Below are 55,407 nucleotides of genomic sequence, written 5' to 3' on the forward strand. Positions count from 1 at the left end.
GGGTGGAACAGGCCGCGATCGCCGCCAGGGACACCAGGGAAATTCGCCCGAAAAAACGGCGTGTTGCGAACATCAACTTCTCCGAAGGGGTAAGGGCCGTCATGCCGGGCAATCGCGCCGGAGGAAATAACCTTGCCGCTCGGTTCGTCGCAACTCTTCAGGCGGCTCGCCGCGCAAGCGCCGCTTCCGCCTCGTCCATAAGCTGCGCGATGATCGCCGCGACCGGCTCTTCCTTCGTCACCATGCCGACCGACTGGCCCGCCATCAGCGACCCGCCCTCGACATCGCCGTCGATCACGGCGCGGCGCAACGCGCCGGCCCAATAATGTTCGATCTGCAACTGCGCCTCCATCATCTCGATGGCGCCGCTGTCCAGCAGGTTGGCGACCTCGCGCTGCTTGGCGGTGAAGCTTTCTGTTCCCGCATTCTTGAGCGCGCGGACCGGGATCACCGGCAGGCGCGGGTCGATCTGCACGCTGGCGATCGCGTCGCGCGCCGACGCCCGGAAAAAGGCCTTCTTGAAATTGGGGTGCGCGATGCTCTCGCTCGCGCAGGCGAAACGGGTGCCGAGTTGCACGCCCGCCGCGCCCATTTCCAGATAGGCGGCGATCGCTTCGCCCCGGCCGATGCCGCCCGCGACGAAGACGGGCAGCTGGCTCGCCATTTCGGGGAGGATTTCCTGCGCCAGTACGCTGGTAGACACCGGGCCGATATGGCCGCCCGCTTCCATGCCTTCCACCACCAGCGCATCGACGCCCGATCGCACCAGCTTCTTCGCCAGGCTAAGCGCCGGCGCGAAGCAGATGAGTTTCGCGCCCTTTTGCTTGATCGCCTCGATGCTGCCCTTGGGCGGCAGGCCGCCCGCCAGCACGACATGGCCGACATCATGCCGGGCGCACACGTCGATCAGGTCGAACAATTGCGGGTGCATGGTGATGAGGTTGACGCCGAAGGGCCTGTCCGTCAGCGCCTTGGTCGCCGCGATCTCCTTGTCCAGCAGGTCGGGGGTCATCGCCCCGCACGCGATCACGCCGAACCCGCCCGCGTTGGATATGGCCGCGACAAGGTTGCGCTCGCTGACCCAACTCATCGCCCCGCACAGGATCGCCGTGTCGCAGCCCAGAAATTCAGCGCCACGGGCCATGAGGGAAGCGAGCTTGGAATGAGTCATGGTCGGAAGAACTCCAAAGGCAGCCAACCCTTCGCATTCCGCTTGGGAGGCTCGATGCCTTTTTCTTTAAGTCGTTTCAGGATTATTGGTTCGAGGAATGGTCCCCAACCATCGTCGTTAGCAGAGCAGCATGTCTTACACGCCATGATGTCGTAGCCGTACAGCTTTCGCAAATCGTAGACCTGTGGTCCATAGTCCTTTGGACGGCCACAAACATCCCAATTGATTTGGATCGCTTCAGACATGCGTTGCCTCGAATGGTAATTGCGCGACTCGAGGCATAACCAAAATTTGGCTCAGGCCGAGGCGAAAATGTCGCCTTTCGAGGACCCGGCGCGCAGCGTGCTTAAAGCACGTGAGCACCGGAAGCGCAGAAAGGCGGCACTTGCAGCCCGGCATCAGCCAAATATCGGTCAGGCGGCCGGCGCATCCAGCCCATAGGCGGTATGCAGCACGCGCACGGCAAGTTCCGTCTCGTCCTCGTCGATCAGGACGCTGACCTTGATCTCGCTCGTCGAAATCGCCTCGATATTGATGCCGCGTTCGGCCAGCGTCTTGAACATGGTGGCGGCGACGCCCGCGTGGCTGCGCATGCCCACGCCCACGACGCTGATCTTGGCGACTTCGGTATCGGTGATGATGCGGCGGAAGCCGATCGCATCCTTGTTCGCTTCCAATATGTCGACGCTGCGGGCGAGATCGGCGCGCGGGACGGTGAAGGTGACGTCGGTCTCTTCATTGTCCTTGCTGTCATTCTGGATGATCATGTCGACGTTGATCGCCGCGTCCGCCAGCGGGGTGAAGATGCTGGCGACCGCGCCCGGCTTGTCGGGCACGCGGGTGACGATGATCTTCGCCTCATTCTTGTCATGGGCGATGCCGGTGATGAGTTGCCGTTCCATCTTGGTTTCCTTGAGCTTGGCGTCCAGTTCCTCGTCGCTCACGATCAGCGTGCCGGGGAGGTCGTCCTGGGTGGGATCATCGAAGGAAGAAAGCACCTGCACGACCACGCCTTCCTTCATGGCGAGGCCGACCGACCGGGTCTGGAGCACCTTGGCGCCGACCGACGCCAGTTCCAGCATTTCCTCATAGGTGACGAGGTCCAGCTTGCGCGCGCGCGCGACAATGCGCGGGTCGGTGGTGTAGACGCCGTCGACGTCGGTGTAGATGTCGCAGCGGTTGGCCTTCACCGCCGCCGCGACCGCGACCGCCGAGGTGTCGGACCCACCCCGACCCAGCGTCGATACCCGGCCATCCGCCATCATGCCCTGGAAACCGGGGATGACGGCGACCTGTCCCGACTGCATGGCGGCGACCAGGGCGTCGGTCTCGATCGTGGAGATACGCGCCTTGGCATGCGCTTCCACCGTGCGGATCGGCAACTGCCACCCCAGCCAGCTCCGGGCGTCCACGCCCATGGCCTTCAGCGTCATGGCCAGGAGGCCGCTCGTCACCTGTTCGCCGCTGGCCACGACCACATCATATTCGGCGGGATCATAGAGGGGCGATGCTTCCTTGCAGAACCCCACCAGCCGGTCGGTCTCCCCCGCCATGGCGGACACGACCACCGCGACCTCATGCCCCTGCTGGACGACATGCTTCACGCGCGCCGCCACGTTGCGAATTCGCTCCATCCCCGCCATGGAGGTGCCGCCGAATTTCATCACGATGCGCGCCATTTGCTTGTCGAACCACCCTAGTTGCGTGAAAGAAAATGTCCCGAAGGGGCAAAAATGGCGCTCCTATTAGCAGCCGCGGCGGATATGGCAAGCAATCGCCGCCCTGACGGCCCGTCATCGGGAACCTCGCGCCGCGCCGATCTTTCCCTTCTCCATGGCATAGGAGGATAGGATGGAAACAGGCTTTTGGGGTTTCGTCATCATCGGCGGCCCGATCCTGCTCGGGTTGATGCTGATCTTCGTCATGCTGAGCAACAAGCGCAAGAACAGCCCGGCCGACATCGCCCGCACCGAACAGGCGACGCGCGACTTGCATCGGCAACTCAATGCGGAGGACAAGGCTGGCGGAAGCTAGGGGCTGGCGCCAGCTAGCGCCGGCAACCGCTAGGCACTGGGCGTCAAGCCGCTATAAAGGGCCTCATGACCGAGACCACCGCCACCATCGACCCCAAGGAAGCCGCGCATTTCGGGGAGATGGCCGCCGACTGGTGGAATCCCGCCGGGTCGAGCGCGATGCTGCACAAGCTGAACCCGGTGCGCTTGGCCTATATCCGCGCCGCGATCGACCGCCACTGGCCGGGGCGCGAGCAACAGTTCCGCCCGCTCGAAGGCAGGCGCGCGCTCGACGTCGGCTGCGGCGCGGGCCTGCTGACCGAACCGCTCGCCCGCCTCGGCGCGCGCGTGACCGGCCTCGATGCCGCGCCCGAAAATATCGCCGCCGCCAAGGTCCATGCGCAGGGGCAGGGTCTCGCCATCGACTATCGCGCCACGCCGGTCGAACAACTGGCGGACAGCGGCTTCGATCTCGTGACGTCGATGGAAGTGATCGAACATGTGGCCGATCCCGCCGCCTTTGTCGCCGCCCTTGCCGCGACGCTCGCGCCCGATGGCCTGCTCATCCTCTCCACGCCCAACCGCACGCCGCTTTCCCGCCTCGCCATGATCACCATCGGGGAAAGCATCGGCGGCATTCCGAAGGGCACGCACGACTGGGGCAAGTTCCTGACACCCGAAGAACTCACCGCCCTGCTCGAACGGGCAGGGCTTGACGTGATCGACGGGAGCGGCCTCGCCTTCGACCCGGCGCGCGGCTTCACCCTGTCGGACAACAGGGCGATCAACTACCTGCTGACCGCCCGCCACAAGGGCTGATCGTCCCACCCGCCGCCTTCACCTTCACCGGAACAGGCTGGGCAGCGTCATCCTGCGTTCGAAAGTCATCCGCACTCTCCCCGTCGCGATGCCAATGCCCCGCGACGCGGTCCGTTCCCCAAGGACGGACTGGAGAAGAGTGCGGACGACCGGAAACGGCCGAGCGGCCGCCCCCTCACATCGTGATTTTCGCGCCCGCATACATGTAACGGCCCACGAAGCTGATCGGATAGTTTGCCGAAGCGATCGAGGGCTGCTGGTCGAACAGGTTATTGACGCCCATGTAGAAACGGAAGCGCTTGTCGACGTCATAGGCGACGTAGAGGTCGTGCTGCCACTTCTCCTTATATTTCAGATATTCGGGGGCGGCGATGTCGGGATTGCCCGCCAGTTCCTCGCGCGTGTAGCGGTCGGTCTTGCTGAACCAGCTGATGCCATAATTGACGGTCAGGCTGTCGAGCTTCCAGGTGATGTCGCCGGTGGCGTTCCACTTGGGATAATAGGCCTCGCCCCGGTCGATATTGACGGTCGCGCCCGGCGTCGGAATGAATTCCAGCCGGTCGAGATAGCCGCCCACAAGCCCGATGGCGAAGCTGCCCATCTTCGCCGTGTCGAACCCGTAATTGAGCTTGAAGTCCGCGCCTGCCGTCCGGAAATTGGCGACATTCTGCGGCTGGACGAAATAGCTGCTGATATAGCCGGTGCCGCTGGCGCGCGTGATGTTCTGGCAATAGACATTGTCCAGGCTGGGCTGGTCTACGCACAGCTGCGCCAGTTCCTCAGCCGTGGGCGTGTTCACCGCATTCTTCAGCTTGATGTCGTACCAGTCGAACGATGCAGTCAGCCCCGGAATGAAACGGGGCCGCAGCACGACGCCCGCCGTCCAGGTCCGCGCCGTTTCCTCGCGCAGGTCGCGGTTGCCGCCGGAAAAGCCCGGCAGGCTGACCGTCGCGGTCGGATCGTTTTCCGGATTGAAGGCCGCGATCTGCGCCGGAGAAAGCCCCGCCGCCGCCAGCGTCGCCTGGCAATTGGCGGCGCGATACTGGGTGCCGTTGGGCAGCGCCACCGGATCGCACGGATCGGTGATGAAGGAAAAGCCGCCGTTGCGCGGTGCGAACAGTTCGGTGATGTTGGGCGCACGCACCGCTTCGGACCAGGTGCCGCGCAGCGTCAGGTCGGGGATCGGCGCGTAGGTGCCGTCCACCTTCCACGTCGTCGTCTTGCCCACCGTCGAATAATCCGACAGCCGGATCGCCGCGCCGAAGCTGAGATTATAGGCGAAGGGCACTTCCTTTAGCACCGGCACGGAAAGCTCGCCGAACACCTCCTTCACATCGAAGCTGCCGCTTTCGGGCAGTTGCAGCGAAAAGTCCTGAAGCGCCCCATCCTGCAAGAGCTGGTCGGGGATGAACCGACTCTTCTCCTTGCGATATTCAGCGCCGATGGCGAAGCCGACCGGGCCGCCGGGCAGTTCGAAAAACTGGCCGAAATCGCCCGAGATCGATCCCGACACGACATGCTGCTGCACCCGCGCGCGGTTGAGGATATCGGCATTCACCCAATCGAGCGCCGCTTGGTCCCGCACCCCGTTGCCCAGCAGGTTGAGCGGACGGCATCCGCTGTTCGCGCCGGGCGTGAAGCTGCTTGCCGGCGCGTCATAATTGTCGGGATTGATGTTCGCCGTGGGATCGATCGTCGATCGGCAGACAATATTGCCCGTCGCCGGATCGCGCACCGCGTCGATCGCCGCCCAGTAGCGGTCGCCAATGCGATAGTCGGTCAGCAGAACCTTCGATTTGGTCTGGCCGAACGTATAGGACAGTTCGTAGTTCGCATGTTCGGAAATGCGCCCCTCGAACCCGCCGACAAAGCGCATCGTTTCGCGATCGTTCCGCTCGCCGCGCACGCCCAGGTCATAATTGTCGCGCGAAATGAGAGCGCCCTGCGACGTGTCTGCAATGCCCGCGTAGCGATCCTGCAAATAGGGATTGTCGGGCGAGAGATAGGTGAAGAAATCGAACGAGGGCTGCTGAAGCGTGAAGGTGCGGTTCTTCACATATTTGGCTTCGACGAAGACCTTGAACGCGTCGCTGAAGTCGTAATGCGACAGCAGGTTGAAATTGTGGACGCGGTTATAGGCTTGAAGGTCGCCCTGATAGCCGGCCAGCTGCGTGCTGTCGCCGCCCTGCGTCAAACCACCCGATGATGGCAGCAGACGGCCCCGATCATAGACCTTGCCCGATCCAGTGAAGTCGGGAATGCCGTCGAGGTCAAGGTCCACCGCACCATCGGGCGAACTGTCGGCGTAGCGCAGATTGTTCGTCGGCACGCGATCGGGCCGGGTCGGATCGTCAGGAATGTCATTGGGATCGCGCACGATGCCGTAGGTGCCCAGCGGATTGCCGGTGCGGTAACGGTTGGCGCTGCTCAGGCGATCCTGATCGCGATATTCATAGGACAGCGCGATATTGCCGCGCCCGTCGCTGAAATTCTTGCCATAGGTGAGCGACCCATAACGCTGACCCGCATCGCCGCGGCTGGAAATGCCGACTTGGCCGCTGGCTTTGAATCCGTCAAAGTTCCGCATCAGGCGGAAATTGACCACGCCCGACACGCCATCCGCGCCGTAAATGGCGGATGCGCCGCCGGTCAGGACGTCCACGCCTTCGATCAGGTCGTTGGGGATGGTGTTGACGTCAACGGCAGCGGAACCGGAAATGCTCGACACATGGCGGCGGCCGTTCACAAGCACCAGCGTACGATTTTCGCCCAGCCCGCGCAGGTTGAGCAACTGCACGCCCACCGCGCCGAAGTCGGCCAGCGATCCTGAGGTCTGCGCCCCGCTGAACGACGCGATCAGCGCGGGGTTCTGCCGCAGCGTATCGACCAACTGAACATTGCCCGCCTGTTCCAGATTTTCCGCAGTGACGGTCACAAGCGGGTTGGGAATGTTATAATCGCTACGCTGAATGCGGCTGCCGGTGACGACGATGGTGTCGCCTTCGTCGGCGGGCGCTGCATCCTGCGCGAAGGCAGGCGCGAGGCAAAGCGTCGGGAGCGCGCTGGCCGCAAGCAGCCGGCGCGCCACAAGCGTGGTGCGATTCATGATGAGACCCTTTTCTTCGGAGTTCGGGGGAGAACTCGATGCTTCGAAAACGCCCAAAGCGCGCGTCAGGGTCAACCCGCCATCGACGAATGGAGGGTCAAAGCGTCACTTTTCAGCCAGCGCTGTAACCTGCGCGCAACATATTGCTTACCGCGCAGACACAGCCTCTGCCCGCGCGATCAGCGCTTGTGCTTCCTCGACATGCATCGTCTCGATCATCCGGCCTTCGAACCGTTCCGCGCCGCCGGTCGCTGCCTCGACCAGCCGCCGCGCGTCCGCCACCGCCTGTGCGTCCGGGCCGAAGACCTGATTGGCGACGGGCACCTGGCCGGGGTGGATCAGCGTCTTGCCGTCAAAGCCCAGCCGATGCCCTTCGGCGCATTCCGTTTCCAGTCCCGTCTCGTCGTCCAGCCGGTTGAAGACGCCGTCGAACACCGCAATGCCGGCCGCGCGCGCCGCCAGCACCACCGCCTGCATCGCGTGGGACAGGCCCGTCCGGTCGGCGGACGGCGGGATGCCCAGATCCCTGCGCAGGTCGTTGACCCCCATGAACAGCCCGGCGCATCCCTCCCCCGCCGCGATGGCAGGGGCGGCCAGCACGCCCTTGGCGCTTTCGATCATGGCGATCACCGGCTTCTGCGCCACGCTGAACACGTCCCTGACCTGCCTGGGGTGCTCGACCTTGGGCAGCACGACATAGTCCGCCGCCGTGCCCTTGAGCGCCACCATTTCCGGCCCGTGCCAGCGCGTGCCCTCCACATTGATGCGCACCGCCGCCAGTCGCCCGCCGAACCCTTCGGCCAGCGCCGCGACCGCGCCGTCCAGCGCCGCTTCCTTGGCGTCGTCGGGGACCGCATCCTCCAGGTCCAATATCACCATGTCGCACGGCAGCGTCCGTGCCTTGGCGACGGCGCGCGCGTTGGACGCGGGCAGGAACAGCAGCGATCGGGCGTGGCGCAGCAGCATCTCGTCTCTCCTTGGCTCGGGCTCCCCGTCCTAGCGGCCCCGCCGCGCAGGGAAAGCCTTTTCCGCGTGCGACGCTGCCCGCCGCGCTGTCCTATCGCCTGCCGCCTGCGGTAGCCTGTCCCCCATGACCCATACAGACCCGCTCCTTTTCACCCCGGTCCCTCACCAGCGCCGCGCCAGCGGCTGGACTGACGCGGCGCGGCGCGCCTTCATCGCCATGCTCGCCCGCTGCGGCGTCGTCGCGCATGCGGCGCGCAGCGTCGGCTGCTCGCCCCGTTCGGCCTATCATCTTCGGCAGAGGGCGGGCGCGGACAGTTTCGCCGCCGCCTGGGACTGGGCGCTGGAAATGGGCCTTGATGAAAGCCGGGCGCGCGCGGTGGCTCTGGCGAAGGGGCGGCGCGAACGGCCGATCATGCGGCGCGGACGGCAGGTGGGCGTGCGAACCGATACCGACCTGCGCCTGCTCTATGCCGCGATGCGTTCGCTGGACGCGGAACGCAGCGGGTATCGCGCCGCCATGCCCCATCGCCAGCGCATCGGCCTGCGCGACATAGTGCGCAGGCTGCTCGACGCCGGCCCCTTCTCGCCGGAGGAATGGGCGATGCTCGGCCCGCAACTCGCGACCGCCATCGGGGAAGAACCTCCTCGGCAGCCTATGTAACAATCTGTCGCCGGTAGGAAATTCTATGTCGAATTCTGCGGGAAATATGCGAAGTTAAGGGGACGATATCCTACGGAGCGCCTCTTCCCATGTCGACCAATCGCCGCGACTTCCTGATCGCCGGCTCGTCCGCCTTCGCCCTTGCCGCCCTCCCCGCCCGCCTCGCCGCCGCGACCGATACGCCGGACGGCCAGGCGGAAGCGATGCTGGCGGACATGGCCGAAGCGATGCTGGCCGACGCGCCCGAAACCGCCAGCGGCCTTGGCATCGACACGGGCGCGCGCGCCGCGCTGAAAGGACGGCTTGGCGACAAGAGCCCCGCCGGTCAGGCGCGGATTGCCGCCCATGTGAAGGATCGCCTCGCCCGTCTCCGCGCCGTCGATCGCAACGCGCTCTCCGCCGGGGTCCGCAACGATGTGGATGTCGTCCTCGCCGCCCACGACCTCGCCGACCGGGGATTTGCCTTCCCCTTCGGCGACATGGCGATGATGAACAGCAACTGGTCCTACCGCAACAGCCCCTATTCCGTCGCGCAGAATACCGGCAGCTTCATAGAGACGCCCGACTTCCTCGACAGCAACCATGCCATCAGGACAAGCGCCGACGCCGACGCCTATCTTGCCCGGCTTTCGGCCTATGCCGCCAATCTCGACGGGGAAACACAGCGGCTGAAGCATGACGCGGGCATCGGCGTCATCGCGCCCGCCTTCCTGCTCGACAAGACGCTGAAGCAGATGAACGCCGTGCAGGCGCAGCCGATTGATCAATCGGTGCCGGTCGCATCCATCGCCCGCCGCACGCAGGACATGGCCGGCGGCCATGCCGCGAAAGCCGCGGCCATCGTGAAGGACAAGGTCGCCCCCGCCCTCGCCGCCCAGATGGCGGAACTCCAGCGCCAGCGCGCCACCTCCACGATGGACGCGGGCGTATGGAAACTGCCCGAAGGCGAGGATTATTACGCCTGGGCGCTTCAGGCTGGGACCACGACCCGCATGACCCCGGACGAGGTGCATCGACTTGGCCTTGGCCAGCTTGCCGCGCTCCAGGGCCAGATGGACGGCTTGCTCAAGAGCCTGGGGATGACCAGGGGCAGCGTGGGCGAGCGCATGACCGCCATGGGCAAGGATCCGCACTACCTCTTCCCCAATGACGATACGGGCCGCGCGCAGATCCTTTCCTATATCGACGGCCGGTTGACCGACATCCGCGCCCGCCTGCCCCGCGCCTTTGCGACGCTGGTGCCGGCGAAGCTGATCGTGAAGCGCGTGCCTGTGGAGATCGAGGCGGGCGCGCCCGGTGCCTATGCCGGCGCGGGCACGATGGACGGTTCGGTGCCCGGCAACTATTATATCAACCTGCGCGATACGAGCATCTGGCCGCGCTATTCGCTGCCGACCCTCTGCTATCATGAGGGGATACCCGGCCATATCTGGCAGGGCGAATATACCTACAAGCTGCCGCTGATCCGCTCGCTCCTCGCCTTCAACGCCTATTCGGAAGGCTGGGCGCTCTATGCCGAACAGCTGGGAGACGAACTGGGCGCCTATGATGGCGACGTCGCCGGGCGGCTGGGCTATCTTCAGTCCATCGCCTATCGCTGCTGCCGCCTTGTCGTGGACACCGGGTTGCACGCCAAGCGCTGGACGCGGGAACAGGCGATCAACTGGTTCGCCACCACCAACGGCTCCAGCGTCGAAGACGTCCAGGGCGAGGTCGACCGCTATTGCGCCTGGCCCGGCCAGGCCTGTGGCTACAAGGTCGGTCATGGCGAGATCGTCCGCCTGCGGGGAATGGCGCAAAAGGCGCTCGGCGACCGCTTCGACTTCCGCCTGTTCAACGACGCGGTGGTGAAGGGCGGCGGCGTACCGATGACGGTGCTGGCGGCGAATGTGGACGCATGGGTGAAGGGGCGGAAGGGCTGACTGCCACCTCCCGTCAATGGGGACACAAAAAGGCCGGGGGATATGCTCCCCCGGCCTTCCCTATCCCTGCATCGTCAGGCCTTACCCGACGAACGCCCGTTCGATCACGAATTGCCCCGGCGCGGCATTGGAGCCTTCGGTAAAGCCCGCGCCCTCGAAATACGCCGCGAACTGCTTGATCATCTCCATGCTGCCGCACATCATGATCCGGTCGGTTTCGGGATCGAACTTCGCCGCGCCCGGAATGCCCTTGAACAGCGCGCCGCTCTCGACCAGCTTGTCGATGCGGGCGGTGTTGCCCTCGAACGGCTCGCGCGTCACGGTCGGCACATAGTGGAACTGCGCGGGCGCCTGTTCCGACACCAGCGGATCTTCCGCCCATTTGCCCTCCAGCTCCTCGCGGAAGGCAAGGTCGGAAACGCGGCGCACCGAATGGACGATCACCACCTGCTCGTAAAATTCATAGACATCGGGATCGCGCGACAGGCTGAGGAACGGGGCGAGGCCCGTGCCGGTCGACAGCATGAACAGCCGCTTGCCCGGCAGCAGCGCGTCGGTGACGAGCGTGCCGGTCGGCTTGCGGCCGAGATAAATCTGGTCGCCCGGCTGGATCAGTTGCAGCTTCGACGTCAGCGGCCCGTCCTGCACCTTGATCGACAGGAACTCGATCTCCTCGTCCCAGCTCGGGCTCGCCACCGAATAGGCGCGCAGCAGCGGCTTGCCGTTGTCGCCGGGCAGGCCGATCATCACGAACTCGCCCGAACGAAAGCGGAAGCTCGCCGGCCGCGTGATGCGGAAGCTGAAGAGATGCTCGTTCCAATGCTTGACCGACAGCACGGTCTCCACAGAAAGCGCGCCGGTCGGTTCCAATGCCGGCTTGTCGGTCGTCACGTCGGTCAACAGGTCTGTCCTCGCACTTGGGCCGGCCGCTTGTCCTGCGGCCAGTTGCGGATCATTCGCAATAATAATGATGTCCGCGAATTGGCCCGTCCGCGCCGCCAAGGCAAGGCCAAAAAAACTTGGGGCCGCTAAACCGCCGCCCCTCTCAGCCGAACAGCCCCTTGGCGATGCCGCCCAGTTCGTTGAGCGGATTGCCGTCGCCATCCCGGTCGAACATCCCGCCCAGCTGGCCCAGAAAGCCCTCCGGCCCGGTGAGGTTGCCGAGCAGCCCCTGCAGCGCGTCCGCCGACACGCCATGTTCCGCCGCCACTTCGGCCAGCGCGCTGACGCTCGTATCGCCCGACCCGATCTTCGCCGCGATCTCGCTCATCAACGCCTGCATCTGTGCCGGCTCCAGCCCGACCTGCGCGGCCACGGCTTCCAGCCCGCCCAGCTTCCCGATCAGATCGTCGAACATGTCCGTTCTCCCGCATTGTGAAGACCCAGATTAGCAGGGTGGCAGCCTGGACGCAAAAGCCTCATCCTCCCCCGCCGGGGAAGATGACCGGAGCATCGACGAAAAAAGGGCCGGAGGACATGCGCCCCCGGCCCCTTCGTGTGTCCCGTGTGCCGGATCAGGCGGCCGCGACCAGCGCCGCGCTGCGGACGCCATCGTCCACATGATCCTCGAACTGGGCGAAATTGTCGACGAATGCCTTGACCAGCGTCGCCGCCGTCGCGTCATAGGCGGCCTTGTCCGCCCACATGGCGCGCGGATCGAGAATGGTCGCATCGACCCCGTTCACCGCCACCGGCACCTCGAAGCCGAAATTGGGATCGATGCGGAATTCGGCGCTGTTAAGGCTCCCGTCGAGCGCCGCGTTGAGCAGCGCGCGCGTCACCTTGATCGGCATCCGTTTGATCCCCGGCATCGTCGCCTTACCGCCCGCCCAGCCGGTATTGACCAGCCAGCAGGTGACGCCGCCCTTGTTGATCCGCTCTTTGAGCAGATTGCCATAGACGCTCGGGTGGCGCGGCATGAACGGCGCGCCGAAGCAGGTCGAGAAGGTGGCGGTCGGCTCGGTCACGCCGATCTCGGTCCCCGCGACGCGCGCAGTGTAGCCCGACAGGAAATGGTACATGGCCTGCTCGGGCGTCAGCCGCGCGATCGGCGGCAGAACGCCATAGGCGTCCGCGGTCAGGAAGATGATGTTCTTGGGCACCGGTCCCAGATTCTTTTCCGACGTGTTCGGGATGAAGTCGATCGGGTAGGAACCGCGGCTGTTTTCCGCCAGGCTGTTGTCGTCCAGGTCGATGGCGCGGGTCTCGTCGTCCATCACGACATTTTCCAGCACCGTGCCGAACCGCTTGGTGGTGGCGAAGATTTCCGGCTCGGCCTCGGCCGACAGGTTGATCATCTTGGCGTAGCAGCCGCCCTCGAAATTGAAGACCGCCGTGTCGGACCAGCCATGCTCGTCGTCGCCGATCAGGGTGCGGCTGGCGTCCGCCGACAGCGTCGTCTTGCCCGTGCCGCTGAGGCCGAAGAACACCGCCGTGTCGCCGTCCGGCCCGATATTGGCCGAACAGTGCATCGGCATCACGCCCTTCACCGGCAACAGATAGTTCAGGATGCCGAACACCGACTTCTTCATCTCGCCGGCATAGGCCGTGCCGCCGATCAGGATCAGCTTCTCGGTGAAGTTGACCGCGATCACCGTCTCGGTGCGGCTGCCATGGCGCGCCGGGTCGGCGCGGAAGCTCGGCAGGTCGATGATCGTATATTCGGGCGCGAAGCCGGCCAGTTCATCGGCGGTCGGACGAACCAGCAGGGTGCGGATGAACAGGTTGTGCCAGGCGAATTCGTTGATGACGCGCACGTTGACGCGATGTTCTGGCTGCGACCCGCCGAACAGGTCGGCAACATAAAGCTGGTCCTTCTCACCCAGCGCCTTGAAGAAATCCTCCTTCAACGCCGCGAAATGCTCGGGCGTCATCGGGACGTTGGTGTTGCCCCACCACACGGTGCTTTCGGTCTCGGCGTCGCGGACGATGAATTTGTCCTTGGCGCTGCGGCCGGTGTGCTTGCCGGTCTTGACGACCAGCGGTCCGTCCTTCGACAGCTTGCCTTCGCCATTGCGGACCGCCGCCTCCACGAGCGCCGCGGTACCGAAATTCCAATGCTGGGTGGCATGGGTGGAAATGCCCTGGTCGGCCAGGGTGATAGAGGATACGGCCTGCACGCCTTTGCTCCTGATATATGGTTATCGGCTACGATCGCTGTCGACCGCATCCGTTCCGCTCTGTGCGCTGTGTCGCAGCGTCATTCTACGCAGACGATGCTAGGCATAGGGGGTTGTGCGCACAGCGTCAAATGCGCGCATGGCCGGGATCGTACCGAATTAGTGCACCCAGGTTAAGGAATCCCTGTTCAGCGGCATCCTTGCGGCCCCGCCTGTCCTCGTCTAACGCTGGAGCGACACTTCTATCCGCCCTTCGGGAAGCCGCATGACCGCAACCATCGCCCTGGTGGACGACGACAAGAATATCCTGACCTCGGTTTCGATCACGCTCCAGTCGGAGGGTTTTCTGACCCGCATCTATTCCGACGCCGAAGGCGCGCTGAAGGCGCTGATCGAAAATCCCGCGGATCTTGCCGTCTTCGACATCAAGATGCCGCGCATGGATGGTCTCGAACTGCTGCGCCGCCTGCGGGAAAAGAGCCAGATGCCGGTCATCTTCCTGACGTCGAAGGCGGACGAACTGGACGAGGCGCTGGGCCTTGCCATGGGCGCGGACGATTATATCGCCAAGCCTTTCTCGCAACGCCTGCTCATCGCCCGCATCCGCGCGATCCTGCGCCGATCCGAAATGCGCGCCGCGCCCGAAACGCCCGACGAACCGGTAGCCGATCCGATCCAGCGGGGCCGGCTGGAAATGGACCCGGCCCGCCACCGCGTGAAGTGGGACGGACGCGACGTGACCTTGACGGTGACGGAATTTCTGATCCTGGAAACGCTCGCCCAACGGCCCGGCGTGGTCAAGAACCGCAACCAGCTGATGGACGCCGCCTATCAGGACGACGTCTATGTCGACGACCGCACCATCGACAGCCACATCAAGCGACTGCGCCGCAAGTTTCGCGAGGTGGACCCTGAATTCAACGCAATCGATACGCTCTATGGCGCCGGCTACCGATTCTCGGAAGAATAAGGACGCCCCGTTGGCGGTGCGCTGGTCGGGCCGGCTGAGCCTGACGCCGCGCATCCTGGCGGTGAATGTCTTCGCGCTGGCGCTGCTCGCGGGCGGCTTCTTCTATCTCGACAGCTATCGCACGCGCATCGTCGACGCCCGGCTGGATCAGTCCGCGCGGGAGCTCAACCTGCTTGCGATCGGCCTTGAAAACGCGCCTGCCAACCGCGCCGAGCCGCTGATTGCCGACTATGCCGCCCAAACCGGCGACCGTGTGCGGCGCTACGCGGCGGACGGGCGGCTGGTGGCGGACAGTTTCGCCCTGGGCGGCCCTCGCTATGAGTTGCGCTCGCCGGCGCAGGAGGAATGGCAACGCCATGTCGCCCGCTTCCTCGACAAGGTGGTGGACAAGGTGGTGTCGGCCGATCGCCCGCCCGATTTCGAGGAGCCTGCGATCGACCGCGCGCAGGCCTGGCCCGAACTGATGCTGGCGCGCAAGACGGGCCGGCCGCAGGCGATGAACCGCTACGCGCCCGACCGCACCTTCATGATCTCGGCGGCGGCACTGCTGCGCGACGGCACGATGCTGCTCGCGACGGAAAATGCGCGGGACATCACCCGCACGGTGCGGGCCGAACGGTTGCGCCTCGGCATGGTGCTTGCCGTCGCCGTGCTGGCGTCCATCCTCCTGTCCCTGTTCCTCGCCCGCACCATCGTCCAGCCGCTCCAGCGCCTTGCCCGCGCCGCCGTCCGGGTACGCCTTGGCCGCGCGCGGGAAGTGACGGTGCCACGCCTGCCCGAACGGCGGGACGAAATCGGCATGCTCGCCCGCGCCCTGTCCGACATGAGCCACGCCCTGCGCCAGCGGATCGACGCGACCGACGCCTTCGCCGCAGATGTCAGCCACGAACTGAAGAACCCAATCGCCTCGCTGCGCTCCGCGCTGGACGCGCTCGAACGGGTCGACCGGCCGGACCTGCGCGCGCAGCTCATGGCGATCGCGCAGGACGACGTGCTGCGGCTCGACCGGCTCGTCACCGATATCGCCGAAGCGTCCCGCGTCGACGCCGAACTGTCGCGCACCCGGTTCGAGCCGATCGACCTTGGCATGCTGATCGAACGCATGGTGATCGCCCGCGAGGCGCGCGGCGTGCCGCGCGGGATCCGGCTCGCCTTCGCCCGCCCGCGCAAGGATATCGCGGTGGTGCTGGGGGAGGAAGGCCGCCTCATCCGCGTGCTCGACAACCTTATCGACAATGCCGTGTCCTTCTCGCCTGACGGCGGGCTGGTCCAGATCATCGCCACGGTTGCCGATGACCAGGTGCTCGTCGCGGTCGAGGATGAAGGGCCGGGCGTCCCGGAATCGGAGCGTGAGCATATCTTCCGCCGGTTCCACAGCGTGCGCCCGGAAGGGGAAGCCTTTGGCAAGCATTCCGGCCTTGGCCTCGCCATCGCCCGTTCGATCGTGGAAGGACATCAGGGCCACATCGCGATAGGGGATCGGGAGGATGCCCGGGACGGCGCGCGCTTCGTCGTCCGCCTGCCCATGGCGGTGGCGCGCGATCCGGGCATCGTGTCGGAATAGGACTGCCCCGCCCTGATCGGCATTCCATTCCGCCGGGGGAGCGGCTAGAACTGGCCGGGGCATGGCACGCGCACTTTCATCCGAAACGCTTCACGCGACCAGCGTGGCCATTGACGGCCGCGCCGTGCTCCTGATGGGGCCAAGCGGCAGCGGCAAGTCCGACCTCGCGCTGCGCCTGATCGACCGCGGCGCCATGCTGGTCAGCGACGACTATACGCTGGTGAAGCGCGTGGACGGCACCCTGATCGCCACCGCCCCGGCGACGATCGCGGGCAAGATGGAGGTACGCGGCATCGGCATCGTCGACCTGCCAACCGCCGGGGAAGCGCCGGTCGCCCTGCTGATTGACCTCCTCGAAACCATCGATCGCATGCCGTTCGACATGCGGCGCCGGACGCTGGCCGGGATCGACGTGCCCATAGCGCGGGTCGCACCGTTCGAAATATCCGCCGCGATCAAGGTCGAACTGGCGCTCAAGGCGCTCGGGCTGAAGGACGCGGGGCCGGCATGACCCAGCCCAAGACGATCCTCCTCCTGTCCGGCCTGTCGGGCGCCGGCAAGACGACCGCGCTCAAGACGTTGGAGGATATGGGTTGGGAAGTGGTCGACAACCTGCCGCTGCTCCTGCTGGACCGGCTGCTCGACACGCCCCTTCCCGCCGGCCATGAGGCGCAGGACGAACGGCCGCTCGCGCTTGGCATAGATGCACGCACGCGCGGCTTCGACGCCGAAGCCATCGTGAAGCGGATCAAGTCGCTGCGCCAGCGGCACGGCCATGACATCGAAACGTTATTCCTCGACTGTTCGGGCGTGGAACTGGAGCGCCGCTTCGCCGAGACGCGCCGCCGTCATCCGCTCGCGCTTGACCGGCCCGCCGCCGACGGCATCGCCCGCGAACGCGAGCTGACGGAACCGCTGCGCCGCTGGGCAAGCCAGGTGATCGACACCACCGGGCTCACCACCAACGCCCTGCAACAGGAAATCCGCAACCGATTCTCGCGCGAAGGGCTGTCGGAACCAGTCCTTACCATCCTCTCCTTCGGCTATTCGCGCGGTGTGCCCCGAAATGCCGACCTGATGTTCGACATGCGCTTCCTGCGCAATCCGCATTGGGACGACCGTCTGCGGCCTCTGACCGGCCTGGATGCGGCCGTCGCCGACTATATCCGGGAAGACCCCGCCTATGAGGCGACGGTGGGCAAGATCGAGGATTTGCTCGTCACCCTCCTGCCCCGCTATGCCGAGGGCGGCAAGACCTACATCACCGTCGCGTTCGGCTGCACGGGCGGCAAGCACCGCTCCGTTCACGTCGCCACACGCGTCGCGAAATACTTGCAAGCCGCCGGCTTTTCGCCCACGGTCTTGCACCGCAATATTGAATCGGCGCCCCAGGACAGTCTGGAGAAGCGCCGTCCGGGAGGCCCGAAAGCATAATCATGACAAAGGTGGGCCGAAGAAGCAGATGATCGGACTCGTACTCGTCACCCATGGCTCGCTGGCGACGGAATTCGTCGTGGCGATGGAACATGTGGTGGGTCCCCAACAGCAGATCGCGACGATCTGCATCGGGCCGGAAGACGATATGGAATTGCGCCGCGCGGACATCGCGGCGGCCGTGGGCCGCGTGAATGACGGATCGGGCGTCATCCTCCTGACCGACCTGTTCGGCGGCACGCCCTCCAACCTCGCCATCTCGCTGCTGAAGGCGGGCGAGATAGAGGTGATCGCCGGCATCAACCTTCCCATGCTCATCCGCCTGGAAAGCGCGCGCAAGGTCATGGACGTGCGCGCCGCCGTCGCCGCCGCGCGCGAGGCCGGTCAGAAATATATCAGCGTTGCATCAGAACTGTTGGGCAGCACCACATGAACGAAATCAGCCAGGAAGTGCGGATCAGCAACAAGCGCGGCCTTCATGCCCGCGCCAGTGCGAAGTTCGTCACGCTGGCGAGCGGCCTGCCCGCAGACATCACAGTCAGCAAGGATGGCAATCATGTCACCGGCACGTCGATCATGGGCCTCATGATGCTGGGGGCTGCGATGGGCGACCATATCGTCATCAAGGCGGCCGGGCCGGAAGCCGCCGACGCGCTCGACAAGCTCGTCACCCTTGTCGAGGACAAGTTCGGCGAGGAATGAGCGTTCAGCTCCCGACCTCCCCTTCCTTGCGCATCTCCGTGAAAATTTCCCATGTCGCCAGGAACAGCGCGGCGATCACCGGCCCGATCACGATGCCATTGAACCCGAACAGTTCAATGCCGCCCAGCGTCGAGATCAGCACCACATAGTCGGGTATCCGCGTGTCGCGCCCGACCAGGATCGGACGGAGCAGGTTGTCCACCGATCCGATGATGACCGCGCCCGATCCGATCACGACCGCCCCCTGCCAGATCGCGCCCGTGGCGAACAGATAGAGCGCCACCGGTCCCCAGACGATCGCCGCGCCCACGGCGGGCAGCAGCGAGAAGACGCCCATCAGCACGCCCCACAGCAGCGCGCCCGGAATATCCAGCAACCAGAACACGACGCCGCCGATCAGCCCCTGCACAATGGCGACGACCACGCTGCCCTTCACCGTCGCGCGGATCACCACCACGAAACGCTGGAGCAGCGCCTCGCGCTGGTGCGGGCGCAGCGGCGCAGCCTCGGCGAAGCGCTGGGCCAGCCGGTCTCCGTCGCGCAGCAGGAAGAAGGCAAGATAGAGCATGACGCCAAGCGCGATGACGAAGCTGAAGGCGCCCTGCCCGATCAGCAGCGCCTGCCCGGCGAAGGAGCGAAAGCTGCTGGTGAGGCCCCGCGTCACCGTGATCCGCGCCGCGTCGAAATTGCTGAAACCCATCCGTCGCAGGGTGGTGTGCGTCCAGTCCGGCAGCGCCGCGACCATTTGCCCGAACATCCGTTCGAAATTGATCTGGCCCGACTGGATCAAGCCGTAAAAATGCGCCGCCTCCTGCACCAGCGCGAAGGTCAGGAAGATCGCAGGCACGATCACGATGGCGATAATGAGCGTCAGGCTGATCAACGCCGCGCTGTTGCGATGCGTCGGCATCGCCCTTAGCAGCCGCTGGTTCACCGGCCAGAACAGGATGGCGACGATCACGCCCCACAGCACCGCCGCAAAGAATGGCTCCAGCACCGCCGCGAAAGCGATCGACACCAGCACGACGACGCTCAGGAAAAAGCCATCCTCGATGCGGTGCGTTCTAGGTCCGGTCATTTCACCCCCGTAAGCAAGTTCGCAGCGCAAATCCATGGCGCAGCAAGCGGTTCCATCGCCACTGTCCTTTTCCCGCCCGCGCCGCTAGAGATGCCGCCTCTTTGGCGATCGGAGCATGAGGCGGACGTGGCGCGCGCAATCACCGGATTTTCCAACCCGCTGGTCAAGCGCGTCCGCAGCTTGCGGGAAAAGAAGTTCCGCAAGGCGGAAGGACTGTTCCTGGCCGAAGGGCTGCGCATCCTGACCGAAGCGCGCGAGGAAGGCGTGCTGCCCGACATGCTCTTCCACGCCGGGTCCACCCATCCTCTGGCGGTCGATCTGATCGCCGCGATGGAAGCGGGCGGCGGCGACGTCATCGAAACCACGCCCGACATCCTGTCCAAGATCAGCGGCAAGGACAATGCGCAGGCGGTGGTCGGCGTCTATCGTGATCGCCTCACCCCGCTCGCCGCGCTGGACCGGACGAAAGCCGACATCTGGATCGTCGCCCAGTCGCTGCGCGACCCCGGCAACCTCGGCACAATATTGCGCACCGGCGACGCCGTCGGCGCGGGCGGCCTCATCCTCATCGACGACTGCGTCGATCCCTTCTCGGTCGAATCCGTTCGCGCCAGCATGGGCGCGCTCTTTACCCAATCGATCACGCAGGCGCGATGGGACGAATTTCTGCCGTGGCTGCGCTCTGGCCCCGGCGAACTGATCGGCACCAGTCTCAAGGCGACGCAGGACTATCAGCAGCCGCGCTATCGCAGCCCGTCCTTCCTGCTCGTCGGCAACGAAGCGCAGGGCTTGCCCGAAGCATATGAAGCGCAATGCGACCTTCTGGTAAAGATGCCGATGCTGGGCAAGGCGGACAGCCTGAACGCCGCGGTGGCGACCGCCGTCATGGCCTATGAATTGCTGAACCAAAGACGAAAGTCCTAGATCATCGTCATACCGGCGAAAGCCGGGATCTCGCTTTTTGCTGCGAGAGAAAGAAGAGAGGCCAGGTTTTGCTGGCATGACCGAACGGGGGAATGACATGGCGGGGACAAGCGGCATCGGCGCAATGTGGCGGCACAAGCGGGTGCTGGCCGCCAGCCTGATCGGCACGGCGGTCGAATTCTACGATTTCTACATCTACGCCACGGCCGCCAGCCTGATCTTCCCCGCGCTTTTCTTCCCCTCTTCCTCCCCCGGCGCGCAGCTGATGGCGTCCTATGGCAGCCTCGCGCTCGCTTTCCTCGCCCGTCCGCTCGGCGCTGCGATATTCGGCCATTATGGCGACCGTATCGGGCGCAAGGCGACGCTGGTGACGTCGCTCATGCTGATGGGCGGCTGCACCCTGGCGATCGGTTTCCTGCCTACGCACCAGCAGATCGGCTTCTGGGCGCCGCTCATCCTCTGCCTGCTGCGGTTCGGGCAGGGCCTCGGCCTTGGCGGCGAATGGGGCGGCGCGGCGCTGCTGGCGGTGGAAAACGCCCCGTCCGGCTGGCGCGCGCGCTTCGGCATGTTTCCGCAGCTTGGCGCTCCGGTCGGCTTCATCGCGGCCAACGGCCTGTTCCTGATCCTGGGCACGGCGCTGTCCGACGCGGATTTCTACGCCTGGGGATGGCGCCTGCCCTTCCTTGGCAGCAGCGTGCTGGTCTTCCTCGGTCTCTGGGTGCGGCTGAAGCTTACCGAGACGCCGGAATTCGCCGCCGCAAAGGCCGAAGCGCCGCCGCCCGCCGTTCCGCTCGCGACGCTGCTCTCCTCCCATCTCGGCGCGGCGATCGCCGGCACCTTCGCCTGCGCCGCCTGCTTCGCCATCTATTATATCGCGACCGCCTTCGCGCTTGGCTACGGCACCACAACACTTGCCATCGACCGCAGCGCCTTCCTCTCGCTGCAACTCGGCGCGATCCTGTTCATGGCGGTCAGCATCGTCCTGGCCGGATGGTGGGCGGACCGCGCCAGCCCCACCCGCGTGCTGGCGTGGGGCTGCGCCGGGGCGGTGCTGATGGGCCTCGTCTTCGGACCGCTGATCGGCATGGGCACGCTGCTGCCGATCTTCCTCGCGCTCAGCCTCGCGCTGTTCCTGATGGGCTTCGTCTATGGGCCGCTGGGCGCCTATCTCCCCGCCCTCTTCCCGATCCAGCTCCGCTATACCGGTGCGTCCTTCGCCTTCAACCTTGGCGGGATCCTCGGCGGCGCGCTGGCGCCGATCGTCGCGACCTGGCTGATCGCCACGCAGGGCGTCGCGCTCGTCGGCCTCTACATGTCGGTCGCCGCGGCCATCAGCCTGGCCGGCCTGTGGTGGACCAGCCGCTACCCCTGAAGCGTCAGATCGCCTTGCGCATCAGGATCAGCGGCACGCCGCTGTCCTCGAACGCGCGCACGTCCGTAAAGCCGAAATGGCGATAAAGCGGAACGCCCGCCATCGTCGCGGACAGTTCGAGCGCGCAAAAGCCTTCCGCCCGCGCTGCCGCCTCGCACAGGGAAAGGATCAGCATCCCCACGCCCTCGCGCACATGGTCGGGGTGGGTGTACATCGCCCTGACCTTCGCCGCCTCGGTCGCGGGATCGAGAGGCCGGTCGTCGCGCCCGCCGCTGCCGTCGTGGCCATAGGGCGTCGCCCGCCGGCTCCATCCCCCGCAGCCGGCCATCGCGCCGTCCCGCTCCACGACGAAATAGGTGCCATCCGCGATCAGCCGCCGGTCCAGCCCCATGAAGCCGTGACTCGCCCGGACCTGCGCGGGGGTGAGAAAACCGTCCTGCAGCCGGTCGATCGCCAGCGTCATCAGGGCAGATAGCGCCGGCTCGTCGGCGAGGGTGGCGAGGCGGGAAGTGAGCGGCATCTATTTCGTGCTGCATAATCCCCGCGCCTTTTCAATCCCGCTACGATCTCCGTCGACAATAGCTTGCCGAAAATCGGGAAAAGTGTGTCGTTTATGTTACACCAGAAAAAATCTGCCACGCGATGTCCTGTGGCATGGCGGGTCATGCCGCGCGATCCGTTTCACACGTCAGCAATAAAACCGATTGCCAGGGGGGATGAAGGAAAGGCCCATAAACCAATCTAGGGGGCTTTCGATGATCGAACATTTACTTGCTCGTGGGCTGACCAAGGCGCTGCTGGCGACCACCGCGCTTGCCGCCATTACGGCCCCGGCCTTCTCTCAAGTTACCGCAGCCCCGCAAGCGGCGGCGGAAGGGGATGCCGGCTCCACGATCGTCGTTCTGGGCACACGCCGTGCCGACCGGTCGATCACCGACTCCGCTTCGCCAGTCGACGTCATCGGTGCCGAAGAGCTGAAGACCCAGCCCGCAGCGGACATGCTCGAAGTCCTCAAGAATATCGTTCCCAGCTTCAATGTCCCGCAGAACGCGATTTCCGATGCTTCGACATTCGTCCGCTCGCCGTCCATTCGCGGCCTGGCGGGCGACATGTCCCTGGTGATGATCAACGGCAAGCGTCTCAACCGCTCCGCGCTGGTCCAGGTGGCAGCGGGTGACCCGACCAACAATCTGTCGCAAGGCGCCGACCTTGCGGTGCTGCCCACCATCGCCTTTGGCAACCTCCAGATTTTGCGCGAAGGCGCCACCGCACAATATGGCACGGACGCCATTGCCGGCGTGCTGAACTACACGCTGCGTGAAGATGAAGGCTTCGAATTCAGCACCCGCTACGGCCAATTCTATGACGGCGGCGGCGACGGCAAGGCGCGTCAAATCGCAGGCTATGCCGGCTTCAAGCTCGGTGATCGCGGCTTCATCTCGTTCGCGGGCGAATATAACAAGGATGATGGCACGATCCGGAACGCGACGCGTCCAAGCGCGGTGCTGTTCGCGCAAGCGCACCCCGAACTGGCCTCCCAGCTTCCCAACTATCCAAAGCCGGTGCAGATCTTCGGCAATTCTCCGTCCGAAGGCTGGAAGGCCACCGTCAACGCCAGCTATGACGTGACCGACGCGACCAAGATCTACGCTTTCGGCAACTTCGCGCATTCGAAGATTACCCAAAGCTTCAACTACCGCCCCGTGGAAACCTTCGCGGCGACCGACACCGCCGGCGTCGTGCGCCCCCAGACGCGCAATAGCGCCTTTGCTCACCCGATCTATCTGACGCCCTGCCCTGCTGGCAACGCCACGTGCCCCGCAGGCGGCTTCGTCAAGGACAGCAACACCTATTCCTTCTCCAGCCTCTATCCCGCCGGTTTCACGCCGCAGTTCGTCGGTGTGAAGGATCAGGCGTTCGGCGTGGCGGGCATCAAGGGCGACCTGCTCGAAAATCTGACGTTCGACGTGTCGGGCTCGCTCAGCCGCAACGCGCTCACCCTGTCGATGTTCGACTCGCTCAGCCCGTCCTACGGGCCGGATTCGCAGACCTCGTTCGAGTTCGGATCGCTCATTCAGAAGGAAACCAATCTGAATGCCGATTTCGTCTACTCGCTCGATGCCGGGCTCTCCAGTCCGGTCACGATCGCATTTGGCGCCGAATATCGCAAGGAAACCTACACAGCGACCGAAGGCGATCCGCAATCCTATGGCATCGGACCCTATTACAGCCAGGCTCTGTATGTGCAGACCGCGCCAGGCGTGTTCGCTCCTGACTCCACGGTCACCATGCCCGTCGGCGCGAGCGGTTATGGCGGCACCAGCCCGGACGCCGCAGCCAGCTATTCGCAGCATAACATCGCCGGTTACCTCAGCGTGGAAGCCGACCTGACCGACACATTCTCCGTGGGCGTGGCCGGCCGTTACGAAGATTACAACACGTTCGGCAGCACCACGGTTGGCAAGGTGAACGCGCTGTGGAAAGTGACGCCCGAATTCTCCGTGCGCGGCACGGTGGGCACGGGCTACCACGCGCCTTCGCCGGGGCAGAGCAACGTCCAGATCCTGACGACCGCCTTCACCAACGGTCTTCAGGTGCAGACCGGCACCTATCCGGTATCCAATCCGATCGCGCAATATTATGGCGCGACGGCGTTGAAGCCGGAAAAATCGACCAACTACGGCCTTGGCTTCGTCTTTACGCCGATGCCGTCGCTGACCGTCACGCTGGACGGCTACTGGATCAAGATCAAGGATCGCATCGGAACGTCGCAGACATATAATGTCACTGCGGCGGATATTGCCGCTCAGCCGGCCCTTCTGGCCGTGGGTGAAGGTGGCGACGTGCAATATCCCACCAGCGCCTATGACTCGCGCACGGCCGGTATCGACTTTGTCGGCACCTACCGCTCCACCCTTGGCGATGGCAAACTCAACCTGACGCTCGCTTACAACTATAACGAGACCAAGGTTACGAAGTTCGATCCGGCCATCATCAGCGCGTCGCAGAAGAAGGATATCGAAGGCACTATTCCCAAGCATCGCGCGACCTTTACCGCCAATTATGCGATCGGCGACTTCACGATCACCGGGCGTGAAAACTTCTATGGTCCATTTGGTCTGGAAGATGCTTTCCCCGGACAGACCTTCGGTTCGAAGTTCACGACGGACATAGAGGTCAGCTACACCATCGCCGAACATTACACGCTGGCGGTGGGTGCGACCAACCTGTTCAACACCTATCCCGACAAGATCAAGGCGACGGCCGCAAACCCGATCTACGTGCTGACCAACAGCCTGTCGAACGGGCAGGTCTATCCCAACAGCGGTGGCCCCTTCGGCGCGAACGGCGGCTTCTGGTACGCCCGCCTGAAGGTGAAAATCTGATAGCCGGCGATACGCAAAAAGAAATCGGGCGCCTTTCGGCGCCCGATTTTTATGTCCGATTGTGAAGCGGTGCAGAAGGCGCTGGCGGCGCCTTCAACCTCCGGCCTTTCAACCTTCGCGATTATCCCGACGCTCGGCGATGCGGGCGCGCTTGCCGGTGCGGCCGCGCAGATAGTAGAGCTTGGCGCGACGCACCACGCCGCGGCGGACCACGGTGATGCTGTCGATGTTGGGCGAATAGAGCGGGAACACGCGCTCCACGCCTTCGCCGAACGAAATCTTGCGCACGGTGAAGTTCGAACCCATGCCCTTGTTCGAGCGGGCGATGCACACGCCTTCATAATTCTGGACGCGGCTGCGGTCGCCTTCGATCACCTTCACGCCGACGCGCAGCGTGTCGCCGGGGCGGAAATCGGGAATGTCCTTGGCGAGGGCGGCGATGTTTTCCGCCTCGATCTGCTGGATGATGTTCATGTCTAAACGCAGTCCTCAAGTCGTTCGTCGCGCACCAGAGGGCGGCTGGTCCCGAACGCCGATATGGCGTTCCCAAAGGTCCGGCCGCCTTAGCCGTGTATCATCTTCCGCCCTTTGTTTCCGCCAGGCGGCGATCTTCGCATGATCCCCCGATCGCAACACTTCAGGGATCGTGCGCCCCTCCCAGTCCACCGGGCGGGTATAATGCGGATATTCGAGCAGCCCCGTTTCGAAGGACTCCTCGACTCCGCTGGAAGCCGCGCCCATTACACCGGGAAGCAGCCTGACGCAAGCATCGAGCAGCAGCAGCGCCGCCATCTCGCCGCCCGACAATATGATGTCGCCCATGCTGACCTGCTCGATCGGCCGGGCATCGAAAATCCGTTCGTCAAACCCCTCGAACCGGCCGCACAGGATGGTCGCGCCTGGCCCCTCCGCCAGCGCCCGCACCCGCGCTTGCGTTATCGGCGCGCCGCGCGGCGTCATCGCCAGCACCGGAAGGTCGGGCCGCGCCTCCATCGCATGATCGACCGCCTTTGCCAGCACGTCTGCGCGCAGCACCATGCCCGCGCCGCCGCCGGCGGGCGTATCGTCCACGGTGCGATGCTTGTCAGTGGCAAAGTCGCGAATATGGATCGGCTCGCAGGCCCACTTCCCCTCGGCCCAGGAAACATCTCGGGATAGAGGGTCAGTATCTGCGCGGTAAAGCTCACCGCCGTCGTGCCCGCAACCGCGCTGCGGACCAGCCGCCCACCATGCACAATATCCCGCATATCAGCAGCGCGATGCCGATGGCGCGCAGCATGTCGGCAAAGGGCCTCTCTGGATGCGCCAGCGCCGGGATCAGCAACATGAGGGGGACGGGCAGTATCAGCGCAACCGCCGTTGCCAGCTTCGCCGGCCGCGACCAGCCGATGGCGTGAAGGCGCCACCCGGCCACCAGCATGAAGATCAGATAGACGGCGGTGACGATTCGGGCCATGTCGATTCCGGTCAGGAGACGAAGGCGGCGTCGATCACCGCCCCGTTCTCGCCCAATGTGACGACATGCATCGGCGCCATGAAGCGCTTGCCCTTCTTTCCCTTTGCCGCGGGGCGCTCGACCTCGACGATGTCGCCCGCGCCGAAATTCTCGACCGCGACGATTTCGCCCAGCGGCTCGCCTTCGCTTGACGTGCAGGGCAGGCCGATAAGGTCGGCATGATAATATTCGCCCTCGGCCAGCGGCGGCAGGGCGGATCGCGGCACCGTCAATTCAGTGCCGCGCAGCGCTTCGGCCGCGCTGCGATCCCCGATTTCGGAGAAGCGCGCGACCGCGCCATTGGGGCCAGGACGCACCGACTTCATCGTCAGGGTACGTCCTGCCGCATCGAAGCCCTTATAGGCTTTGAGGCTTTCCACCCCTTCGCCGAAGAGCTTCAGGCGGACTTCGCCCGTCACGCCATGCGCGCCGATGATCACGGCCAGGGTGACGGGCTTGTCGGTCAAAGGGTTCAGCCCTCGGCCTGCTCGGCAGCAGCTTCCTCAGCGGGAGCCTCTTGGGCGGGCGCTTCCTCGGCAGCGGGCTCTTCAGCCGGCGCGTTGGCGGCTTCTTCCGCAGCCTTGCGGGCTTCCTCGGCCTCGGCCAGCTTGGCGGCGCGATCTTCGGCGCGATCCTTGGCCTTCTGGCCAGGTTCGGCCTTGTTCGGGTTGTTGCGTGCCTTGCGCTCCTTCACGCCGGCGGCGTCCAGGAAACGGGCGACACGGTCGGTCGGCTGCGCGCCGGCCTCGACCCAGTGCTTCGCACGCTCGGTGTCCAGAACGACGCGCTTCTCGTCGCCCTTGGGCAGAAGCGGGTTGTAGCTGCCGATGCGTTCGATGAACTTGCCGTCACGCGGCGCGCGGCTGTCGGCCACGACGATGCGGTAATAGGGGCGCTTCTTGGAGCCGCCGCGCGACAGACGGATAGAGGTTGCCATGGAAATTCTTGCCTTTCTACTTACAATTCAATTGGTTGAAACTGACTACTTTTTCATGAAATTCTGAAAGCCGGGCGGCAGCTTGGGCATGTTGCCGCCCAGGCCGCCCAGGCCGCCGAGCCCCGACAGGTCGGGCGGCGATCCGCCCTCCGGTCCGCCAAGGCCACCCAGACCGCCCATGCCACCGCCGCCGCCGAACATCTTGGCGAGGCCCTTCAATCCGCCCATCTTGCGGATCTTCTTCATCGCCGTTTCCATCTCCTGATGCATTTTCAGGAGGCGGTTGACGTCCTGCACCGTGCGGCCGGAGCCCTTGGCGATGCGAATCTTGCGCTTGGCATTGATGAGTGCGGGCTTCTCCCGCTCCTTGGGCGTCATGGAGCCAATCATCGCGTCGAGATGGATCAGCGTCTTGTCGTTCGCGCCGCTCGCCGCCATCGCTGCCTGCGCCTTTTTGAGGCCCGGCAGCATTCCGGCAAGCGCGCCAAGCCCGCCCATGCGGCGCATCTGATTCAGCTGCGCGCGCAGGTCGTTCATGTCGAACTGACCCTTGGCCATCTTCTTGGCGAGCTTGTCGGCTTCCTCGGCGTCGATCGTCTCGGCCGCGCGCTCGACCAGCGACACAACGTCGCCCATGCCCAGGATGCGCTGCGCCACGCGCGCGGGGTGGAAAGGCTCGATCGCGTCGAGCTTTTCGCCGGTGCCCGCGAACTTGATCGGCCGCCCCGTGACCGCGCGCATCGACAGCGCCGCGCCGCCGCGCGCATCGCCGTCCATCCGGGTCAGCACCACGCCGGTCAGCGGCACCTGGCTCGTGAAGCTGGTCGCGACATTGACCGCGTCCTGCCCCGTCAGCGAATCGACGACGAGCAGGATTTCGGCTGGGTTGGCGGCGTCGGCGACCGCCTTCATCTCGTCCATCAGCGCCTGATCGACATGGAGGCGACCGGCGGTGTCGAGCATCACCACGTCGAAGCCCTGGAGCTTCGCCGACTGGAGCGCGCGTTTCGCGATCTCGACCGGCTGCTGCCCAGGCACGATGGGCAGCGTCGCCACATCGGTCTGCGTGCCCAGCACCGCCAACTGCTCCTGCGCGGCCGGGCGCTGCACGTCGAGCGACGCCATCAGCACCTTCTTGCGCTCTTTTTCCTTCAGGCGCTTGGCGATCTTGGCGGTCGTCGTTGTCTTGCCCGACCCCTGAAGGCCGACCATCATGATGACGGCGGGCGGGGTCACGTCGATCAGCAGGTCGCTGGTGTCCGACCCCAAAGTCTCGGTCAGCGTGTCTGAGACGATCTTGACGACCATCTGGCCGGGGGTAACGGAGCGCAGCACGTCGCTTCCCACGGCGCGCTCGGTCGCCTGGTCGACGAACTGGCGCACCACCGGCAGGGCCACGTCGGCCTCCAGCAACGCGATCCGCACCTCGCGCATCGCGGCGCGGACATCGTCCTCCGTGAGCGCGCCGCGCCCCCGCAGCTTGTCGAAAACCCCGCCTAGACGATCGCTGAGCGAATCGAACATCATCACCTCAAATCGGAGCGTTGCGGCCCCATCAAAAACACTCGCACCCCCAAACGACAAAATCGCCGGCGGGCGAAACCTCGCCGGCCAGCGTCCATCCGATGCCCCTCCTGGGCATCCTGGAGTCGTCAGAGTCGAACGGCCCGCCGCCCGATGCTGCGGGTGCCCTTAGGCGAAAGCAGGGAAAAGTGCAAGCGGGAGGGACGGAGGCGGATTTGGGTGGGAAGCGGACTGGCGGCTTTCAGTTCAAGGCTTCGACACTCTGCCCTACAGCCTTCAATTCCATGCCAGATAGATCGAGATTGCAATCCGCCTTCAAAACGCGGCCTGCCTTCTCCATTGCGCGTATGGCAGGGGGGAAAGACTGCTGCGGGAGTTCGGCCCCAATGCCAGTGAACGAGTGAGTTACACGCGTTTTGTCATTCACTCGTCCGATATCCAAAGTCGCCCAGCCTGCGCTGTTCTCGGTTTTGTAATAGGCGAACTGCGCTACATTGGTGCCCTTCGGAAAGGTGCTGCCATCATCAACGTAATCCCACCGTTCGATCTTTCCAAAGGCCTTTCGGAGCGTCTTATCCACGCATCCAATGTCGGCGGGCGTGTGAAGATCTCTCTCGGACACGACACCTCGCAGCGGCTCGCAACCACAGAGGGGTATTGCGGCAAGGGCGAGAATTAATGCGCTACGTCTCATAGCAGCATCTTATTCGCCATCACGCTCGCGTCTGCAAATGGTCGTCAGCACACATATCTCTCCTACTTCGCTCCCCTTTGGTAAGCTCCAGGCCAGGATGCCCAGCCCAAGCCTCCACTTTCCGATAGGATCAAGGCCGTGTAATTTTATGTCGCATTCTGCGGGAAATATGCGAAGCTAAGGGGAGAATAGAGGGGAGCCTTTGACGATCATGAGCTGGACACGCCGCAAACCGATGGACGCGATGGTGCCGCAGGATAGCGGCCATCGGCTGGCGCGCACTTTGTCCTGGCCGCATCTTCTCGCGCTCGGCGTCGGGGCCATCGTGGGCACCGGCATCCTGACGCTGATCGGCGTCGGCGCGGATCGGGCCGGTCCCGCCGTCCTCCTCTCCTTCGCCATAGCCGGCGCGATCTGCGCCTGCGCCGCGCTCGCCTATGCCGAACTCTCGACGATGATGCCAGCGGCGGGCAGCGCCTACAGCTACAGCTATGTCGTGCTGGGCGAAGGGATCGCCTGGATCGTCGGATGGTCGCTCATCCTCGAATATAGCCTCGTCGTCTCGACCGTGGCGGTGGGCTGGTCAGGCTATGCCGCGCCGCTGCTCACCCCGTTCGGCTTCCCGGAAGCGCTCACCAGAGGCCCGGAACTGGGTGGCCTTATCAACCTGCCCGCCATCTTCATCATCGGCATCGTCGCCGGGCTGCTGATGGTGGGGACGAAGGAAAGCGCCAGGCTCAACACCATCCTCGTCCTCATCAAGATCGTGACGCTGAGCCTCTTCGTCGCCTACGCCCTGCCCGCCTTCGACGCGGCGAACCTCGAGCCCTTCATGCCCTTCGGCTTCGCCAAGCATATGGGGCCGGACGGGGTGGAGCGCGGCGTGATGGCGGCCGCCGCGATCATCTTCTTCGCCTTTTACGGCTTCGACGCCATCTCGACCGCGGCGGAGGAAGCCAAGAACCCGGACCGCGATCTTGCCATCGGCATCGTCGGCTCGCTGGTGGTCTGCACATTGATCTACGTCCTCGTCGCCGCCGCGGCGATCGGGGCGCTGCCTTTCACCCGCTTCGCCGACAGTCCCGAGCCGCTGGCCCTCATCCTGCGCGAAATGGGCCAGGGCGGCGTCGCCCGCATCGTCGCCATCGCCGCCGTCATCGCGCTGCCGACCGTGCTGCTGGGCTTCCTCTACGGCCAGAGCCGCATCTTCCTCGTCATGGCGCGCGACGGCTTCCTGCCCCAAAGCCTCGCCCGCATCTCGAAACGCGGCACGCCCGCGCGCATCACTGCCGTCACCGCCATCCTCGTCGCGATCATCGCTGGCATCCTCCCCATCGACGAGATCGCCGCGCTGGCGAACGCCGGCACGCTCATCGCCTTCGCCGCTGTCGGCCTCTGCCTCCTTATCCTGCGCAAGCGCGCGCCCGACATGAAGCGTCCCTTCCGCACGCCTGCCGCCTGGATCGTGGGCATCGGCGCGGTAGCGGGCTGCGCCTATCTCTTCGCCAGCCTGCCGATAAAGACCATCGCCTATTGCGCCGCCTGGAACGCGCTGGGGCTGGCGGTCTATTTCCTCTACGGGCAGCGGCGGGCGGCTGTCGCGCGATAGGCGACGCGCTGGCCTTTTGCCCGTATCCGCACTACATGCGCGTCCATCATGGGACGCTTCTCGAAAATGCATGGGCTCGGCAACGACTTCGTCGTGATCGACGCGCGCGCGCAGCCGATCGCCATGACGGAAGCGCGCGCGCGCGCCATCGCGGATCGTCATGCCGGCATTGGCTGCGACCAGCTGATCGTCATTGGCGAAGCGGACGACGCCGACGTGTCGATGCAGATCTTCAACGCCGACGGCAGCGAGGTGGAGGCCTGCGGCAACGCGACGCGCTGCGTCCCCCTTTTCGTCGGCCGCGATGTGACCATCCGCACGAAGGCCGGCCTGCTCGACGCCCGGCTGATAGAAGGCGGGGCGAGCGTCGACATGGGCGCTCCACGCTTCGACTGGGATGCCATCCCCCTCGCCTACGCCATGGACGCGCTGACCATGGGCGCGAGCTGGGAAGACCTCCCGGCCCCCGCCGCCGTCAATGTCGGCAACCCGCATGTCGTTTTCTTCGTGGACGATCTCGATGCGGTGGATACCGCCCGGCTCGGTCCCCTCATCGAGCATGACCCGCTGTTCCCGCAGCGCGTCAACGTCAATTTCGCGCAGGTGGCGGGCGACAATCATATCCGCCTGATCGTCTGGGAACGCGGCGCGGGCCTCACCCGCGCCTGCGGCACCGGTGCCTGCGCCACCGCCGTCGCCGCCATCCGGCGCAAACTGATGAGCGGCCCCGTCACCGTCAGCCTGCCGGGCGGCGACCTCGTCATCGACTGGCAGCCGGGCGGCCATATCCAGATGACCGGCCCCGCCACCCACGTCTTCGACGGCGAGGCCGACTGGTCGCGCTTCTGAAGATGCCCGGCCCCGACATCATCACCATGGGTTGCCGCCTCAACATCGCGGAGAGCGAGGCGATCCGGGATATGGCGGCGGGACTGGACGACCTGATCGTCGTCAACAGCTGCGCCGTCACCGCAGAGGCCGTGCGCCAGACCCGCCAGGCGATCCGCCGCGCCCGCCGCGAACGCCCCGATGCGCGCATCCTCGTCACCGGCTGCGCCGCCCAGACCGAACCCCAGACATTCGCCGCCATGGCCGAAGTGGACGCGGTGATCGGCAACCGCGAGAAGATGGAGGCCGCGTCCTTCCTGCCGACGCCGGACAGGGTCAAGGTCGCCGACATCATGACCGTGCGCGACACCGCGCCGCACATGGCGAGCGCCTTCGCGGACCATGCCCGCGCCTTTCTGGAAGTGCAGAATGGCTGCGACCATCGCTGCACCTTCTGCATCATTCCCTATGGCCGCGGAAACAGCCGGTCGGTGCCCGCCGGCGCAGTGATCGACAAGGCGCGGGAACTGGTGGAGGCGGGCTATCGCGAGATCGTGCTGACGGGCGTGGACGTGACCAGCTATGGCCCGGACCTTCCCGGCAGTCCCTCGCTCGGGCTGCTGGTCGAACGTCTGTTGAAACATGTGCCCGACCTTCCCCGCCTGCGCCTCTCCTCCATCGACAGCGTGGAAATCGATGATCGGCTCTTCGACCTGGTTGCCCACGAACCGCGCATGATGCCGCACCTCCACCTCTCGCTGCAGGCTGGCGACGACCTGATCCTCAAGCGCATGAAGCGCCGTCACAGTCGCGCGGACGCCATTCGAATGGTCGAGCGCCTGAAGGGCATCCGCCCGGACATCTCCATCGGCGCGGACATCATCGCCGGCTTTCCGACCGAGGATGAGGCGATGTTCGCCAACAGTCTGGCGTTGGTGGAGGAATGCGACATCGTCCACGGCCATATATTCCCATATTCGCCCCGCGCCGGCACGCCGGCCGCGCGCATGCCGCAGGTCGATCGCGCCACCATAAAGGCCCGGGCCGCCCGCTTGCGCGCTGCCTGCGCCGACCGGCGGGAAGCCTGGCTGCGCGATCTGATCGGCACGACGCAATCGATCCTGGTCGAGCGCAGCGGCCTGTCCGGCCACGCCGAAAATTTCGCTCCGGCGCGCTTCATGACGGCGCAGCGCCCTTCGTCCATCGTCCGCGCCACCATTACAGGGCTTGAGAAGGGCGTCCTGATCGCGCAAGAGGCGGGCCAATGACCGACAATAGTGGCAACAGCTGGCGCGACCGTCTCTTTGGCGGCCTCAAGCGCACATCCGACCGGCTCGGCGAGAATCTGTCGGGCCTGTTCAAGGCCGCGCTCGACGACCAGACCCTCGACGAGATCGAGGAAGCGCTGATCATGACCGACCTTGGTCCCGCCATGGCCGCGCGCGTGCGCGACCGGCTGGCGGCGGGCCGTTACAATCGCGAGATCACCGAAGATTATCTGCGCGAGATCATCGCGGAGGAGATAGAAAAAGTGCTGGCCCCGGTCGCCAAGCCGCTGGAGATCGAGGCTTTTCCCCGGCCTCAGGTCATCCTCGTTATCGGCGTCAACGGCTCGGGCAAGACGACCACCATCGCCAAGCTCGCCAATAATTTCCTGGAGCAGGATTATGGCGTGATGCTGGCGGCGGGCGACACCTTCCGCGCCGCGGCCATCGGCCAGCTCAAGATATGGGCGGATCGGCTGGGCGTCCCGATCGTGGCAGGCAAGGAAGGCGGCGACGCGGCCGGCATCGTGTTCGACGCGGTGAAGCAGGCGACGGCGACGGGCATCGACGTCCTCATCGTCGACACCGCCGGCCGCCTGCAGAACAAGACCGAGCTGATGGACGAGCTGGCGAAGGTCCGCCGCGTGCTCGGCCGGTTGAACCCAGCCGCACCCCATGACGTTGTGCTGGTTCTGGATGCCACCACGGGACAGAATGCGTTGAATCAGATCGAAGTCTTCAAGGAAACGGCGCAGGTCACCGGCCTTGTCATGACCAAGCTGGACGGAACCGCGCGCGGCGGCGTGCTGGTCGCGGCGGCGGAGAAATATCGCCTTCCCATCCACGCCATCGGGGTGGGTGAAAAGATCGAGGATCTGCGCCCCTTCGATCCAGGCGACATGGCCAAGGCGATCGCGGGGACGGCCTATGCCCGCTAAGGCGAAACCCGCCCACGGCGGCACGCTCAGCCTTGCGCTCGACTTCGGGCCGCTGCTGGTTTTCTTCCTCACCTACAAGGGCGCCGGGTGGATATGGGGGGCAGGCAACCCGATCACTGCCATGACCTTCGGCACCGCCGCCTTCATGGCCGCCATCGTCATCGCCGTGATCCTGTCCAAGGTGAAGCTGGGCCGGGTTTCCCCCATGCTGTGGCTGTCGGCGATGCTGATCCTCTTCTTCGGCGGCCTCACCATCTATTTCCATGACCAGCGCTTCATTCAGCTGAAGCCCACGATCATCTACGCCTTCTTCGCGCTGATGCTCTTCGCGGGACTGATGCGCGGCAAGCCGCTGCTCAAATATCTGTTGCAGGCCGCCTATGATGGCCTGACGGAGACAGGATGGCTCAAGCTCTCGCGCAACTGGGCGCTCTTCTTCGTGGCGATGGCCATCGCCAACGAAGCCATGCGCCGGACGATGAGCTTCGACGCATGGCTGGCGGTCAAGGTCTGGGGCGTCACCATCGTCTCGGTCGTTTTCGCCGCCGCCAACATCCCGATGCTGATGCGGCATGGCCTGACGCTGGGCGAAGAACCGGCGGCCGAGGAAATTGGCGAGACGAGCCCTCCGCAAGGGTGAAACCTGCTCTGCCTGGCGCGAAGAGCGGCATGCAAGATCGACTGCCAAAGCGATCACCGGCCGCCCATTAAGTGAGATCGTTTCGCAATAAGCGTATCCCCCTTCCAATCCGCGCCGGCAGGCGCATATGGGAAGCGCGGCGGGCTTACAGCCACGCCCGGACATATGATCCTTCCGGCCGCTCCATCCCCTGAGTGGCCGCCCCATCACGAACCCGAGGAGTTCTGCCATGGCCTTTGTTCTGCCCGATCTGCCCTATGCCAAGGACGCCTTTGGCGACATTCTGTCCGCCGAAACCTTCGATTATCACCATGGCAAGCACCACAATGCCTATGTCGTGAAGGCGAACGAACTGATCGCCGCCGACGCTTCGCAACAGGGCAAGTCCCTGGTCGAGTTGATCAAGTCGACCAAAGGCGGCCTGTTCAACCAGGTCGGCCAGATCTGGAACCACACCTTCTACTGGAACTCGCTGTCCCCCACGAAGACCGCGCCGACCGGCGAGCTGCTCGCCAAGATCGAGGAAGCTTTCGGTTCGGTGGACGCGTTGATCGAAAAGCTGAAGGCAGAAGCCGTCGGCCATTTCGCCAGCGGCTGGGCTGCGCTGATCCTGAAGGACGGCAAGCTGGAAGTCACCAGCTATCACGACGCCGACACGCCGGTCGCGCATGAAGGCCACGCGCCGCTGCTGATCCTGGATGTGTGGGAACACGCCTATTATATCGACTATCGCAATGCGCGCCCCAACTATGCCGATCGCGTGCTGAAGGACGCGATCAACTGGGACTTCGCAGCCCAGAATCTGGATGGCCAAGGCGCCAGCCGCGCTGACCAGCCGGCCTGATGCGGATGGCGGGGCACATCCCGCCAGCGCCTTAATCGATAGAAGGATCGGCGGCGTGCGAGCGCCGCCGATTGTCGTTCAGGCGGCTTCCAGCTGCGCGACGAACTGGTCCGTCGCCCGCTCCAGCCGCTGCGCGGTCAGGGACAGGCCGGAGGCCGCGCTCGACACGCGGGCCGACAAGCTCTCATTGTTCCGCACGACGTCCGCGACTTCCTCCAGCTGGCGCGTCATCATCGCTGCGCCCTGCGCGGTATCGCGGGCGGACTCGCCGATCGCCGCCGTAGCGTCCCGCTGGTCCGCCACCGCACGCTGAATGTCATCGGCCGCCTTGGCCAGCTGCTGCACGGCCGCCGCCACATCCGACAGGGCGCCCTGGGCGATCCCGGCCCCTTCCCGCGCCGACCGGGCGAGCGCATGGATTTCACTGGTGGCGTTAGCCGCCTGCCCGGCAAGCTGCTTCACCTCGCCCGCCACAACCACAAAGCCGCGCCCGACATCACCGGCGCGCGCCGCTTCGATGGTCGCGTTAAGCGCCAGCAGGTTGGTACGCGTCGCGATGTCGGCAATCGAATCGGCAAAGCTGGCGATCGATGTCGTGCGGCCGTGCAGCGCGCTGACCGCGTCCTGCCCGCTGCTCGACACCTTTTCCGCCTGCCCGCCCAGCGCCGCCTGCTGCTGCGCGGACGAAGCGATGGCGACGATCGAATCCGACAATGTCTCTATCCGTTTCGCCAGCAAGGCGGCGTCGATGGACGATCGCTCCGCGATGGCGGCCGTCTCGCCGGTGCCCGCGCTTGCGCGCTGCGCCAGTCGGGCAAGCTGCTGCGCCGATTCGTCCAGTTCCCGCGCCGCCATGCCGACCGCGCCCACCGCGTCGGCCACGGACTGTCGAAAAGCGCGCGCCAGTTCCAGCGTGGCGGCACGCCGCTCCGCCGCCATCCGCGCTTTGTCTTCTTCCTGCTGCGCACGCAGGGTCGCGGCGCGAGCATCCGCCTGCTGGCTCGCAGCCATCGCCTGTTCCGCGGCCAGGCGGCCGTCCTGCGCCTGCTCGGCAAGCTTTTCGGAGCGAGCGACGTGATCGTCCAGAGCCTCCAACATGGTCCGCAGCCTGATCGTGACATAGCTGAGCACCGCCGCCTGCGCAGAGACGGCAACGGCATGCACCGCAATCCGCCCCCAATCGCCTTGTTCCGGGAACACCCAGGCGGAAGCCAGATAGCTCAGCACCACGTGATGGGCCGCAGTCAGCGCCGCTGCCAGCACGATCGGCCGCCAGTCATAGAGCAGCGTCAGCCCGGCAAGGGCGACGAAGAAATACATATGGCCGTCCATCTGCCACGGATGGCCGGACAGCAGGACAAGGCCGATCGCAGGCTGCACCGCCGCCAGCGTGCCCATGGCCAGGCGGACGTCGAGGTCGCGGCGCTTGCACAGGATCTGCACGGTCGGCAGGGCGTTGACGAGCGCGGACAGGAACAGGGCCCGCCCGACATGCTCCACATGCAACAGCATGCCAACGGCCCCTATCGCAAAGGTCCACAGCCAACTGGACAGGACCAGGATTTGGAGGCCATGCAGGCGCAGACGATCCAGACTGGTTATGGCGTTCATCTGATCAATCCTTCGCAACCCCCGGCGCGGGCCGCCAGCGGGACGATGCCTGCGCGCAGCAGGGCGATGCCCAGCCTGCGACGCTCACCGTCCACCAGCAGGGAGCCTTTCCACGGCCCGGCGGCGATCAGCCGCGCGCCGCCGCTTACCGCCCGCACTGCGACGGATTGCCGCGCCGTGCTCGTTATCGGCACCAGCAACATGGGACCGCGGACAGGCGGTACCGCGTAAAGAGCCACAATGCCGATCAGCACCAGGCTGCAATGGACCAGCAGGACGGCATGCCGTCGCAGGGAAGACTGCAAACTCATCGCCTCCATTTAGGAGGGAGTGGTAAGTTTTGGATTAAGGATCACCTTCCCCAAGGTGCAACATGCTGGTCAGTTCGCCAAGGTCACTGCCCGGCTTCACCAGCAGCCATTCCCGACTGTCCGCGCCGTCCACCACGGTGACGGCGCCCTTTGGACACACGCCAAGGCAATTCACCTCGACAATGCCGGCTTTGGCCTTTCGGCCTTTCTTCAAGGCGAGATGCTTTCTGAGCGCCTTCGCCAGCCGTTCGTCCCCATGCGGACCGAAGCCGCCGTCCAGCTTCTTCGAACATTTGCGGCATACCAGGACAATGTTGCGCCAGTTGGCGCGAACATGGTCTTTCAAGCCGCACCGTCCCGCGGCTTCCAGCTGCGCCGTTCCTCCGCCGCTCGCAGCACCTCATAGGCCGCCTGGATCGCCTGGAAGCGCACGGCCGCCTCCGCATCGCCCGGCTTCACGTCGGGATGATGCTCCTTGGCCAATCGGCGCCAGCTTTTCTTGACGGACTCGAAATCGGCGTCGTCCTCCAGCTCCAGCGCCTTGAGCGCATGCAGTTCGTCGCGCGACCGGCTGCCGTCTCCCGGCCCGCCCCAGCCATGATAGGCGCTGGACTGATATGCGCCCGCGTCGCGTCGTTCGTCGCGCGCGCGCTGTTCGCGTTCTTCGGCGTCCAGTCCCTGAAAATAATCCCAGTTCCGGTTATATTCGCCGGCATGATCAGCGCAGAAATACCAGCGCTCAGGGCTATTGGGCGACTTGGGCGCGGGGCAATCGCCCGGCCGGTCGCAGCCATGCCGGTCGCACAAGCGCACCTGCTGCGCCTCACGCGTCGCACCATAGCTGCGCCAGCGGGGAAAGCCCCAGTCATTCGATCGGCTCTGTCTTGCCATTGTCGCAGAGTAGGGATTGCATCGGCAAAACGCCACCCCGGCTGACCGGTCAGCAAAAGGAAAATGTGCCAGAGGGCCTGTAAGCCGGGTTCTGTCCACTCCCTCGCGGGAGATGGGCGACCATTCCTCTAGGAGCCGGATTGCTCCGGCCCTCCAGCAACCAACCCGGACGGTCTCGGCCGAAATCAGCCTAGCGGCATGAAGCCGCGCGCCGCCCCTATTCGGTCTTGCTCCCGGTGGGGTTTACCGTGCCGCCTTGCGTTGCCGCAGACGCGGTGCGCTCTTACCGCACCCTTTCAATGTCACTGGGCCGAAACCTGAGCGACCTGCTTTCTGTTGCACTGTCCCTTGGATCACTCCAGCCGGCCGTTAGCCGGCACCGTCATTTCGTGGAGCCCGGACTTTCCTCGCCGTGGAAGTTACCCGCCACGCCGCGGCCGCCCGGCCCTCTGGCAGGCAGCGCCATAGCGCGTCCCAAGGACTTAGTCATCCCCCTGCGGCTTAGGGAGAAGCAAGGCCAGCAGGATCGCGCGGCATTCCCCGTCGATCACTCCGTCCATCCGTTCGGGCCGGAATCGGCGCTGAAACGCGACGACCGCCGCCTGCGGGTCCGCGATGTCGTAGCCGAAGCGTTCGAGCGCGAGCATGAAACCGCCGTCTGTCCAGTGCGGGTCCATCAAATTCTTGGTCGGGCGCGGCAACGCCAGGCGCAATCGCGCCAGCTGGCCCCATGGAAATAGCTCGCCGGGATCCTGCTTGCGCGCGGGCGCCACGTCGCTGTGCCCCACGATATTGCCGCGCGTAATGCGGTGACGACTGACGATGTCGTGAATCAACGGGATCAGGGATCCTATCTGGGCCTCGGGAAAGGGCCGGTAACCCCATTCATGCCCCGGATTGACGATTTCTATGCCAATGCTCGCCGAGTTGACATCGTCTATGCCTCGCCAGTGCGAACGGCCGGCGTGCCAGGCCCGTTTGGCCTCGTCGACCATGCGGATGATCTGACCGTCCTCCGTCACCACATAATGGGCGGATACTTTCGATTCCGGATTGGCCAGCCAGTTGATGGCGCTCGCAGCGTCCGGCATGCCGGTATAGTGCAGCACCAGCATGGTGATCGGCAGGCTGCGATCATCATAATTGGGCGACGGCGTGTCGATCATCGGCATGTCGTTCATCGGGGAAAGCCAGTCACTCGCAGCTCGATCATCATGCCAGTCCGTCCGCCCTCCGGCGCGCAAGAGGACCATGGCCGAGACATGCGCGGCAATCAAGCAGGGTTAACATAAGCCTGTGGGGGATCGGTCAGCCAGGTCGCCTATCCGATACGTCGCGCCGCCACCGCCATCGCACCGCCGGCGGTGCTCTTGCGCGCATAACCGCCGCGAAAATCGGGATGCGGCACAAAATCGTCGCCCTGCCCGATCACGGTTTCCCCGGCGCCCAGCAGAAGCACCGATCCGACATGGCTATGCTCCGCCAACAGCCGGAGCACCGATTGCCGCCGATCCGGCGTGAAGTAGAGCAGGACGTTGCGGCAAAGAAGCAGGTCATACTGGCCGCTGGGCTGGCGCGCGTCGAAAAGATTGTCGTGCCGGAAATCGATCATCCGGCGCAGGTCGGGGCTGGCTCGCCAGTCTTCGCCATGCGGCTCGAACCATTTGAGCAGATCGCCGATGGCAAGGCCGCGCTGCACATCCATTTGGGAAAATATGCCCGATCGCGCCTGATCGATCGCGGCGGTCGAAATGTCCGTCGCCAGTATCTCGACCCGCCAGCCCTGCCAGCGGGCGGCCTCGTTGCGCAGCCGGATGGCAAGCGAATAGGCCTCCTGCCCGGTCGAGCAGCCCGCGCTCCATATGCGGAGCGTCCGGTCCGTCTTTTCCTGCTGGACGCGCGGCAGAATCTGCCGGTGGATCATGTCGAAAATCTGGAGATCGCGGAAGAAGCTGCTTTCATTGTTGAGCAGGGCGTTCACCACATCGGTTTCCAGCGGGCCGGAACGGTCGCGCAAAAGCCGCGCCGCCAGTTCGTCGATGTCCTGCAGCCCGTGCGCGCGCAGGATGGGCCGCAGCGCCGTCTCCATTCGCCACGCCCGGCTTTCCGATACGGTCTGCCCGGTTCTCGCCTCCAGCAGGCCGGACAGGACCCGCGCCGCGCCTTGCAAACTTTCCGGGCCCTGATTGCACGCCGACATCAAGCGGCCGCCTTGGCGCGACGCGCGACGAAGCTCATGATGGCGGAAGGCGCCATGACTGCGCAGGTCAGTCCCGCGCCCGTCACCGATCCCGGCATGCCCCACACCACGCTGCTCGCTTCATCCTGCGCCACGATCCATCCTCCTGCCGCAACGACGTCTCGCGCGCCTGCGGTTCCGTCTCGGCCCATGCCGGTTAATATGATCCCGGCGGCGCCCGCCCCGTAAACATCCGCCATGCTCGTGAGCATCGGGTCCACGCCCGGCAGGTTTCCGGCCGGCGTCCTTTCGGGATCGAGCGTCACATGGACGCGGCCATGCAGGCCCTTGCGGATCAGAAGATTGGCGTCGCCTGGCGCGACATAGACGATGTCGGGCGCGAGCGTGTCGCCAATCTCCGCCACCTTGACGCGAAGGCGGGTCATCCGCGAAAGCTGCTGAACGAAATAGACGGTAAAACTGGCGGGCAGATGCTGCGTCAGCAGGATGGGGACGCCAAGGGGGCTTTCCAGCCCATCGAATAATTGTCCCAATGCATGGATGCCGCCTGTAGAGGCCCCTATGCCGAGGCAGGCCAGCGGTGCGGCGGACGGCTCCACGAAGCCAGGCGCGGCCGCACGCGGCACAGAGGTGGGAAAGGGTCCGTCTTCGAACAGGCGAGTCAGCCGCCCGATCAGCGCCTGGGGAAACTGTTCCCCGAAACTGCCGCTTCCCGGCTTGGACACGATGTCGCTTGCGCCCAGCGCCAGCGCCTCGACCGCGGCGGCGCTGCCTTCCTCGCACTTGCCCGAAAGGATGGCCACTTTCGCATTGGGCCGGGTCTCCAGGATATGCGGCAATGCCGCGAGACCGCTCTGCCCCGGCAATTCTATGTCCAGCAGCACCAGATCGACATCATGTCCTGCCAGATATTCCAGCGCCTGCTCCGCACTGTTCGTCTTATGATCGACGCAAAAGCCCGGATCGGCATTGAGGATACGTTCAATGACCGTCCGCACGACCACGGAATCATCGACGACCAGCGTGCGCACGGGCCTGTCCCCACTTTTGCAACTGGTCATGATCGGGGTCATGGCGTTCATCTTATCGGTTCTCTGGGCAGGAAGCGTGGCGAGGGGGACATAGGATGCGGGCAGCGCTCGGCAGCGGTTAGATCACCCCGACGATCGCCAGCTTGCTTTCCAGCGTTTCCCTGTCGAAAGGCTTCATGACATATTCGTCCGCGCCGGCCTCGACAGCGGCTTTTATGTGGCTGATGCCATTTTCCGTGGTGCAGAAGATGATCTTGGGCCGCGCCGTCATCTTGGCGGTGGAAAGCGCCTGGAGAAATTCCATGCCGCTCATGACGGGCATGTTCCAGTCCAGCAAGACCACGTCGGGTGCCGATGCTTCGCACTGCGTCAACGCGTCCTGGCCATCCACAGCCTCGCTGACCGTCAGATCGAGCGATTCGAGGATATGTCGGGCGACCTTGCGGATCACCTTCGAATCGTCGACGACAAGGCAGTTTTTCATAACAAGTCCTTCAGATTACGGCCGTGTTCATGGCTTTAAACGGCAAAGCCAAGTATTTGGTAAACAAGCATCGGATCGTTCTAGGCAGCCTGCGCCATCGCCCCGCCCTCGATGAAGGCGGCAAGGGACACCAGCAACCAGGGATGCCCGTCATGCTCGACAATGGCACGGGCATAGGGCGCCCAGGCCCGCTCCAGCTGCCCGCGAAGAGGCAGTTCGCCCTCCGCCACCGGGCATATGTCGGATACGCTGTCGACCATCAGGCCGTAGCTGTGCCCGCTGATATTCGCGATCACCGCCAAGCCCCGCTGACTTTCAGGCGTGGACGTGCCTGTGATGAGAGCCGCGACATCGATGATGGTCAACACCCGGCTTCGCAGTGCGGACAGGCCGGCGACATGGGCCCCCATGCCGGGCACCGGCGAAATGTCCGTCAGGCGAACCACGGCTTCGACTTCCCAACCCTCTACAGCTATGCGGGTGCCGGCCAGGGTCGCGAGAAGATAGAGATTGTTCATGAACCGCCTCCTTATGCCCGACGCCCGCTGATCGCCGCCATCAAGGCAGCCTGATCATAACGGTATATGCTGCCATCCTCCTGCGGACCGGCGGGACGCGGCGACGCCCGCAGATGCACTACCCGGCATCCGATCATCTCCGCCGCCTGCGCGGCATTGGGGTCGGTGCACAGCACCACGTCCCCCGGATCGACCGCCCCGTCTGCAGGCAGGCCCAGCATCACCTCATGACCCGCCTGACGCAGCAGCGGCGCCAATATCTCGCGGGTCCAACCGTCTTCGCTGTCGGCGAGCAAGCAGCGTCCCTGGTTCCGCTCGACGATGGCGCCGTCAGGCAGAGCCGCAAAGAGGGCAAAGGGATTGAGCACCTCCAGATGCTCTCCATCGATCACCGCGACGCCACTGATGACGCCCTGCATCGCGACCATGTCTGGAACCGCAGGCATCTGGACGATGTCCAGCACGGCCGCGACGGGATAGCAGGCCTCGCTGCGGTCGTCCCGCAGCCTGAGAGCACATATTTTCTCGCGGTCGAACCTGTGCAGGCCGTTGGCCACGGCCACAAGGCGGCCGTCGAGCCGAACGAACGCCTGCCCGCCGGAACGGCCGAAAAGGCTGGCGTCGATATCCTCCACCCGTTCGATCAGCGACAGTTTCAGCAACCGCCGCTCACCCGACAATTCCTCGAACCGAAGCGCGGCCACCATCTCGGCGCCCTCTTCGGCATTGGCACGCTCCTCCGATTGCCGCGCCGTGCGGTCTTCCGCCATGTCCGGCAGGTTCGCCGCGCTGGCCAGCCCCGCCGCGTCCAGAAGCAACATCGGCCTGCCATTGTCAGGCAGCGTCATGCCCGCATAGACGCCCGTCGCCATCACCAGCGGCGATGCCGGCCGAATGACCAGTTCCTCATGATTATCGACTGCGGACACGCCCATGGCAAAGGGCGTGCCGGTGGCCGATCGCACCACCATGATGGCGCGCGGCCCGGACTGAACGGGCTTTTCCAGGCCCAGAACATCTTCCAGGTCCAGCATCGAATGACGCACGGACCGGATGGTCGCGATCTTCGCGCCCCCGACATGGCTGATGTTCAGCATGTCATTATTGTCGTGCAGGATTTCGATGACGGCGGCGCGCGGAATGGCGAAATGCTGTCCGCCCGCACGGACGATCAGGCCCGGGATGATGGTCAGCGTCAACGGCACGCGCAGGGTGATGGTGAGACCAAGGCCCGGCTGGTTGTCGAGCGCGATGATCCCGCCGATCCGCTCCACATTGGCACGCACCACGTCCATGCCCACGCCCCGGCCGGAAATCGCCGTGACCTGATTTGCGGTCGACAGGCCGGGGTGGAAGATCAGGTCCAGCTTTTCCGCTTCGGACATGCGGGCGGCCGCTTCGGGGGTCAGCCGTCCGGCTGCGACCGCCTTGTCCACCAGCCGCTTCGTGTCGATGCCCGCGCCATCGTCCGCGATGGCGATGACGATCTGGTTGCCCGACTGCCGGGCCTCCAGCCGCAGATTGCCTGCCTCAGGCTTGCCCGCCGCGCGTCGCTTCTCGGGTGTTTCGATGCCGTGATCGATGCTGTTGCGGACGATGTGGGTAAGAGGGTCGACGACCATCTCCACCATTTCCCGGTCCATCTCGACATCGCCGCCCTCAAGGCAGAGGTCGATCCGCTTGCCCAGCTCGCGGCCCAGGTCCCGCACCATGCGCGGAATGGCTGCAAAAAGGCGCTCGACCCGCTGCATGCGGGTCTTGGAAATGACGTCGCGCATATCGGCGACGCAGGTCGACAGCCGTTCGAAGACATTGTCCAGTTCGGGATCAGCGGCGCGTTCCCGCAATTTGCGGGACAATTCGTTGCGCGCCAGCACCATGTCAGACACGCCGTTCATCAACTGATCGATCAGGCTGAGCGGCAGGCGGATGGTGCGCGGCCCCGACTGAACGCCACCCTGTCGGGGCGTTACGGCCGCGACGGCCTGAGGCTCGCTCGCCAATGTCGATGCGCGATCGCGTTTGTCGTCCGCCTTCGCCTGCAGCGCGGCGATCAGGAAATCGTCATTCTCGTTCGGCAGGGCAGCGCCCGCCGCCACCGCTTCGGCCAGTTCGCCGATGCGATCCATCACGCCCAGCACGGCGCTCACGGTCGCCGGGTCAGCGGTCCTTTTCCCCGCCCTTATGTCGGACAGCACGTCTTCGGCCGCATGGCTCAACCGTTCGAACCGCGGCAGGTTCAGGAAGCCGCAGCTGCCCTTGACCGTGTGAAAGAAACGAAAGATCGCGTCCAGCCGGTCGCTATCGGATGGATCGGCCTCCCATGCGACGACTTCGCCGGCAAGCGCTTCCAGCGTCTCCTGCGTTTCCGATATGAATTCCTGAAGTAGATCGTCCATTCCAGCCGGCCTTGTGGATGCGCGCGAGGCACCATGGCGGCGGTGTGGTTAAGGGGCCGTTAAAGGCGCGGTACATTGAAAAAGGCGCTGCGATCGCTCGCAGCGCCTTTCGGTTCGTTCGCTGTGGAAGCAGCCTTACTGCTTCTTCTCCACGGCGTCCTCGGCCTTGTCGCCCGCTTCGCGCGTGGCGTCCGCCTTGTTCTCCAGCGAGTCGGCGGCATTTTCCGCCGCGGCTTCGGCATTGCCGGTCAGGTTGTCGGCCATGGCTTCCATATTGTCGGCCTGATTGTCGAGCGCGTCCGCCTTGTTCTCATAAGCGTTCTCGACCTTGTTCTCTTGCTTGGAATCGCAAGCGGCCAAGGTAACCATGCTGGCAAGGCCAAGGACAGCGACAAAGGTTTTCACGGCGATTTCTCCTGTTATGCCCCCTGGGGCTGACATCATTCGGCACCGGGTCCGGCCGGCGCCACGCCACCCCGAACCCTGACGCCGATCAACCGGCCGAACACGCTATGGTTCCCGCCGCAAGCTCGTTTCGTCGCAAAAACGATTATTTTTTCAACGAGTCGCGGATCTCCCGAAGCAGGACGATATCCTCCGGCGTCGGCGCGGGCGCGGCGGCCTCCGGTTCGGGTTTGTGCGTCAGCTTGTTCACCAGCTTCACCAGCATGAAGATGATGAAGGCAAGGATCAGGAAGTTGACGAACACGGTAAGAAACTCGCCCCAGCCGAACATCGCAACGCCGGCCGCCTTTAGATCGGCGTAGCTGTCCGGGTTGCCCTTGAACCCGGCGGGTATCTCGCCCAGCCGCAGGAAATAGCCGGAAAAGTCAGCTCCACCGAAGATGAAACCGACCACCGGCATGATGAGATCGTCCGTCAACGACTTCGTGATCGTGGCGAACGCCCCACCGATGATGACGCCGACCGCGAGGTCCATCACGTTGCCGCGATTGATGAATGTCTTGAATTCGGAAACAAGCCCCACTGGACACCCTTTCGATAGCGAATGACAATCTTGAGGATGGCCCGTTGCGTCGCGAGGAGCAACGCCCTATTTCCATGGCGAAACAAAGCCGAGGATGTTCCATGACGCGCCTGCGCCGCTTTTATGCCCTGCTTCTGCCCATCATGGGCGCGCTGTCCCTGTCCGCCTGTGGCATCAACAGCGTGCCTGCCGCCGAGGAAGAGGCGAAGGCCAAGTGGGCGGACGTCCAGGCGCAATATCAGCGTCGCGCGAACCTGACCGGCAACCTCGTCGCCACGGTGAAGGCTGCGGGCAAGCAGGAACAGGAAACGCTGACCCGCGTGACCGAAGCGCGGGCCAAGGCGACGTCCATCCAGATCAACGCGGAAGACCTGTCCGATCCCGCCAAGGTCGCCCAGTATCAGGCGGCGCAGGCGCAACTGAGCCAGGGGCTTGGCCGCCTGCTCGCCTCGGTCGAAGCCTATCCTGATCTCAAGACCAACGAGAATTTCCTGCAGCTTCAGTCCCAGCTGGAGGGCACGGAAAATCGCATCGCCGTTGCGATCCGCGACTATAATGGCGCGGTGCAGGCCTATAATACCCGCATCCGCACTTTCCCCGACGCCATCGGTGCGAAGCTGATCCATGGCGCGAAGCCCATGGCGCCTTTCCAGGCGACCACGCCGGGCGCGGAAGAAGCGCCGAAGGTCGATTTCGGCAACTGATCTAGGTGCTCCGCCGCCTCCTTCTTGTCTTCCTGCTGCTGGCAATCGCGCCGGCGGCCTGGGCGCAGAGCTTTCCCAAGTTCGACGACAGCGGCGTTGTGGACGCGGCAAACCTGCTCGACCCCGCTCAGGAACAGGCGCTCAGCCAGAAGCTGATCGCCCAGAAAAAGGCAAGCGGCCGGTCGCTGGTCGTGGCGACCATTGCTGATCTTCAGGGTTATGACATCGCCGATTATGGTTATCGGCTGGGGCGTGCCTGGGGTATTGGCGACAAGCAGGATCAGGGGGCATTGCTGATCGTCGCCCCGACGGAACGCAAGATCCGCATCGAGGTCGGCTATGGCCTCGAAGGCATATTGACCGACGCGCTCTCTTCCCAAATCGTCCGCAACGACATAGCCCCCCGATTCAAGGCCGGCGACATGGTGGGCGGCATCAACGCCGGCGTGGACGCGATCACCAGCCTCCTCGCCTTGCCGCCGGACGAGGCCCGCCAGCGCGCCGCGCAGGCGGAGCGGGACGCCCGGCAGGACAACGGCGGCGGAGGGGGCGTCCTGGTTTTCTGGATCATCCTGTTCGTCGTCTTCTTCGTTGCCCTGCCGCTCCTTTCCCGCGCGCGCGGCGGTCGCCGCTATCGCGGCGGCGGCGGCGTGCCGCCGATCATCATCTGGGGTCCGGGTACCGGATCCGGCTGGGGCTCAGGCGGCGGCGGATGGGGCGGCGGCGATAGTGGATCGGGCTGGAGCGGCGGCGGCTTTTCAGGCGGCGGCAGCTTCGGCGGCGGCGGCGCTTCGGGGGACTGGTGATGGATTTGCGCCTGACCCCGGCCGACCGCGAACTCGTGACCGCCGCCGTGACTGAGGCTGAGGCGACAACCTCGGGCGAGATCGTCACTATCGTCGCGCGTCGGTCCGACAGCTATCATGACGTGGGCCTCAGCTGGGCGGCAGCCGCGGTTTTCGTCGCCCTCGCGCTGACGGCCGCCTTCCCGGCGCATCTGCGCGCCTTTCTCTCCATGTTGCTGCTGGACTGGGACCACGAGCTTGCCGACTGGAAGCTGCTCACCGGATTGCTGGGCTTGCTCATCCTAAAATTCCTGGTCGTGCGCTATCTGCTGGCCATCATGCCCCTGCGCATGCTGACGACCCCCCGCGCCACCAAGGCGCGCCGGGTGCGACGCCGCGCCATCCTGCTGTTCCGCACCGCGGCCGAAGCGCGGACGCGCGGGCGCACCGGTGTCCTCCTCTATCTGTCTCTGGACGAACATCGGGCCGAGATCGTGGCCGACCGCGCAATCAACGAGAAGGTCACGCCGGAAATCTGGGGCGACGCGATGGCGGCCTTGATCCAGGCGATCCGCGCCGGTCAGCCGGGCGCTGGCCTGGCGGAAGCAGTTCGCCAGATCGGCGCGGTGCTCGCGCGGCACTTTCCGCGGGAAGAAGACGACATCAACGAACTGCCCGACAGGTTGATTGAACTATGAGCGACCCGGATCACGAATCCCCGGAACAGGTGATGTGGACGGGGCGGTTCATCACCGCGAAAACGCGCGGAAAGTGGGAATATGTCTCCCGCGCGCGGGGCATCCAGGCTGCCGTCATTCTTGCGATCGACGAGGCTGCCGACGGTCGCCATATCCTGCTGGTCGATCAATATCGCGTGCCGCTGGGCCGGCGCTGCATCGAATTGCCCGCCGGACTTGTCGGGGATGAGGAGGAAGGGGAGGACGCCACCCTTGCCGCCGCCCGCGAGCTGGAGGAAGAGACGGGCTATCGCCCGGCCCGCCTTGAACCGCTGGGGCAATTTTGGAGCTCGCCCGGCATGGTGTCGGAGAGCTTCTCCCTGTTCCGTGCGCATGGCCTTCAAAAGACGGGAGCCGGCGGCGGCGTGGACAATGAGGATATTCGAGTCCATCGCGTCAAACTGGATGACCTGCCCTACAGGATCGCGGCGTGGCGCGCAAAGGGTTACGCGATGGACGTCAAACTGCTCCTGCTGCTCGGCGCGGGCATGATGGCACCTGCCTGATCCCGTCACGCCATCCGATACCAACCCGCCACTCGATCCAGCGCCAGCGTCAACACCAACTTGCCCGCCCGGCTGGGCCAGCCCAGCGCTTTTTCCGCCGCCGCGAGCCCCTCTCCGGCGCAGGCGACCCGCCACAATATGTCGGAAAGGCCCGGCCCCGCAGCCGCGATCGCTCCGTCGAACCGCTCCCGCGCGGCGATTTGGCCCAGCGTCGGGTCCGGCCGGCGTCCCGGCCCGCGTCGCCCGCCGTCGCGCGGCCCGGCATCCCAGCGCATCGTGACCCGCGCGCCAAGGCCCGCCCGCTCCCAATCCTGCCGCAACATGTCGCCAGCGGCGAAGTGGCGATCGCTAAGCAGGCCCCGTGCATGCAACCAGCCCAGCGAAGATTCCCCCATATTCACCAGCACTTTTTGCCACTGCCCGTCCGGGCCTTCGATCATCTGCTCCATATGGGTTGTCCGCATCGGTTACCTTTCGTCGCCATGGTCGCGCCCTCTTGCCATGGCGGATAAATTGTAGGAAAGACTAAACCAAATAGGTTATGGACGACATATTGTGATCACCCGCATCCGTGACGTGCGAAAGGCCAAGGGGCTGACATTGGAGCAGGTCGGAGCGCTGTGCGATCCGCCTACCACCGCGCAAACGATCGGCCGGCTGGAAACCGGAACGCGCACCGTATCGATCAAATGGCTGAACCGCATCGCCCAGGCGCTTGACGTCACTACCGCGGAACTGGTCGCGTTGCCGGGCCAGGCGGATGTGCCTATCGCCGCCTTGCTTGGCCCGGACGGCGTCCGCGCGCCCACCCGCCAGCTTGCCTTCCCCGCACCGGTGGGATCGGAAGGCATGGTTGGCGTACATGTCAGCGCCAGCATCGGCGACTATCGCAGCGGCGACGCCATCTGGTGCCGCCGCGTCGCGCCGCCGGAGTTTTCGGCCGCCCTCAATCGCGATCTGCTCGTGCCGCGTCCGGCCGGGCGCTTCCTCTTCGGACGGCTTATCGGGCGGGAAGGCGACCGGCTTCAAATCCTTCCGCTTGGGCCGGGCACACGCCAGCTTGTACTCACCGATCCGCCATGGGCCGCTGTGGCGGTGCAACTGGTCCGACGCCTCTAGTCAAGATGGTTGACCCATCTTAACCATCTTTTAGACGCTGCGCAGTCAAAAGAGACGCCATGACGATCAACGTCCTCACCCTCTCGACCCTCTTTCCCGATATGAGCCGGCCCAATTTCGGCGTGTTCGTGGAACGGCAGGCGCGCGAACTGGCCAGCCGGCCGGAAGCGGACGTGACCGTGATCGCCCCTGTCGGCCTCCCACCCTGGCCCCTGTCGCTTGCCGGCCGCTACGCTCCGCTCCGCGCCCTGCCCCGCAAGGAGCGCTGGCGCGAACTGACCGTCTACCGCCCCACTTTCCGGATCATCCCCAAATTTGGCGGCCGCACCAATGTCGCGGCCATGACCCAGGCGATCCTTCCGTTGGCGAAGCGCCTTCATGCGGAAAAGCCGTTCGACGTCATCGATGCCAGTTTCTTCTACCCCGACGGCCCGGTCGCGCAACGCCTGTCGCAGGCGCTCGGCATCCCCTATTCAGTCAAGGCGCGCGGCGCAGATATCCATTATTGGGGCACACGCAAATCCACCCGAAAGCTGGTGCGGCGCGCGGCAGAAGGCGCGGCGGGCCTGCTTGCCGTGTCGGAAGCGATGCGCCGGTCCATGGCGCGCATGGGCATCGATGCGGAGAAGATCCGCGTCCACTATACCGGGGTCGATCTCGACAGGTTCGATCTTGCCGATCGCGAAGCGGCCAAGGCGGCGCTGGGCTTTTCCGGCCCAGTCGTGCTGTGCGTCGGCGCGCTCATCCCGCGCAAGGGGCAGGATTTGCTGGTACGCGCGCTGCCCGATCTGCCCGACGTCACGCTGTTGCTGGCAGGACAGGGGGCCTATCGCCGGACGCTCGAAAGCCTGGCGCAGGATCTGGGAGTCGAGCGGCGGATCGGCTTCCTGGGCTCCGTCCCCCATCACAAGCTGCCGCGCATCTTCGCGGCTGCCGACGTCATGTCCTTGCCGTCAGAATCGGAAGGTTTGGCAAATGCATGGGTCGAAGCGCTTGCCTGCGGTACGCCTCTGGTCATCACCGATGTCGGCGGCGCGCGTGAACTGATGGACCGGCCCGCAGCGGGCAGGATCGTCGAGCGCACGCCCGAGGCCATTGCCGCCGCCATCCATGCTACGCTCGCCGATCCGCCGGACCGGCACGCGGTGCGCGAAACCGCGCTTCGCTTCACCTGGTCCGCCAATGGCGATGCCCTGCTCGCCCATCTTCAAGGCATCGCGGCGTCCCGCTGAAGCGGAAGCAGGCGCGCACGCCCGTCGGGCGTCGGAAAACGACCATCCCGAAATGGCACCTCGCCCCAGCGCCATGGCGTCAATTCGTCATAGGCCGGGTTGGAGATCGACGCATGCCGCCGCAGGTTGAACAGCCGGCCGCCGTCATTGCAATAGGCGGTCAGCCGCGCATGCTCCCGATAGATGTCTGCCGGTCGCTCATAATGAAACGCATCGCCCCACCCCATGGCCTGCGCGACCTTGGTCAGCGCCCACCAGTCCGGCCTCGCCTCGCCGGCCAAGTCCAGCAGCCGGCGATGCCGGCTGATCAACCGGTCCGCGCTGGTCAGTGTTCCGTCCTTCTCCGTCCATACCGGAGCCGGCAGCAGGACGGACCAGCCGGATTCTTCCGCTTCGGCCATGCTGCTCGTCGACCGAATGCTGAGGGGGACGGCACGGCGCATGGCGTCCAGCCAGGCTCGGTCGGCCGTGTCGCTGCCGATGCTCCACAACGCTTTTATCCGTCCAGCCTCGGCGGCGGCCAGCAACGCCGCGCCTGAAAGGCCTGGTTGCTGCGCCAAGGAGCGCGCGCCCCAGAAGCGGGCAACCACCGTCGCTGCGGAAAAGGGAAGATGCGCCGCCAATTGCCCGGCAAGACAACCGGTTTCGCGGATACTCATGCTGTCGGGCCGCGCAGCGCACGGATAGGGCACCGCGCCCGGCCTCCCGATCCGTCCGGTCGCCAGATGAAGGTCGATGACCGCCGCAGCCAGTTCTGCATCGTCATCCCCATATATCGTCACGGTTTCGGACTGCCCAGCCCAGGCTTCGTAAAAGCCACGCACCTCCGCGGCGGCAAGCCCGCAATCCCGGGCGACCGACCAAAGGTCATGACCAGCGCGCAGCCTGGCCCAATAATCGTCGGGCACCACGAAACCGGAACCGGAACCGGAACCGGAACCGGAACCGGAACCGTGAACGCCCGTGTCATGGCAATGCAACAGCAATCCCGCGATGAGGCGATGCGCCCTGCCCGGCGCCACCTTCAGGCGGAAATCGCAAGGCAGGTCGCCCTTCTCGCCATCATCCGCGATAACGGCCAACACCGCCCCCCGCTCGCGTGCGGCCAGCACCCGCTGGGTCAGGATGGGGTGGCGATCGGCAAGACGATCGCCAATCATCAGGATTAGCCGGGCCTGATCGATATCTTCGGCCGCGGCCGGCGCCACATCCTCGCCATAGGCTGCCGCCTGCAGGGCGGCGGCCGTCTCCGCGCCCGGCACATGGATGTGAGCGGACCCGACAAAGCCCTTCATAAGCTTGTTGGCGACATAAAGATCTTCGGTCAGCAACCCGCCGCCAACATGCAGCGCCACGGCCCCTGCCCCATATCGCGCGATCGCGGTCGACAGGCGTTGCGCCACCTGCGCTACCGCCCTATCCCACTTCTGCCGCCGCCCATCGACGATAGGATGTGAGAGGCGACCCGCCGGATCGGCCTCATCTTGCAGCCGTTGGGCGCGGGCGCACAATCGCCCGCCATTGGCAGGGTGCATCTTATCGCCTTCGACGATCAGCGAACGCCCGTCTCCCGTCACGCAGCGGACGCCGCAGCCCACACTGCACCCGCCGCACTGGCTTCTGACGATGGCCATTTCAGGAAGAGAGAGGTTGCGGTTGGCGCATGCCGATCCCCTATCGCAGCGAAACGGAAGGCGAAAGCGCCACAATCCCCTTGTCACCCTGGGGGCGTCCCGGCACACAAGCGGCATGATCGCCTTTTTTCGCCTGCTTGCAACCTGCCTGTTGCTGTCCATGTCGCTGTCTCACGCCATCGCGCAGACGCGTGGCCCGGTCGTGCTGGCGGCCGCGAGCATGCAGGAGGCGATGACCAGCGCAGCCAACGCCTGGGCCGCGCGAGGCCATCCGCGCCCGGTCCTGTCTTTTGCCGCCTCCTCGGCATTGGCGCGCCAGATCAGGGCTGGTGCCCCGGCCGACCTCTTCGTCAGCGCCGATGAAGATTGGATGGACGATGTCGAGAAGGCAGGTCGGCTGGTGCGGGGCAGCCGGGCCGACCTGGCCGCCAATCGTCTGGTGCTCATCGCGCCGAGAGCGAGACCTGCGCGGTTACGGATCGTAACCGGCATGCCGATCGGCAAGGCGCTCGGTACGGGCCGGCTTGCTCTGGCCGATCCGGACGCAGTGCCCGCCGGCAAATATGGAAAAGCGGCACTGATCGCGCTTGGCGTCTGGCCTGAAGTCGCAGACAGGCTGGTCCGTGCCGCCAACGTCCGCGCCGCGCTGGTCTTCGTTGAACGGGGCGAAGCGCCGCTTGGCATCGTCTATGCGACGGACGCGCGGGCAAGCCGCGACGTGGTGGTCGTGGGGGTCTTCCGATCGTCCACCCATGCGCCGATCCGCTACCCCGTCGCCCGCGTCAAGGCCGGGCGGCACAAGGACGCAGACGGCTTCCGCAGCTTCCTGCTTTCGCCGTCCGGCAAAGCCATTTTCGCCCGCTACGGCTTCGCGAGCCGTTAGAGCAATGCACAAAACCCTTTCCCCTTCCCGTCGTCTCGTGCCTCTTTGCGACCAGCCAGGGTGAACCGATCATGATTGCCGACATGCTGCCAGGCGACTGGCCGAGCGATAGCTGGGCGGTGATCGGCCTGTCCCTGAAGGTCGGCCTGGTCGCGGTGACGGCGACGACGCCGGTGGCATTCCTGCTGGCCTGGATATTGGCGCGCTGGCGCTTTCCGCTCAAGATCCTGCTGGACGCGCTGGTGCACCTGCCACTGATCGTGCCTCCGGTGGTGACCGGATGGCTGCTCCTCATCCTCTTCGGCGCAAACGGCCCTGTCGGCCGGTTCCTGGCAGCCCAGTTCGGCATCACCCTGCTCTTCCGCTGGACCGGCGCAGCGTTGGCAGCCGCCATCATGGCCCTGCCGCTGATGGTACGTGCCATGCGCCTGTCTATCGAGGCGGTGGACCGGCGGCTTGAGCAGGCGGCCGAGACATTGGGCGCCGGCCGGTTGCGCATTTTCGCGACGATATCGCTGCCCTTGGCAGCGCCCGGTATCCTTGTGGCGTTCATCCTTGGCTTTGCGCGGTCGCTGGGAGAGTTCGGCGCGACCATCACCTTCGTGTCGGACATCCCTGGCGAAACCCGTACATTGCCGATCGCCATCTATTCGTCATTGCAGATGCCCGGCGGCGAAACGGGCGCTGCCTGGTTCGCGCTCATGTCCATCCTCCTGTCGATGGGGGCGCTGCTCTTGTCAGGACTATTGGCACGCCGCGTCGGCTGGCGGCGGATCGACCATGTCCTTTGACGTCGATGTGACCCGTAAACTTGGCGCGAAACGGATCAGCGTGCGTTTCGCCGCGCCATCCGGGATCACGGCACTTGTCGGACCTTCCGGCATCGGCAAGACGTCGGTGCTCAACATGATTGCGGGCCTGCTCCGACCCGATCACGGCCATGTCGAGGCAGGAGGCTGCCTGCTTTTCGACAGTAATCGACGGATCGATCTATCTGCGGCGGATCGCCGTTCGGGCTATGTCTTTCAGGATCGACGTTTGTTCCCGCACATGCGCGTCGGCGCCAATCTGCGTTATGGCCGGCGGGGGCCTGGCCTGATGGACATCGACCTGATGGTCGATATGCTGGGCATCGCTGATCTTCTGGACCGGTGGCCCGCCACCTTGTCGGGCGGCGAAGCACAGCGCGTGGCGATCGGCCGCGCCCTTCTATCCTCGCCGCATTTCCTGCTCCTGGACGAGCCTCTGGCCTCACTGGACGAAGCGCGCCGCGCCCCGCTTCGCGCAATCATTCGCCGGGTCAGCCAAGAACTCGCGCTTCCCATCCTGTTGGTCAGCCATGACAGCAGCGATGTCGATCAACTTGCCGACACCATAGTCCGGATGGACGCGAA

Annotated in this window: 58 protein-coding genes, 1 other RNA gene and 1 pseudogene (1 of these 60 only partly in view); 28 read left to right on the plus strand and 32 right to left on the minus strand. The window is 65.0% G+C overall.

The window, feature by feature from the left end; translation table 11 throughout:
* Positions 1-157 precede the first annotated feature (157 nt).
* The 3 genes from AX724_RS09465 to AX724_RS09470 all read right to left on the minus strand — a co-directional run bounded on the left by AX724_RS09465 (position 158) and on the right by AX724_RS09470 (position 2,850).
* Positions 158-1,171, minus strand: coding sequence for an NAD(P)H-dependent flavin oxidoreductase (locus AX724_RS09465; RefSeq protein WP_066765701.1), 1,014 nt, complete (start codon positions 1,169-1,171; stop codon positions 158-160).
* Positions 1,168-1,416, minus strand: coding sequence for a hypothetical protein (locus AX724_RS24470; protein WP_231736610.1), 249 nt, complete (start codon positions 1,414-1,416; stop codon positions 1,168-1,170). The genes AX724_RS09465 and AX724_RS24470 overlap by 4 nt, the downstream gene beginning before the upstream one ends.
* A gap of 168 nt (positions 1,417-1,584) precedes the next feature.
* Positions 1,585-2,850, minus strand: coding sequence for an aspartate kinase (locus AX724_RS09470; RefSeq protein ID WP_066765703.1), 1,266 nt, complete (start codon positions 2,848-2,850; stop codon positions 1,585-1,587).
* A gap of 172 nt (positions 2,851-3,022) precedes the next feature.
* On the opposite strand from AX724_RS09470, the gene AX724_RS09475 reads away from it, so the two are divergent.
* Together AX724_RS09475 and ubiG are read left to right on the plus strand one after the other, a co-directional pair.
* Entirely contained in the window at positions 3,023-3,205 is a 183-nt protein-coding gene (locus AX724_RS09475; RefSeq protein ID WP_066765705.1) for a hypothetical protein, read from the plus strand.
* A gap of 65 nt (positions 3,206-3,270) precedes the next feature.
* The gene (gene ubiG, locus AX724_RS09480; RefSeq protein ID WP_066765706.1) at positions 3,271-4,002 is read left to right on the plus strand and encodes a bifunctional 2-polyprenyl-6-hydroxyphenol methylase/3-demethylubiquinol 3-O-methyltransferase UbiG; all 732 of its coding nucleotides are present in this window, start codon (positions 3,271-3,273) and stop codon (positions 4,000-4,002) included.
* A 175-nt stretch (positions 4,003-4,177) separates the two neighbouring features.
* On the opposite strand, the gene AX724_RS09485 is transcribed toward ubiG, so the two are convergent.
* Complete coding sequence (locus tag AX724_RS09485; RefSeq protein ID WP_066765707.1) at positions 4,178-7,108, minus strand: TonB-dependent receptor plug domain-containing protein; 2,931 nt, start codon at positions 7,106-7,108, stop codon at positions 4,178-4,180.
* A 147-nt stretch (positions 7,109-7,255) separates the two neighbouring features.
* Positions 7,256-8,074: an HpcH/HpaI aldolase/citrate lyase family protein gene (locus tag AX724_RS09490; protein WP_066765712.1), complete on the minus strand. Its 819-nt coding sequence runs from the start codon at positions 8,072-8,074 to the stop codon at positions 7,256-7,258.
* 124 nt (positions 8,075-8,198) lie between these two features.
* Between AX724_RS09490 and AX724_RS09495 the strand changes: the two genes are divergently transcribed.
* Positions 8,199-8,735 carry a hypothetical protein gene (locus AX724_RS09495; protein ID WP_231736611.1) on the plus strand — a complete coding sequence of 179 codons (537 nt, stop codon included), beginning with the start codon at positions 8,199-8,201 and terminating at the stop codon, positions 8,733-8,735.
* 89 nt (positions 8,736-8,824) lie between these two features.
* Positions 8,825-10,657: a DUF885 domain-containing protein gene (locus AX724_RS09500; RefSeq protein ID WP_066765714.1), complete on the plus strand. Its 1,833-nt coding sequence runs from the start codon at positions 8,825-8,827 to the stop codon at positions 10,655-10,657.
* An 81-nt stretch (positions 10,658-10,738) separates the two neighbouring features.
* On the opposite strand, the gene AX724_RS09505 is transcribed toward AX724_RS09500, so the two are convergent.
* The 3 genes from AX724_RS09505 to AX724_RS09515 all read right to left on the minus strand — a co-directional run bounded on the left by AX724_RS09505 (position 10,739) and on the right by AX724_RS09515 (position 13,776).
* Positions 10,739-11,557, minus strand: coding sequence for a ferredoxin--NADP reductase (locus AX724_RS09505; protein ID WP_066765716.1), 819 nt, complete (start codon positions 11,555-11,557; stop codon positions 10,739-10,741).
* 145 nt (positions 11,558-11,702) lie between these two features.
* Positions 11,703-12,014, minus strand: coding sequence for a hypothetical protein (locus AX724_RS09510; RefSeq protein WP_066765718.1), 312 nt, complete (start codon positions 12,012-12,014; stop codon positions 11,703-11,705).
* Between the two features lie 157 nt (positions 12,015-12,171).
* Positions 12,172-13,776 (minus strand): phosphoenolpyruvate carboxykinase, encoded by a 1,605-nt coding sequence (locus AX724_RS09515; RefSeq protein WP_066765719.1) that lies wholly within the window; start codon positions 13,774-13,776, stop codon positions 12,172-12,174.
* Positions 13,777-14,041: 265 nt separating this feature from the next.
* On the opposite strand from AX724_RS09515, the gene AX724_RS09520 reads away from it, so the two are divergent.
* The 6 genes from AX724_RS09520 (at position 14,042) to AX724_RS09545 (ending at position 18,446) form a co-directional block, all read left to right on the plus strand.
* Complete coding sequence (locus AX724_RS09520; RefSeq protein ID WP_066765720.1) at positions 14,042-14,746, plus strand: response regulator transcription factor; 705 nt, start codon at positions 14,042-14,044, stop codon at positions 14,744-14,746.
* Entirely contained in the window at positions 14,715-16,310 is a 1,596-nt protein-coding gene (locus AX724_RS09525) for a sensor histidine kinase (RefSeq protein WP_066765721.1), read from the plus strand. The genes AX724_RS09520 and AX724_RS09525 overlap by 32 nt, the downstream gene beginning before the upstream one ends.
* A 61-nt stretch (positions 16,311-16,371) precedes the next feature.
* Complete coding sequence (locus AX724_RS09530) at positions 16,372-16,821, plus strand: HPr kinase/phosphorylase (RefSeq protein ID WP_066765723.1); 450 nt, start codon at positions 16,372-16,374, stop codon at positions 16,819-16,821.
* Positions 16,818-17,744: an RNase adapter RapZ gene (rapZ, locus tag AX724_RS09535; protein WP_066765725.1), complete on the plus strand. Its 927-nt coding sequence runs from the start codon at positions 16,818-16,820 to the stop codon at positions 17,742-17,744. The genes AX724_RS09530 and rapZ overlap by 4 nt, the downstream gene beginning before the upstream one ends.
* Positions 17,745-17,772: 28 nt before the next feature.
* The gene (locus AX724_RS09540) at positions 17,773-18,177 is read left to right on the plus strand and encodes a PTS sugar transporter subunit IIA (protein ID WP_066765728.1); all 405 of its coding nucleotides are present in this window, start codon (positions 17,773-17,775) and stop codon (positions 18,175-18,177) included.
* Positions 18,174-18,446 (plus strand): HPr family phosphocarrier protein, encoded by a 273-nt coding sequence (locus AX724_RS09545; RefSeq protein WP_066765730.1) that lies wholly within the window; start codon positions 18,174-18,176, stop codon positions 18,444-18,446. The genes AX724_RS09540 and AX724_RS09545 overlap by 4 nt, the downstream gene beginning before the upstream one ends.
* A gap of 4 nt (positions 18,447-18,450) precedes the next feature.
* Here AX724_RS09545 and AX724_RS09550 read toward each other — a convergent pair whose 3' ends face one another.
* The gene (locus AX724_RS09550) at positions 18,451-19,524 is read right to left on the minus strand and encodes an AI-2E family transporter (RefSeq protein WP_066765815.1); all 1,074 of its coding nucleotides are present in this window, start codon (positions 19,522-19,524) and stop codon (positions 18,451-18,453) included.
* Positions 19,525-19,650: 126 nt separating this feature from the next.
* Here AX724_RS09550 and AX724_RS09555 point away from each other — a divergent pair, with 126 nt between their 5' ends.
* Both AX724_RS09555 and AX724_RS09560 read left to right on the plus strand, forming a co-directional pair.
* Positions 19,651-20,448, plus strand: a complete 798-nt coding sequence (locus AX724_RS09555) for a TrmH family RNA methyltransferase (RefSeq protein ID WP_066765732.1) — start codon at positions 19,651-19,653, stop codon at positions 20,446-20,448.
* Positions 20,449-20,545: 97 nt separating this feature from the next.
* Entirely contained in the window at positions 20,546-21,820 is a 1,275-nt protein-coding gene (locus AX724_RS09560) for an MFS transporter (RefSeq protein ID WP_082733477.1), read from the plus strand.
* Positions 21,821-21,824: 4 nt separating this feature from the next.
* Here AX724_RS09560 and AX724_RS09565 read toward each other — a convergent pair whose 3' ends face one another.
* Positions 21,825-22,340: a GNAT family N-acetyltransferase gene (locus tag AX724_RS09565; protein ID WP_066765739.1), complete on the minus strand. Its 516-nt coding sequence runs from the start codon at positions 22,338-22,340 to the stop codon at positions 21,825-21,827.
* A 235-nt stretch (positions 22,341-22,575) separates the two neighbouring features.
* On the opposite strand from AX724_RS09565, the gene AX724_RS09570 reads away from it, so the two are divergent.
* Entirely contained in the window at positions 22,576-25,206 is a 2,631-nt protein-coding gene (locus AX724_RS09570; RefSeq protein WP_066765741.1) for a TonB-dependent receptor plug domain-containing protein, read from the plus strand.
* A 108-nt stretch (positions 25,207-25,314) separates the two neighbouring features.
* Here the strand turns inward: AX724_RS09570 and rplS are convergent, their stop codons facing one another.
* The 7 genes and pseudogenes from rplS to AX724_RS09605 all read right to left on the minus strand — a co-directional run bounded on the left by rplS (position 25,315) and on the right by AX724_RS09605 (position 29,742).
* Complete coding sequence (gene rplS, locus AX724_RS09575; protein WP_066765743.1) at positions 25,315-25,680, minus strand: 50S ribosomal protein L19; 366 nt, start codon at positions 25,678-25,680, stop codon at positions 25,315-25,317.
* A 15-nt stretch (positions 25,681-25,695) separates the two neighbouring features.
* Positions 25,696-26,393, minus strand: a pseudogene (gene trmD / locus AX724_RS09580) (tRNA (guanosine(37)-N1)-methyltransferase TrmD).
* On the minus strand, positions 26,390-26,662 hold the full coding sequence (locus AX724_RS09585) for a hypothetical protein (protein WP_066765747.1): 273 nt from the start codon (positions 26,660-26,662) through the stop codon (positions 26,390-26,392). Before AX724_RS09585 ends, trmD begins: the two are co-directional and overlap by 4 nt.
* A gap of 11 nt (positions 26,663-26,673) precedes the next feature.
* Positions 26,674-27,168 carry a ribosome maturation factor RimM gene (rimM, locus tag AX724_RS09590; RefSeq protein WP_066765749.1) on the minus strand — a complete coding sequence of 165 codons (495 nt, stop codon included), beginning with the start codon at positions 27,166-27,168 and terminating at the stop codon, positions 26,674-26,676.
* A gap of 5 nt (positions 27,169-27,173) precedes the next feature.
* Positions 27,174-27,638, minus strand: a complete 465-nt coding sequence (rpsP, locus tag AX724_RS09595; RefSeq protein WP_066765750.1) for a 30S ribosomal protein S16 — start codon at positions 27,636-27,638, stop codon at positions 27,174-27,176.
* Between the two features lie 45 nt (positions 27,639-27,683).
* Positions 27,684-29,165, minus strand: a complete 1,482-nt coding sequence (gene ffh, locus AX724_RS09600; protein WP_066765752.1) for a signal recognition particle protein — start codon at positions 29,163-29,165, stop codon at positions 27,684-27,686.
* 238 nt (positions 29,166-29,403) lie between these two features.
* Positions 29,404-29,742: a hypothetical protein gene (locus AX724_RS09605; protein WP_066765753.1), complete on the minus strand. Its 339-nt coding sequence runs from the start codon at positions 29,740-29,742 to the stop codon at positions 29,404-29,406.
* A gap of 325 nt (positions 29,743-30,067) precedes the next feature.
* Here AX724_RS09605 and AX724_RS09610 point away from each other — a divergent pair, with 325 nt between their 5' ends.
* The 6 genes from AX724_RS09610 (at position 30,068) to AX724_RS09635 (ending at position 35,980) form a co-directional block, all read left to right on the plus strand.
* The gene (locus AX724_RS09610; protein WP_066765817.1) at positions 30,068-31,465 is read left to right on the plus strand and encodes an amino acid permease; all 1,398 of its coding nucleotides are present in this window, start codon (positions 30,068-30,070) and stop codon (positions 31,463-31,465) included.
* Positions 31,466-31,513: 48 nt separating this feature from the next.
* Complete coding sequence (gene dapF / locus AX724_RS09615) at positions 31,514-32,314, plus strand: diaminopimelate epimerase (RefSeq protein ID WP_066765755.1); 801 nt, start codon at positions 31,514-31,516, stop codon at positions 32,312-32,314.
* A gap of 2 nt (positions 32,315-32,316) precedes the next feature.
* Positions 32,317-33,561 carry a tRNA (N(6)-L-threonylcarbamoyladenosine(37)-C(2))-methylthiotransferase MtaB gene (gene mtaB / locus AX724_RS09620; RefSeq protein WP_066765758.1) on the plus strand — a complete coding sequence of 415 codons (1,245 nt, stop codon included), beginning with the start codon at positions 32,317-32,319 and terminating at the stop codon, positions 33,559-33,561.
* A complete protein-coding gene (ftsY, locus tag AX724_RS09625) occupies positions 33,558-34,496 on the plus strand; it encodes a signal recognition particle-docking protein FtsY (protein WP_066765760.1) in 939 nt (312 codons plus the stop codon). The genes mtaB and ftsY overlap by 4 nt, the downstream gene beginning before the upstream one ends.
* Positions 34,486-35,136 (plus strand): septation protein IspZ, encoded by a 651-nt coding sequence (ispZ, locus tag AX724_RS09630; RefSeq protein WP_066765762.1) that lies wholly within the window; start codon positions 34,486-34,488, stop codon positions 35,134-35,136. Before ftsY ends, ispZ begins: the two co-directional genes overlap by 11 nt.
* A 229-nt stretch (positions 35,137-35,365) precedes the next feature.
* A complete protein-coding gene (locus AX724_RS09635; protein ID WP_066765763.1) occupies positions 35,366-35,980 on the plus strand; it encodes a superoxide dismutase in 615 nt (204 codons plus the stop codon).
* Between the two features lie 78 nt (positions 35,981-36,058).
* Here the strand turns inward: AX724_RS09635 and AX724_RS09640 are convergent, their stop codons facing one another.
* The 13 genes from AX724_RS09640 to mscL all read right to left on the minus strand — a co-directional run bounded on the left by AX724_RS09640 (position 36,059) and on the right by mscL (position 46,413).
* Positions 36,059-37,591, minus strand: coding sequence for a methyl-accepting chemotaxis protein (locus tag AX724_RS09640; protein WP_066765769.1), 1,533 nt, complete (start codon positions 37,589-37,591; stop codon positions 36,059-36,061).
* On the minus strand, positions 37,588-37,896 hold the full coding sequence (locus AX724_RS09645; protein ID WP_231736612.1) for a hypothetical protein: 309 nt from the start codon (positions 37,894-37,896) through the stop codon (positions 37,588-37,590). The genes AX724_RS09640 and AX724_RS09645 overlap by 4 nt, the downstream gene beginning before the upstream one ends.
* Before the next feature lie 40 nt (positions 37,897-37,936).
* Positions 37,937-38,272 carry a hypothetical protein gene (locus AX724_RS09650; RefSeq protein ID WP_066765770.1) on the minus strand — a complete coding sequence of 112 codons (336 nt, stop codon included), beginning with the start codon at positions 38,270-38,272 and terminating at the stop codon, positions 37,937-37,939.
* Positions 38,245-38,793 (minus strand): J domain-containing protein, encoded by a 549-nt coding sequence (locus AX724_RS09655; protein ID WP_066765771.1) that lies wholly within the window; start codon positions 38,791-38,793, stop codon positions 38,245-38,247. Before AX724_RS09655 ends, AX724_RS09650 begins: the two co-directional genes overlap by 28 nt.
* 64 nt (positions 38,794-38,857) lie before the next feature.
* Positions 38,858-39,246, minus strand: an RNA gene (rnpB, locus tag AX724_RS09660) — RNase P RNA component class A.
* A 29-nt stretch (positions 39,247-39,275) separates the two neighbouring features.
* Positions 39,276-39,974, minus strand: coding sequence for an N-acetylmuramoyl-L-alanine amidase (locus AX724_RS09665; protein WP_066765772.1), 699 nt, complete (start codon positions 39,972-39,974; stop codon positions 39,276-39,278).
* A gap of 140 nt (positions 39,975-40,114) precedes the next feature.
* A complete protein-coding gene (locus AX724_RS09670) occupies positions 40,115-40,993 on the minus strand; it encodes a CheR family methyltransferase (protein ID WP_066765775.1) in 879 nt (292 codons plus the stop codon).
* Entirely contained in the window at positions 40,993-42,075 is a 1,083-nt protein-coding gene (locus tag AX724_RS09675) for a chemotaxis protein CheB (RefSeq protein WP_066765777.1), read from the minus strand. The genes AX724_RS09670 and AX724_RS09675 overlap by 1 nt, the downstream gene beginning before the upstream one ends.
* A 67-nt stretch (positions 42,076-42,142) precedes the next feature.
* Positions 42,143-42,508, minus strand: coding sequence for a response regulator (locus AX724_RS09680; RefSeq protein WP_066765778.1), 366 nt, complete (start codon positions 42,506-42,508; stop codon positions 42,143-42,145).
* Between the two features lie 80 nt (positions 42,509-42,588).
* Positions 42,589-43,026 carry a chemotaxis protein CheW gene (locus AX724_RS09685; protein ID WP_066765779.1) on the minus strand — a complete coding sequence of 146 codons (438 nt, stop codon included), beginning with the start codon at positions 43,024-43,026 and terminating at the stop codon, positions 42,589-42,591.
* An 11-nt stretch (positions 43,027-43,037) separates the two neighbouring features.
* Positions 43,038-45,425, minus strand: coding sequence for a chemotaxis protein CheA (locus AX724_RS09690; protein WP_066765780.1), 2,388 nt, complete (start codon positions 45,423-45,425; stop codon positions 43,038-43,040).
* Positions 45,426-45,560: 135 nt separating this feature from the next.
* Positions 45,561-45,830, minus strand: coding sequence for a hypothetical protein (locus AX724_RS09695; protein WP_066765781.1), 270 nt, complete (start codon positions 45,828-45,830; stop codon positions 45,561-45,563).
* 145 nt (positions 45,831-45,975) lie between these two features.
* Positions 45,976-46,413, minus strand: a complete 438-nt coding sequence (mscL, locus tag AX724_RS09700) for a large conductance mechanosensitive channel protein MscL (RefSeq protein WP_066765782.1) — start codon at positions 46,411-46,413, stop codon at positions 45,976-45,978.
* 101 nt (positions 46,414-46,514) lie between these two features.
* On the opposite strand from mscL, the gene AX724_RS09705 reads away from it, so the two are divergent.
* The 4 genes from AX724_RS09705 to AX724_RS09720 are packed head-to-tail and all read left to right on the plus strand — an operon-like array spanning position 46,515 to position 49,145.
* On the plus strand, positions 46,515-47,117 hold the full coding sequence (locus AX724_RS09705) for a LemA family protein (RefSeq protein WP_066765783.1): 603 nt from the start codon (positions 46,515-46,517) through the stop codon (positions 47,115-47,117).
* A 5-nt stretch (positions 47,118-47,122) separates the two neighbouring features.
* Positions 47,123-47,923 (plus strand): TPM domain-containing protein, encoded by an 801-nt coding sequence (locus tag AX724_RS09710; RefSeq protein ID WP_066765784.1) that lies wholly within the window; start codon positions 47,123-47,125, stop codon positions 47,921-47,923.
* Positions 47,923-48,600 (plus strand): TPM domain-containing protein, encoded by a 678-nt coding sequence (locus AX724_RS09715; RefSeq protein WP_066765788.1) that lies wholly within the window; start codon positions 47,923-47,925, stop codon positions 48,598-48,600. The genes AX724_RS09710 and AX724_RS09715 overlap by 1 nt, the downstream gene beginning before the upstream one ends.
* Positions 48,597-49,145 carry an NUDIX hydrolase gene (locus AX724_RS09720; RefSeq protein ID WP_066765789.1) on the plus strand — a complete coding sequence of 183 codons (549 nt, stop codon included), beginning with the start codon at positions 48,597-48,599 and terminating at the stop codon, positions 49,143-49,145. The genes AX724_RS09715 and AX724_RS09720 overlap by 4 nt, the downstream gene beginning before the upstream one ends.
* Positions 49,146-49,150: 5 nt before the next feature.
* On the opposite strand, the gene AX724_RS09725 is transcribed toward AX724_RS09720, so the two are convergent.
* On the minus strand, positions 49,151-49,609 hold the full coding sequence (locus AX724_RS09725; protein WP_066765790.1) for a DUF6456 domain-containing protein: 459 nt from the start codon (positions 49,607-49,609) through the stop codon (positions 49,151-49,153).
* Positions 49,610-49,700: 91 nt separating this feature from the next.
* Between AX724_RS09725 and AX724_RS09730 the strand changes: the two genes are divergently transcribed.
* A complete protein-coding gene (locus tag AX724_RS09730) occupies positions 49,701-50,264 on the plus strand; it encodes a helix-turn-helix domain-containing protein (protein ID WP_066765791.1) in 564 nt (187 codons plus the stop codon).
* A gap of 59 nt (positions 50,265-50,323) precedes the next feature.
* Positions 50,324-51,496 (plus strand): glycosyltransferase, encoded by a 1,173-nt coding sequence (locus AX724_RS09735; RefSeq protein WP_066765793.1) that lies wholly within the window; start codon positions 50,324-50,326, stop codon positions 51,494-51,496.
* Here the strand turns inward: AX724_RS09735 and AX724_RS09740 are convergent.
* Positions 51,472-53,130: a molybdopterin oxidoreductase family protein gene (locus AX724_RS09740; protein ID WP_066765795.1), complete on the minus strand. Its 1,659-nt coding sequence runs from the start codon at positions 53,128-53,130 to the stop codon at positions 51,472-51,474. The genes AX724_RS09735 and AX724_RS09740 overlap by 25 nt on opposite strands.
* Positions 53,131-53,245: 115 nt before the next feature.
* On the opposite strand from AX724_RS09740, the gene modA reads away from it, so the two are divergent.
* From modA to AX724_RS09755, 3 genes are all read left to right on the plus strand, one after another.
* Positions 53,246-54,013 carry a molybdate ABC transporter substrate-binding protein gene (modA, locus tag AX724_RS09745; RefSeq protein ID WP_066765797.1) on the plus strand — a complete coding sequence of 256 codons (768 nt, stop codon included), beginning with the start codon at positions 53,246-53,248 and terminating at the stop codon, positions 54,011-54,013.
* A 71-nt stretch (positions 54,014-54,084) separates the two neighbouring features.
* The gene (modB, locus tag AX724_RS09750; RefSeq protein ID WP_443018686.1) at positions 54,085-54,804 is read left to right on the plus strand and encodes a molybdate ABC transporter permease subunit; all 720 of its coding nucleotides are present in this window, start codon (positions 54,085-54,087) and stop codon (positions 54,802-54,804) included.
* Positions 54,794-55,407 carry the 5' portion of an ATP-binding cassette domain-containing protein gene (locus AX724_RS09755; RefSeq protein ID WP_066765799.1) on the plus strand. Its footprint extends 13 nt past the window's final position, so 614 of the gene's 627 nt are visible here — the first part of the coding sequence; it begins with the start codon at positions 54,794-54,796; its stop codon lies off the right edge, out of view. Before modB ends, AX724_RS09755 begins: the two co-directional genes overlap by 11 nt.

The sequence above is a fragment of the Sphingobium sp. CCH11-B1 genome (assembly GCF_001556865.1).
In the GTDB taxonomy this organism is placed as follows: domain Bacteria; phylum Pseudomonadota; class Alphaproteobacteria; order Sphingomonadales; family Sphingomonadaceae; genus Sphingobium.

What these genes read in the sequence shown, in the direction of transcription:
- AX724_RS09465 (WP_066765701.1), bottom strand. Translation starts at nt 1,171, where the DNA reads ATGACTCATTCCAAGCTCGCTTCCCTCATGGCCCGTGGCGCTGAATTT.
- AX724_RS24470 (WP_231736610.1), bottom strand. Translation starts at nt 1,416, where the DNA reads ATGTCTGAAGCGATCCAAATCAATTGGGATGTTTGTGGCCGTCCAAAG.
- AX724_RS09470 (WP_066765703.1), bottom strand. Translation starts at nt 2,850, where the DNA reads ATGGCGCGCATCGTGATGAAATTCGGCGGCACCTCCATGGCGGGGATG.
- AX724_RS09475 (WP_066765705.1), top strand. Translation starts at nt 3,023, where the DNA reads ATGGAAACAGGCTTTTGGGGTTTCGTCATCATCGGCGGCCCGATCCTG.
- ubiG (WP_066765706.1), top strand. Translation starts at nt 3,271, where the DNA reads ATGACCGAGACCACCGCCACCATCGACCCCAAGGAAGCCGCGCATTTC.
- AX724_RS09485 (WP_066765707.1), bottom strand. Translation starts at nt 7,108, where the DNA reads ATGAATCGCACCACGCTTGTGGCGCGCCGGCTGCTTGCGGCCAGCGCG.
- AX724_RS09490 (WP_066765712.1), bottom strand. Translation starts at nt 8,074, where the DNA reads ATGCTGCTGCGCCACGCCCGATCGCTGCTGTTCCTGCCCGCGTCCAAC.
- AX724_RS09495 (WP_231736611.1), top strand. Translation starts at nt 8,199, where the DNA reads ATGACCCATACAGACCCGCTCCTTTTCACCCCGGTCCCTCACCAGCGC.
- AX724_RS09500 (WP_066765714.1), top strand. Translation starts at nt 8,825, where the DNA reads ATGTCGACCAATCGCCGCGACTTCCTGATCGCCGGCTCGTCCGCCTTC.
- AX724_RS09510 (WP_066765718.1), bottom strand. Translation starts at nt 12,014, where the DNA reads ATGTTCGACGATCTGATCGGGAAGCTGGGCGGGCTGGAAGCCGTGGCC.
- AX724_RS09520 (WP_066765720.1), top strand. Translation starts at nt 14,042, where the DNA reads ATGACCGCAACCATCGCCCTGGTGGACGACGACAAGAATATCCTGACC.
- AX724_RS09525 (WP_066765721.1), top strand. Translation starts at nt 14,715, where the DNA reads ATGGCGCCGGCTACCGATTCTCGGAAGAATAAGGACGCCCCGTTGGCG.
- AX724_RS09530 (WP_066765723.1), top strand. Translation starts at nt 16,372, where the DNA reads ATGGCACGCGCACTTTCATCCGAAACGCTTCACGCGACCAGCGTGGCC.
- rapZ (WP_066765725.1), top strand. Translation starts at nt 16,818, where the DNA reads ATGACCCAGCCCAAGACGATCCTCCTCCTGTCCGGCCTGTCGGGCGCC.
- AX724_RS09540 (WP_066765728.1), top strand. Translation starts at nt 17,773, where the DNA reads ATGATCGGACTCGTACTCGTCACCCATGGCTCGCTGGCGACGGAATTC.
- AX724_RS09545 (WP_066765730.1), top strand. Translation starts at nt 18,174, where the DNA reads ATGAACGAAATCAGCCAGGAAGTGCGGATCAGCAACAAGCGCGGCCTT.
- AX724_RS09550 (WP_066765815.1), bottom strand. Translation starts at nt 19,524, where the DNA reads ATGACCGGACCTAGAACGCACCGCATCGAGGATGGCTTTTTCCTGAGC.
- AX724_RS09560 (WP_082733477.1), top strand. Translation starts at nt 20,546, where the DNA reads ATGGCGGGGACAAGCGGCATCGGCGCAATGTGGCGGCACAAGCGGGTG.
- AX724_RS09565 (WP_066765739.1), bottom strand. Translation starts at nt 22,340, where the DNA reads ATGCCGCTCACTTCCCGCCTCGCCACCCTCGCCGACGAGCCGGCGCTA.
- AX724_RS09570 (WP_066765741.1), top strand. Translation starts at nt 22,576, where the DNA reads ATGATCGAACATTTACTTGCTCGTGGGCTGACCAAGGCGCTGCTGGCG.
- rplS (WP_066765743.1), bottom strand. Translation starts at nt 25,680, where the DNA reads ATGAACATCATCCAGCAGATCGAGGCGGAAAACATCGCCGCCCTCGCC.
- AX724_RS09585 (WP_066765747.1), bottom strand. Translation starts at nt 26,662, where the DNA reads ATGGCCCGAATCGTCACCGCCGTCTATCTGATCTTCATGCTGGTGGCC.
- rpsP (WP_066765750.1), bottom strand. Translation starts at nt 27,638, where the DNA reads ATGGCAACCTCTATCCGTCTGTCGCGCGGCGGCTCCAAGAAGCGCCCC.
- ffh (WP_066765752.1), bottom strand. Translation starts at nt 29,165, where the DNA reads ATGATGTTCGATTCGCTCAGCGATCGTCTAGGCGGGGTTTTCGACAAG.
- AX724_RS09610 (WP_066765817.1), top strand. Translation starts at nt 30,068, where the DNA reads ATGAGCTGGACACGCCGCAAACCGATGGACGCGATGGTGCCGCAGGAT.
- dapF (WP_066765755.1), top strand. Translation starts at nt 31,514, where the DNA reads ATGGGACGCTTCTCGAAAATGCATGGGCTCGGCAACGACTTCGTCGTG.
- mtaB (WP_066765758.1), top strand. Translation starts at nt 32,317, where the DNA reads ATGCCCGGCCCCGACATCATCACCATGGGTTGCCGCCTCAACATCGCG.
- ftsY (WP_066765760.1), top strand. Translation starts at nt 33,558, where the DNA reads ATGACCGACAATAGTGGCAACAGCTGGCGCGACCGTCTCTTTGGCGGC.
- ispZ (WP_066765762.1), top strand. Translation starts at nt 34,486, where the DNA reads ATGCCCGCTAAGGCGAAACCCGCCCACGGCGGCACGCTCAGCCTTGCG.
- AX724_RS09635 (WP_066765763.1), top strand. Translation starts at nt 35,366, where the DNA reads ATGGCCTTTGTTCTGCCCGATCTGCCCTATGCCAAGGACGCCTTTGGC.
- AX724_RS09640 (WP_066765769.1), bottom strand. Translation starts at nt 37,591, where the DNA reads ATGAACGCCATAACCAGTCTGGATCGTCTGCGCCTGCATGGCCTCCAA.
- AX724_RS09655 (WP_066765771.1), bottom strand. Translation starts at nt 38,793, where the DNA reads ATGGCAAGACAGAGCCGATCGAATGACTGGGGCTTTCCCCGCTGGCGC.
- AX724_RS09665 (WP_066765772.1), bottom strand. Translation starts at nt 39,974, where the DNA reads ATGAACGACATGCCGATGATCGACACGCCGTCGCCCAATTATGATGAT.
- AX724_RS09670 (WP_066765775.1), bottom strand. Translation starts at nt 40,993, where the DNA reads ATGTCGGCGTGCAATCAGGGCCCGGAAAGTTTGCAAGGCGCGGCGCGG.
- AX724_RS09675 (WP_066765777.1), bottom strand. Translation starts at nt 42,075, where the DNA reads ATGAACGCCATGACCCCGATCATGACCAGTTGCAAAAGTGGGGACAGG.
- AX724_RS09680 (WP_066765778.1), bottom strand. Translation starts at nt 42,508, where the DNA reads ATGAAAAACTGCCTTGTCGTCGACGATTCGAAGGTGATCCGCAAGGTC.
- AX724_RS09685 (WP_066765779.1), bottom strand. Translation starts at nt 43,026, where the DNA reads ATGAACAATCTCTATCTTCTCGCGACCCTGGCCGGCACCCGCATAGCT.
- AX724_RS09690 (WP_066765780.1), bottom strand. Translation starts at nt 45,425, where the DNA reads ATGGACGATCTACTTCAGGAATTCATATCGGAAACGCAGGAGACGCTG.
- AX724_RS09705 (WP_066765783.1), top strand. Translation starts at nt 46,515, where the DNA reads ATGACGCGCCTGCGCCGCTTTTATGCCCTGCTTCTGCCCATCATGGGC.
- AX724_RS09715 (WP_066765788.1), top strand. Translation starts at nt 47,923, where the DNA reads ATGGATTTGCGCCTGACCCCGGCCGACCGCGAACTCGTGACCGCCGCC.
- AX724_RS09720 (WP_066765789.1), top strand. Translation starts at nt 48,597, where the DNA reads ATGAGCGACCCGGATCACGAATCCCCGGAACAGGTGATGTGGACGGGG.
- AX724_RS09725 (WP_066765790.1), bottom strand. Translation starts at nt 49,609, where the DNA reads ATGCGGACAACCCATATGGAGCAGATGATCGAAGGCCCGGACGGGCAG.
- AX724_RS09735 (WP_066765793.1), top strand. Translation starts at nt 50,324, where the DNA reads ATGACGATCAACGTCCTCACCCTCTCGACCCTCTTTCCCGATATGAGC.
- AX724_RS09740 (WP_066765795.1), bottom strand. Translation starts at nt 53,130, where the DNA reads ATGGCCATCGTCAGAAGCCAGTGCGGCGGGTGCAGTGTGGGCTGCGGC.
- modA (WP_066765797.1), top strand. Translation starts at nt 53,246, where the DNA reads ATGATCGCCTTTTTTCGCCTGCTTGCAACCTGCCTGTTGCTGTCCATG.
- modB (WP_443018686.1), top strand. Translation starts at nt 54,085, where the DNA reads ATGATTGCCGACATGCTGCCAGGCGACTGGCCGAGCGATAGCTGGGCG.